The sequence below is a fragment of the Actinoplanes oryzae genome, from assembly GCF_030757795.1.
Lineage (GTDB): Bacteria > Actinomycetota > Actinomycetes > Mycobacteriales > Micromonosporaceae > Actinoplanes.
Map to the genome: position 1 here is coordinate 1 of NZ_JAUQWH010000059.1, position 47,437 is coordinate 47,437.

The 47,437-nt window shown below is 72.5% G+C and carries 38 protein-coding genes and 1 pseudogene; 9 read left to right on the forward strand and 30 right to left on the reverse strand.

Annotated features, from left to right (window positions below; genetic code table 11):
* Positions 1-991 (forward strand): low temperature requirement protein A (locus tag RBH18_RS20235; RefSeq protein WP_306210049.1); only part of this gene is annotated, 991 nt, incomplete at its 5' end.
* 15 nt (positions 992-1,006) lie between these two features.
* Here RBH18_RS20235 and RBH18_RS20240 read toward each other — a convergent pair.
* From RBH18_RS20240 to RBH18_RS20290, 11 genes are all read right to left on the reverse strand, one after another.
* Positions 1,007-1,552: a hypothetical protein gene (locus tag RBH18_RS20240; protein WP_306210051.1), complete on the reverse strand. Its 546-nt coding sequence runs from the start codon at positions 1,550-1,552 to the stop codon at positions 1,007-1,009.
* Positions 1,549-2,655: a hypothetical protein gene (locus RBH18_RS20245; RefSeq protein ID WP_306210053.1), complete on the reverse strand. Its 1,107-nt coding sequence runs from the start codon at positions 2,653-2,655 to the stop codon at positions 1,549-1,551. Before RBH18_RS20245 ends, RBH18_RS20240 begins: the two co-directional genes overlap by 4 nt.
* Positions 2,656-2,666: 11 nt before the next feature.
* Positions 2,667-2,837 (reverse strand): hypothetical protein, encoded by a 171-nt coding sequence (locus RBH18_RS20250; protein WP_306210055.1) that lies wholly within the window; start codon positions 2,835-2,837, stop codon positions 2,667-2,669.
* Positions 2,838-3,050: 213 nt separating this feature from the next.
* Positions 3,051-4,505: a hypothetical protein gene (locus tag RBH18_RS20255; protein WP_306210057.1), complete on the reverse strand. Its 1,455-nt coding sequence runs from the start codon at positions 4,503-4,505 to the stop codon at positions 3,051-3,053.
* A 26-nt stretch (positions 4,506-4,531) separates the two neighbouring features.
* Complete coding sequence (locus tag RBH18_RS20260) at positions 4,532-5,104, reverse strand: hypothetical protein (protein ID WP_306210059.1); 573 nt, start codon at positions 5,102-5,104, stop codon at positions 4,532-4,534.
* A gap of 9 nt (positions 5,105-5,113) precedes the next feature.
* Positions 5,114-6,244, reverse strand: a complete 1,131-nt coding sequence (locus RBH18_RS20265; protein ID WP_306210121.1) for a zinc-dependent alcohol dehydrogenase — start codon at positions 6,242-6,244, stop codon at positions 5,114-5,116.
* Positions 6,245-6,501: 257 nt separating this feature from the next.
* Positions 6,502-6,807 carry a hypothetical protein gene (locus RBH18_RS20270; protein WP_306210061.1) on the reverse strand — a complete coding sequence of 102 codons (306 nt, stop codon included), beginning with the start codon at positions 6,805-6,807 and terminating at the stop codon, positions 6,502-6,504.
* Positions 6,808-6,930: 123 nt separating this feature from the next.
* A complete protein-coding gene (locus tag RBH18_RS20275; RefSeq protein WP_306210062.1) occupies positions 6,931-7,530 on the reverse strand; it encodes a GTP-binding protein in 600 nt (199 codons plus the stop codon).
* Positions 7,514-7,855, reverse strand: a complete 342-nt coding sequence (locus RBH18_RS20280; RefSeq protein ID WP_306210064.1) for a DUF742 domain-containing protein — start codon at positions 7,853-7,855, stop codon at positions 7,514-7,516. Before RBH18_RS20280 ends, RBH18_RS20275 begins: the two co-directional genes overlap by 17 nt.
* Positions 7,852-8,280 carry a roadblock/LC7 domain-containing protein gene (locus RBH18_RS20285; protein WP_306210066.1) on the reverse strand — a complete coding sequence of 143 codons (429 nt, stop codon included), beginning with the start codon at positions 8,278-8,280 and terminating at the stop codon, positions 7,852-7,854. The genes RBH18_RS20280 and RBH18_RS20285 overlap by 4 nt, the downstream gene beginning before the upstream one ends.
* Positions 8,277-10,442 (reverse strand): sensor histidine kinase, encoded by a 2,166-nt coding sequence (locus RBH18_RS20290; RefSeq protein ID WP_306210068.1) that lies wholly within the window; start codon positions 10,440-10,442, stop codon positions 8,277-8,279. Before RBH18_RS20290 ends, RBH18_RS20285 begins: the two co-directional genes overlap by 4 nt.
* Positions 10,443-10,597: 155 nt before the next feature.
* Between RBH18_RS20290 and RBH18_RS20295 the strand changes: the two genes are divergently transcribed.
* The gene (locus RBH18_RS20295) at positions 10,598-11,299 is read left to right on the forward strand and encodes a formate/nitrite transporter family protein (RefSeq protein ID WP_306210070.1); all 702 of its coding nucleotides are present in this window, start codon (positions 10,598-10,600) and stop codon (positions 11,297-11,299) included.
* 150 nt (positions 11,300-11,449) lie between these two features.
* On the opposite strand, the gene RBH18_RS20300 is transcribed toward RBH18_RS20295, so the two are convergent.
* From RBH18_RS20300 to RBH18_RS20325, 6 genes are all read right to left on the reverse strand, one after another.
* Positions 11,450-13,015 (reverse strand): alpha/beta hydrolase, encoded by a 1,566-nt coding sequence (locus tag RBH18_RS20300; protein WP_306210072.1) that lies wholly within the window; start codon positions 13,013-13,015, stop codon positions 11,450-11,452.
* Positions 13,016-13,379: 364 nt separating this feature from the next.
* On the reverse strand, positions 13,380-15,860 hold the full coding sequence (locus tag RBH18_RS20305) for a tetratricopeptide repeat protein (RefSeq protein WP_306210075.1): 2,481 nt from the start codon (positions 15,858-15,860) through the stop codon (positions 13,380-13,382).
* Between the two features lie 119 nt (positions 15,861-15,979).
* Entirely contained in the window at positions 15,980-17,014 is a 1,035-nt protein-coding gene (locus RBH18_RS20310) for a LacI family DNA-binding transcriptional regulator (protein ID WP_306210077.1), read from the reverse strand.
* Positions 17,015-17,043: 29 nt separating this feature from the next.
* Positions 17,044-17,877: a carbohydrate ABC transporter permease gene (locus RBH18_RS20315; protein WP_306210079.1), complete on the reverse strand. Its 834-nt coding sequence runs from the start codon at positions 17,875-17,877 to the stop codon at positions 17,044-17,046.
* Positions 17,874-18,767 (reverse strand): carbohydrate ABC transporter permease, encoded by an 894-nt coding sequence (locus RBH18_RS20320; protein ID WP_306210081.1) that lies wholly within the window; start codon positions 18,765-18,767, stop codon positions 17,874-17,876. Before RBH18_RS20320 ends, RBH18_RS20315 begins: the two co-directional genes overlap by 4 nt.
* A 60-nt stretch (positions 18,768-18,827) precedes the next feature.
* The gene (locus RBH18_RS20325; RefSeq protein WP_306210083.1) at positions 18,828-20,156 is read right to left on the reverse strand and encodes an ABC transporter substrate-binding protein; all 1,329 of its coding nucleotides are present in this window, start codon (positions 20,154-20,156) and stop codon (positions 18,828-18,830) included.
* Positions 20,157-20,284: 128 nt separating this feature from the next.
* On the opposite strand from RBH18_RS20325, the gene RBH18_RS20330 reads away from it, so the two are divergent.
* Entirely contained in the window at positions 20,285-22,105 is a 1,821-nt protein-coding gene (locus RBH18_RS20330) for a glutathione S-transferase family protein (protein ID WP_306210085.1), read from the forward strand.
* A 3-nt stretch (positions 22,106-22,108) separates the two neighbouring features.
* The gene (locus RBH18_RS20335; protein ID WP_306210087.1) at positions 22,109-23,788 is read left to right on the forward strand and encodes an amylo-alpha-1,6-glucosidase; all 1,680 of its coding nucleotides are present in this window, start codon (positions 22,109-22,111) and stop codon (positions 23,786-23,788) included.
* A 133-nt stretch (positions 23,789-23,921) separates the two neighbouring features.
* On the opposite strand, the gene RBH18_RS20340 is transcribed toward RBH18_RS20335, so the two are convergent.
* From RBH18_RS20340 to RBH18_RS20360, 5 genes are all read right to left on the reverse strand, one after another.
* A complete protein-coding gene (locus RBH18_RS20340) occupies positions 23,922-25,529 on the reverse strand; it encodes a beta-N-acetylhexosaminidase (RefSeq protein WP_306210089.1) in 1,608 nt (535 codons plus the stop codon).
* 4 nt (positions 25,530-25,533) lie between these two features.
* Positions 25,534-26,343 (reverse strand): carbohydrate ABC transporter permease, encoded by an 810-nt coding sequence (locus RBH18_RS20345; protein WP_306210090.1) that lies wholly within the window; start codon positions 26,341-26,343, stop codon positions 25,534-25,536.
* On the reverse strand, positions 26,340-27,269 hold the full coding sequence (locus RBH18_RS20350) for a carbohydrate ABC transporter permease (protein WP_306210092.1): 930 nt from the start codon (positions 27,267-27,269) through the stop codon (positions 26,340-26,342). Before RBH18_RS20350 ends, RBH18_RS20345 begins: the two co-directional genes overlap by 4 nt.
* Before the next feature lie 11 nt (positions 27,270-27,280).
* Entirely contained in the window at positions 27,281-28,591 is a 1,311-nt protein-coding gene (locus RBH18_RS20355; protein WP_306210094.1) for an extracellular solute-binding protein, read from the reverse strand.
* A gap of 70 nt (positions 28,592-28,661) precedes the next feature.
* Positions 28,662-29,582 (reverse strand): MurR/RpiR family transcriptional regulator, encoded by a 921-nt coding sequence (locus RBH18_RS20360; protein WP_372338951.1) that lies wholly within the window; start codon positions 29,580-29,582, stop codon positions 28,662-28,664.
* 86 nt (positions 29,583-29,668) lie between these two features.
* Between RBH18_RS20360 and RBH18_RS20365 the strand changes: the two genes are divergently transcribed.
* Positions 29,669-30,562: an N-acetylglucosamine kinase gene (locus RBH18_RS20365; RefSeq protein WP_306210098.1), complete on the forward strand. Its 894-nt coding sequence runs from the start codon at positions 29,669-29,671 to the stop codon at positions 30,560-30,562.
* Here the strand turns inward: RBH18_RS20365 and RBH18_RS20370 are convergent.
* The 5 genes from RBH18_RS20370 to RBH18_RS20390 form a co-directional block, all read right to left on the reverse strand.
* A complete protein-coding gene (locus tag RBH18_RS20370; RefSeq protein WP_306210099.1) occupies positions 30,510-31,337 on the reverse strand; it encodes an alpha/beta fold hydrolase in 828 nt (275 codons plus the stop codon). The two genes, RBH18_RS20365 and RBH18_RS20370, sit on opposite strands and share 53 nt — an antisense overlap.
* 62 nt (positions 31,338-31,399) lie before the next feature.
* Positions 31,400-32,449, reverse strand: coding sequence for a Dyp-type peroxidase (locus RBH18_RS20375; protein WP_306210101.1), 1,050 nt, complete (start codon positions 32,447-32,449; stop codon positions 31,400-31,402).
* Positions 32,446-33,708 carry a S8 family peptidase gene (locus tag RBH18_RS20380; protein ID WP_306210103.1) on the reverse strand — a complete coding sequence of 421 codons (1,263 nt, stop codon included), beginning with the start codon at positions 33,706-33,708 and terminating at the stop codon, positions 32,446-32,448. Before RBH18_RS20380 ends, RBH18_RS20375 begins: the two co-directional genes overlap by 4 nt.
* 25 nt (positions 33,709-33,733) lie before the next feature.
* Positions 33,734-34,297 (reverse strand): suppressor of fused domain protein, encoded by a 564-nt coding sequence (locus RBH18_RS20385; RefSeq protein WP_306210105.1) that lies wholly within the window; start codon positions 34,295-34,297, stop codon positions 33,734-33,736.
* Positions 34,294-41,211 carry an RHS repeat-associated core domain-containing protein gene (locus RBH18_RS20390; RefSeq protein WP_306210107.1) on the reverse strand — a complete coding sequence of 2,306 codons (6,918 nt, stop codon included), beginning with the start codon at positions 41,209-41,211 and terminating at the stop codon, positions 34,294-34,296. Before RBH18_RS20390 ends, RBH18_RS20385 begins: the two co-directional genes overlap by 4 nt.
* Before the next feature lie 224 nt (positions 41,212-41,435).
* Between RBH18_RS20390 and RBH18_RS20395 the strand changes: the two genes are divergently transcribed.
* Positions 41,436-41,729, forward strand: coding sequence for a hypothetical protein (locus tag RBH18_RS20395; RefSeq protein ID WP_306210110.1), 294 nt, complete (start codon positions 41,436-41,438; stop codon positions 41,727-41,729).
* 62 nt (positions 41,730-41,791) lie between these two features.
* Here RBH18_RS20395 and RBH18_RS20400 read toward each other — a convergent pair whose 3' ends face one another.
* From RBH18_RS20400 to RBH18_RS20410, 3 genes are read right to left on the reverse strand one after another with little or no spacing between them, the layout of a single operon-like run.
* A complete protein-coding gene (locus RBH18_RS20400) occupies positions 41,792-43,255 on the reverse strand; it encodes a serine/threonine-protein kinase (protein ID WP_306210112.1) in 1,464 nt (487 codons plus the stop codon).
* Positions 43,252-44,454, reverse strand: a complete 1,203-nt coding sequence (locus RBH18_RS20405) for an MFS transporter (RefSeq protein ID WP_306210113.1) — start codon at positions 44,452-44,454, stop codon at positions 43,252-43,254. The genes RBH18_RS20400 and RBH18_RS20405 overlap by 4 nt, the downstream gene beginning before the upstream one ends.
* A complete protein-coding gene (locus RBH18_RS20410; RefSeq protein WP_306210115.1) occupies positions 44,438-45,058 on the reverse strand; it encodes a CG0192-related protein in 621 nt (206 codons plus the stop codon). Before RBH18_RS20410 ends, RBH18_RS20405 begins: the two co-directional genes overlap by 17 nt.
* A 24-nt stretch (positions 45,059-45,082) precedes the next feature.
* Here RBH18_RS20410 and RBH18_RS20415 point away from each other — a divergent pair, with 24 nt between their 5' ends.
* From RBH18_RS20415 to RBH18_RS20425, 3 genes and pseudogenes are all read left to right on the forward strand, one after another.
* Positions 45,083-46,006 carry an AEC family transporter gene (locus tag RBH18_RS20415; protein WP_306210117.1) on the forward strand — a complete coding sequence of 308 codons (924 nt, stop codon included), beginning with the start codon at positions 45,083-45,085 and terminating at the stop codon, positions 46,004-46,006.
* A gap of 56 nt (positions 46,007-46,062) precedes the next feature.
* Positions 46,063-47,118 (forward strand): ABC transporter substrate-binding protein, encoded by a 1,056-nt coding sequence (locus tag RBH18_RS20420; protein ID WP_306210119.1) that lies wholly within the window; start codon positions 46,063-46,065, stop codon positions 47,116-47,118.
* Positions 47,115-47,437 (forward strand): annotated as a pseudogene (locus RBH18_RS20425) (ABC transporter permease); the annotation flags it as partial. The gene RBH18_RS20420 and the pseudogene RBH18_RS20425, both read left to right, overlap by 4 nt.

Sequence of the window (47,437 nt, forward strand, 5' to 3'; positions counted from 1 at the left end):
GTGGTCCTGGGCGAGCACGACCCTGTACGCCAACCGCTTCGACACCGACGACAGCATCTTCCGCCTGCTCACCCTGGCCGGCATGGCGGGCGTGGTCGCGATGGCCGCCGCCGTGGACCAGGTCGGCAAGGCGGACGAGCACTGGTTCGTCCTGGGGTACGTGACCGTCCGGCTGGCCCTGGTCGCCGGCTACGCCCGGGCGTGGCGGCACGTCGAGCACGCACGGCGCGCCATCGGCCCGTACCTGATCGGTCATGCCGTCAGCGCCGTGGTCTGGCTGATCGCCCTGGCCGTGCCCGCACCCGGCCGCTACTGGCTCTGGGCCGCCGGCATCGCCCTCGACCTGATCGGCCCCGCCGTGACCGCCCGCCTCGAGCACGCCGTCCCGCTGCACATGGACCACCTGCCGGAGCGGTTCGCGCTCTTCATCATCCTGGTCCTCGGCGAATCGGTCGCCGCCGTGGTCACCGGCCTGCACGACGCGGGCTGGGGAGCGCACGTCGTCGGCTCCGCGGCCCTCGCCTTCGTGGTGGCGGTGACCCTGTGGTGGATCTACTTCGACCTGGCCGGGGGCGCGGCCAAGCGCCGGCTGGCCGAGGAGGGCGGCGAGCACACCCGCCAGGGCGTGCACGACTTCTACGTGTACGCCCACCTGCCGATCGCCGTCGCGCTGGCCGCCGCCGCCGTCGGCCTGGAACACGCCGTCCTGCACGGCAGCGACGGCCACCTGAGCCCGGGCACCCGCTGGGTGCTCGCCCTGAGCCTGGCCGGCTACCTGCTCGGCGCCGCCGTCCTCCAGGCGGGCCTGGGCCGCCGGATCCGCGGGGCGTTCGCCTGGCCCGGGGCCGGGGTGCCGCTCGTGCTCCTGATCGTGCTGCTCGACCTCTCCCCCGCCGTGACCCTCGCCCTGCTCGCCGGCGTCCTCGTCGCGGGCGTCGGTGCCGGCTTCGCCCTGCACCGCTCGGGCGAGGTGCGCACCGCCGAGGTGTGACGCCGGCGGGCCGGCTCAGGCGGGCAGTGGCAGCAGCTTGCGGCCCGGGCGGGTGCGGCGCCACGCCACCACCAGGAAGGCGAGCAGGGCAGCGAACGGCAGCCCGGAGATCGCCCAGCTGAGGCCCAGCGGCGGGCCCGGCTGTGCCAGGACGGTGAGCGGTGCCGTCGAGCCCTCACCCGGGCCCTGCGGGCCGTCGATGCGGAAGGCGAACCGATAGGTGCCCGCGTAGTCGAGCGAATGCACGTCGATGCCCCACACGTCGCGCTTGCGCGGGTGCCGGGCGAGCGGCTCGCCCCGGCCCACCGGGCGCGGGCCGGCGCCGATCTCCTCGACCGTGCCGGACTTGCCGGCGATGCCGCCCTCCGGGACGAAGGTGAAGTCCAGCGACTGCATCGCCCGCAGCGGCCACTCCGAGAAGCCGACCGTCACCTGGTACGGGCCGACCTGGGCGAGCTCGGTGTGGACGATCTCGACCGGCTCGTAGGCGGCGGCCGGGCTCGCCCACCCCGCCACCAGGGCGAGGGCGGCGACGACGGCGACGGCAGTGCGGCGGATCATGCGGTGGCTCCCAGCGCGCGGACGGCGGGTTCGCGGGGCACGGTCTCGCCGCGGAGCATGCCGGCGAAGCGGTAGCCGGCGTAGGCGCCGAGCGCGCCGGCCAGCAGCCCGGCGACGGCGTCGGCGACGAGCAGGTCGGCGAAGAACCGGCCGTTGTGGATCAGCGGGCGCTGCAGGTCGAGGGTGAGCGCCAGGACCAGGCCGCCGAGGGCGCCGGCGATCGGCGGGGTCCAGCGGGGCGAGCCGCCGGTGCGGCGGGCGTACCGGAAGACGGCCTCGATGACGAGGGCGACGAGGAGCAGGAACACCGGGCTCAGGGCGGGGAGGGCGGGCGCCCGGTCGGCGAGGTTGTCGCGCAGCGGCAGGCCGGTGGCGGCCGCGTACGTGTGGGAGGCCCACGGCGCGAACCACCAGAAGAACGCCTGCATGGCCCCGAGCACCACGGCGATGACCAGGGTGTAGCCGGGCCGGCCGACGACGGCCAGGCCGAGGACGAGACACAGCACGCCGAACAGCGTGGAGCCGACGGTACCCGCGTCGACCGGGAGCGGCATCGCGTCGAAGGCGTTCGTGGTGAGCGGGCTGAAGGTCATCAGGATGGGCAGGGCGATCGCCAGCCCGGCCCGGCCCCAGCGGCGGTCGGACGCGTAGCCGTAGACGATGACCGCGCCGACCATGGTGACGGTGATCGCGCTGAAGAGGGCGACGTGCGGCGGGGAGCCGAGCACCGCGTCGAAGCCGTACACCGTGTGCCACCACAGGTCCATGAGCCCGTAGAGCAGGAACATCGCGGCGCCCGCCCCGGCGACCAGATAGCCGAGCGGCGCGGTGAACACCCGCAGCACGGTGATCGGGCGGCCGCCCTCGGCCGGGTCGGTCGCGCGGCCGGCGCGGTGGGCGGCGGTGGCGCGCAGGACCATGACGAGGGCGCCGATGCCGGAGACCGCGCTGCCGGCGTAGAGCATGAGGTGGGACAGGGTGAAGAACGTGTCGGGCCCGACGTCCACGTGCCACTGGACGTCCCACATGATGCCCGTGAGCGACAGCGCGGTGCCGAGAAGCACCGTGCCGGCTCCGATCTGCGCTGCTGCGGGTCGCGACATCCTCGATCCCTTCAGGAGGTGACGGTCAGCGGAAGCACGAGCCGGTCGGTGGCGCCCGGCGGGGTCACGAGAATCTGCCAGTGCCCGGCGGCCATCAGGTGCACCGCGGTCACCCGGAACGCGGTGCCGCCGCGCGGGACCGCCGTGTGCACGGGGCTCACATAGCCGGTCGTGGGCAGCACGGCCAGGACCTCGAGGCCGCTCGCCGTGACCGGCCGCCCGTCGCGGGGGGGTGACGGTGAGGTCGAGATCGCGCGCGCCGGTGCGGACCGTGGCGACGCCGAGGACCACGACGTGGGTCGCGCTCGCCGCGGAGGGTCGCGCCGCTTCACCCGTACGGGCGAAAGCCGCGCAAGCGATCGCCGCCAGCGCGACCACCACCGCCGTCACCCACCTCACGCCGCCCTCACCGCCACCGTGACGGGAACCGTGACCACGCGGTAGTCCTTCTCCGCCTGCACCCACAGCCGGTACGTCCCCGGCTGCGGGAAGGCCAGCGTGAAGCCGACGACCGGGCCGTACGCGGCGACGGTCTCGTCCGGCAGCGTCGCGCCCGCCGCCGTGCCCATCGGCACCATCGCGGGCATGTCCGCCATCGTCCCGTCCATCGCCGTCGCGGCATCCATCGCGTGGGCGTGCAGCCACACCGGGGCGTCCCGGGCGGCATCGCCCGGCCCGACCACGACGAGGTGCCCGAGCATCCCGAGCCACGGCTGCAGATCCGCCTCCTCGCCGATGCGGGCGCGCAGGGTGACCGGCCTGCCCGCCACGGGATCCGGCAGGGCCACCTGCACCGGTACGCCGTCGATCGTGGCGCTTCCCCGCGGCGGCACGGCCCTGACCGGCTTCGCCACCCCGCCGGTCACGATGAAACCGGTGCGGAGCAGCTGGACGCCACCGCCACGCCGGGCGACCTCGGCGGCGAGCGCATAGTGGCCGCCCTCCGCCGTCGCCACCGTCACCCGGAAGCGGGCGGGTGCCACGCGTACGGGGTGCAGGTGCTGCAGCGTGCCGCCGGGCGTGACGACCATCAGGTGCATGAGCCCGCCGTCGTGCACGACGAGATCGTCGGCCGGCAGCCCGTTGGCGGCGTCGGTCACGGACAGGTCCACGATGGTGCGTGGCGCGGCGGGCAGCGACGACCGGCCGAGGGCCAGGGTCAGCGGCGGGCGGGAGTGGTCCGTGGTGCGCACCGCTCCGGCGTAGGGATCGCTCGCATTGGCGCCCGTCGGATCGAGGTCGGCGCCGGACTGCGCGGGGGCCGGCTGCGCGGCCGACAGGAGCGCGGCGACGATGGCCACGGCCACCCCGGCGGCGACTCCCGCGCCGGGGATGAGGGCCGCCCAGACCCGCCGGGAGACGACCCCCGTCACCAGCGCCACGGCCAGGCAGACGCCCGCGGCGACGAACCCGCCGTAGACGTAGCGCTCCGGCGGGCTCGGGGTCACGGCGTGGACGACGAACGGGATGCGGGCGGTGTGCGTACCGTCGGCGAGCGAGAGCTCCCACGGCCCGGCCCGGTCGATCGGCAGCGTGACCGCCGCCGGGCCCGGCCGCATGCTCAGGGTGAGTGTCGCCCGGCCGGCCGGCACCCCGGGATCCGGGCCGTCCTGGGGGGCCACGCCGAGCGTCAACTGCCCGGCCGGGCCGCCCGCGTGCGAGACGACGTCGACCTGCAACGGCCCCGGCACGCTGGTCACGCGGCGCAGGACGACGGTCAGCTCCCGGTCGCCGAGACTCTGTGCGACGCTGACGTCGGCGCCGGCCGGGCCGCTGTCGGCCGACGCGGGGCCGGGCAACAGCAGGACGGCAAGCAGAGCCACCACCACGGCCGGCGCCCGTAACCCCATGACGACACGCTAGGGGTCAACGAAGATCAATGTAAGCGGCGCCGCACGATCGACCGGACCAGCACGTACGCGAGACCGCCCGCCAGCACCCACGGCCCGGCGACGATGATCGGGTCGAGGGCCTGGTGGCGTACGTCGACGCGGTTGCCCGTGCGGGAGGCGACCGGGTGCGCCCCGACCTCGCCGAGCACCCCGGTCTCCGCGATCAGGTTGTCCGGCCGGCGGGTGAAGACCGAGCCCAGCGTGCTGCCGGCGGCATCCACCCGGTCCGCGGCGACGAGCAGCAGCCAGTGGGCGGCGCGGCCCTCGCTGTAGCGCTTGTAGGCGAGGCGGCGGATGGCGCCGGACACGCCCCTCGGCGGGGTGGCCGTCCCGAAGACCGGGGTGAGCCGGCCGTGCTCGACCGAGCGCTCCCGCGGGTATTTCTCGGGCTGCTGCTCCGGGATGTCCCACCAGGCGCCGGTGGCGGACGGGTCGAACCGCTCGCGGGGCACCGACGGGCGGTCGGCCGGGTCGAGATCGGCACCCCAGCCGGGGATGCGGGCCCGCAGCTGCTCGCTGGTCTCGGCGATCGTGGGCTTCTCGGGTGTGTAGGGCACGGGATCTCCTCAGGGCACGATCAGGGGCTTGATGCAGCCGTCGAGTTTGGACGAGAAGATGTGGTAGCCCTCGGCGATGTGCTCCAGCGGGATCCGGTGCGTCACGATGTCGCTGGGCTTGAGATAGCCGTTCTTGACGTGCTCGAGGAGCCGGGGCCACTGCCGCTTGACCGGACACTGGTTCATCCGCAGCGTGAGGCCCTTGTTCATGGCGTCGCCGAACTTCACCGCGCTGAAGAGCGGCCCGTAGGCGCCCACCACCGAGATCGTGCCGCCCTTGCGAACGCTGTCGATCGCCCAGTTGAGCGCGACGGGCGAGCCGCCCTGCAGCTTCAGCTTCGCCGACGTGATGTGCTGGGTGGCGTTGCCGTCGGCCTCGGCGCCCACCGCGTCGATCACCACGTCGGCGCCGAGGTGATCGGTGAGCTTCTTCAGGTGCACCACGATGTCGTCGTACTCGCCGAAGTTGTAGGTCTCCGCGTGCGCGAACTCGGCCGCCTTTTGCAGGCGGTTGTCCAGGTGGTCGATGACGATGACGCGGCCGGCGCCCATGAGCCACGCCGACTTGGCCGCGTAGAGCCCGACCGGGCCGGCGCCGAAGACCACCACCACGTCGCCCTCGACGATGTCGCCCAGCTGCGCCCCGAAATATCCGGTGGCGAGCGCGTCGGTGAGCAGCACCGCGTCGTCCTCGTCCAGCCAGTCCGGGATGAGGCTCGGGCCGACGTCGGCCAGGGGCACGCGGACGAACTCCGCCTGTGCGCCGTCATAGCCGCCCGTGGTGTGCGAGTAGCCGTAGATGCCGCCGACCGCCGTGGCGTTGGGGTTGACGTTGTGACAGTTGGAGTAGAGGCCGCGGGCGCAGAAGTAGCACGTACCGCAGAAGATGTTGAACGGCACCATGACCCGGTCGCCGGCCTTGAGGTTGCGCACCGAGGGTCCGACCTCGTCGACGACGCCGACGAACTCGTGCCCGAAGGTCATGCCGACCCGCGTGTCCGGCATGAGGCCGTGATAGAGGTGCAGGTCGGAGCCGCAGATCGCCGCCCGCGTGACCCGCACGATCGCGTCGTTGGGATGCTCGATCCCGGGCCGGTCCTTCTCCTCGGTCCGCACCCGGTAGGGGCCCCGATACACCATCGCTCGCACGTCGCGCCTCCGCATCACCGCTCGCCCGGCCGGTCGCCGGCCGTCCCGGTGGCCGCCTACCCGGCATGGTCGCGGCTAACCTCCCGGTCTTCCCGGGTCCTCCCGGCGGGGACGCGACGGGGACGCGGCGGGGACGCGGCCGGGACGCGGCCGGGACGCGGCGGGGACCCGGGAAGCAGCGTTCCCGGGCCCCGGCGGACACACGCGAGGCCCGGGAAACAGCGTTCCCGGGCCCCGCTCGTGCGCGATCAGCGGGTGCGCGCGTCGTGGTCCGAGCTGCGGCTGCCGGCCTTCGCCAGGCCCCGGCTCACCATGTAGCCGATGGTCAGCAGGGTGATGTACCACCACGCCTTGTCGGCCGCGAAGTAGTCGGCGCCGTTGTTCGCCGCGCCGTCGCCCACCACGTTGGAGGCCACGAGCACACCGATCACGGCGAGCACGTAGACGATCAGCTCGGTGGTCTTCCAGGACGGCTTCGTCTCCTCGCCGTGCGAGCGCCGGACCGACACGTCGGTGCTGCCGGTGTGGGTGGGGGCGTGAGTTGCAGTAGCCATTGTTTTGTTCCCTTCGGGGGCGTTCGTCCGATGCCAGTGATCTACCCGGCCTCCGCGACCGTCACACGTGGACGGTCCCCCGAAAGGGTGGTAACCAGCGGAAATGGCCCCGGCGGGCCGCGCTCAGGTCGCGTACCGCGGCAGCTGCGCCAGGCGGCGGCTCAGCACCCGCTCGGTGAGCGCCACCAGGACCTGCTTGACCGACTCGCGGTGCCGCGCGTCGCACTCGACCAGCGGCAGATCCGCGCCCAGGCCCAGGGCGTCACGGATCTCGGCGTGCTCGAAGCGGCGGGCGCCGTCGAAGGTGTTCACGCCGATGATGAACGGGATGTCGTGCTCCTCGAAGTAGTCCAGGGCCGGGAAGCAGTCCTCGATGCGCCGGGTGTCGACCAGGACGATCGCCCCGAGGGCCCCGTCGACCAGGTCGTCCCAGAGGAAGGCGAACCGGTCCTGCCCCGGCGTGCCGAAGAGATAGAGCAGCAGCGCCTCGTCGAGGGTGATGCGGCCGAAGTCCAGCGCCACCGTGGTGGTGGTCTTGCCGGAGACCGCCGAGGTGTCGTCGACACCGATCGACCGCTCGGTCAGCTCGGCCTCGGTGACCAGCGGTTCGATCTCCGAGACGGCGCCGACGAAGGTGGTCTTGCCGACGCCGAAGCCGCCGCTGACGACGATCTTGACGGCGATCGGCGGCGGCGCGGGCGCCGTGCTAGAGCGCGCGGACACGGTCTCTGATCCTCTCGATCAAGGCGGTGGACATCGGCTCCGCGTCGTCCGCGAGCACGAGTCCCTGGGTGATCAGGTCGGCCACGATGACGCGGACCACGCCCAGCGGCGCCCCGAGCGCCGCCGACAGGTCCGCGACCGACCGGGGCCGCTGGCAGAGCTCGACGATGCGCCGCGACTCGAAGCGCAGCGGCGCCGACAGGGCGGCGGGGGCGGCGCGCAGCTGGGTCTCGATCCGCAGCCCCTCGCGCATCGGCTCGGTGCGGCCGCCGGTGAGCATGAAGGGGCGTACGACGGGCTCCTCGTCCGCGGACCAGGTGCTCATCGCGGCAGATACTGCCGGGACTCGGCGATCAGCGCGGGCGTCAGCAGGGCACCGAAGCGCTCGGCCAGCAGCGAGATCTCGTAGCCGACCAGGCCGACGTCGCACTCGCCGCCGGCCACCACGCCGAGGCAGCTGCCGCCCTCGATCACCGAGATGATGAGGAAGCCGCGGCGCATCTCGATCATGACCAGCTTGAGGCCCTCGAAGTCGTAGCGGCGCGACGCGCTGCGCGCCAGCCCGGCCATGCTCGACACGATCGCGGCCAGCTGGTCGGCGTCCGCCCGGCCCAGGCCGTCCGAGCCGGCGATGAGCAGGCCGTCCGACGAGACCGCCACGGCGTCGCGTACCCCGTCGGTCTGGTGGACGAAGTTGCCCAGCAGCCAGTTGAACTGGTGCCGGTCGGCGGGCGGCGCGTCAGCGGTCATCGGGTCTCCTCCTGGATGGTGCGGTGGCTGCCCCGCTGGATGCCGTCGCGCAGGGCGGTCAGGCGGGCCCCGACGGCGTCCGGCGAACCGGCGACGGCCACCGACGGCTGCGGGGCGGCGGCGGGCGCCGGCGGGCGGGCACGGTGCTTGCGCGGGGTGCGTTTGCGCAGGCCATTGGGCGTACGGGCGGCGTCGTCGAGCTCCAGGAACAGGGTCGCGGTGTCCTCGAGGACCACGTAGTCCACCTCGTCGACCTTGGGACGCACACGCTCCTCCTCCCGCGGCTGCGGTTCTTCGGTCAGCAGGGCGGCGGGGATGCTGATCCGCGCCGTCAGCCCGGTGACGGCCGACGGGGTGAGCTGCACGTCGACGCCCAGCTCCCGGGCCAGCCGGCCCACCACGTGATGGCCCAGGAACCGGGCCGGGGCGACCACGAACTCGCCCTCGCCCTCGCCGCGCAGCCGCCGGTTGGCCCGGTCGATCTCCTCGGCGGTCATGCCGACGCCCTGGTCGCAGACGGCGACCAGGTAGCCGTCGCCGATCCGCCGCCCGTGGACCTCGACCTCCAGGTCCGGCGGCGAGAAGGAGAGGCCGTTCTCCACCAGCTCGGCGAGCATGTGCGCCAGGCTGCCGGCCATCGAGCCCTGCACGAGGGCGTCGTCCATCTTGCGCAGCGTCACCCGCCGGTACTCCTCCACCTCGGACACCGCGGCGCGCACCACGTCGGTCAGCGGCACCGGGCCGGCCCACTGCCGGGGGCTGGCGGCGCCGACCAGCACCAGCAGGCTCTCGGCGTTGCGGCGCATGCGGGTGGCCAGGTGGTCGAGCTCGAACAGGTTCGCCAGGCCGGCCGGGCTGGCCTCCTCCTGCTCCAGCCGGGTGATGAAGCCCAGCTGGCGGCGCAGCAGGTTCTGGTTGCGCCGGCCGAGGTTGGCCAGCGACTCGGCGCTGGTGCGCCGCAGCTGCGCCTGCTCGGTGGCGAGCGTGTACGCCGTCTGCTGCACCCGGCCGAACGCCTCCGCCACCTGCCCGATCTCGCGGGTCGCACCGGGCGCCACCGGCACCGGCTCGGGCGGTCCCGCGCGTTCCCCGGCCGCCGCCCGCCGGACGGCCTCGGGCAGGCGCTGCCCGGCCAGCCTGTTCGCCTCGTCGGCCAGCGCGGCCAGCGGCCCGGCCAGCGACCGGGTGCCGGAGGTGGCCAGGTAGACCGATCCGGCCAGGCAGGCCAGGACGATCGCGGCCAGCACCGAGATGCGTACGGCCGCCTGCTCGCGCAGCTCCCCCGCCCGGTCCCGCACCGCGGCCCCGATCTGCTCCCCCAGCCCCGCCAGGTCCCCGAGCAGCGTGGCGGTCGACGACGACCAGGCCCCGGCGTCCAGCCGCAGGGTCCGGCCGTCGCCGGAGTCCAGCACCGTCGCCTCGAGGGACCGGACCCGGGTCGCGGCCGCGCTGCCCAGCACGGCCGTCTTCGCCGCCGCCGCCTCGGGGCTCGCGAACTCGTCGAACTCCCCCAGCGCCAGGTCGCGCCGCGCGACGATCCCGGCGAACTGCGAGTACTCGCCCGCCCGGAACCCGCCCGCCGACAGCACCCCGGTCACGAAGGCCCGCTCCTGGGCGCTCGCCTCCTTGACGAAGTTGAGCTGCTCCAGCGACTCCGCGCCGCGCCGCAGCCGGTCGTCGGCCACGGTCTCCAGGTCGAGGAAGATCTCGCCGAGCTCGCCGATCGTCTCGGTGTAGGACTCGAAGACCTCCGCCCGCCCCGCGTCGCCGGAGTCCGCCCCGCCGCGCAGCTCGGCCAGCCCGTCCAGCTGCCCCAGCGCCTCCTCGGCCTGCTCCTCCAGCTCGTCGCCGCCGGCCAGCAGGTCGCGCACCTGCGCGTGGCGGGCGTCGACCTGCTGGCGTACGGCGGAGAGCCGGCCGCGCAGCGTCTCGTCCCCGGCGAGCAGGCCGGTCGTCACGCCCCGCTCGTCCTGCAGCTGCTGCACGAGGCTCTGCAGGCTCAGGACGACGCTGACCCGCTCGTCGGTCGTGGCCGCCGCCCGGTAGCCGGAGATTTCCCCGGCCGAGATGACGCTGAGAAGCACAAGCATGGCCGCCAGCGGTGGGGCCACCATGCGCGTGATCCGGCCGCGGATGGTGTGGGCGGTCGCGCTCCGGCTCATCGGCCCTCCTTTTGAGATCCGGCACAGAATTGACGTCCGCCTACTTCTGGTCAACCACCCGGTCGGGGGACGTCCCCCGGTCGGGGGACGGCCACGGTCCACGATGTGCACAACGCCGGCGGCATGGGCCACGCGTCACCGGGTAGGCGGATGCGATGGCACGCAAACCGCCGGAGATCGCCCGCGCCGCCGTCGGCAGCGGCGCCGAGAAGGCCGCCCTGCGCTGGGACAAGACGCTGGTGGGATCGTTCCTCGCCGGGGCGTACATCGCCTTCGGCGGGCTGGTCGCGATCACCGTCTCCGCCGGGCTCGACCCGGAGATCTGGGGCAGCCTGCCGACCCTGTTCACCGGGGCCGCGTTCACTCTCGGGCTGGTGCTCGTGCTGATCGCGGGCTCGCACCTGCTCACCGGCAACATGCTGCTGGTGCCGATCAGCGCCATGCACGGCCGGCTGTCCTGGGGCGACGTGCTGCGCAACTTCTCGCTGGTGCTGATCGGCAACCTGGCCGGCGCGGTCTTCGTCGCCTACTTCCTCGCCGTGCAGACCGGCGTCATCGGCGGCCTGGGCAGCGAGGCGGGCACCCCGGGCGCGCTGGCCTACGAGCGGCTGGCCGTGATCGCCGAGGCCAAGGGCCTGCACGAGACCGACTGGCAGATCTTCCTGCGCGCGGTCGGCTGCAACTGGCTGGTGTGCCTCGCCGTGTGGATCTCGCTGGCCGCCGACGCGGTCTCCGGCAAGATCCTGGGCATCTTCTTCCCGATCATGGCCTTCGTCGCCATGGGCTTCGACCACCTCATCGCGAACATGTTCTTCCTGCCGGCCGCCATCTTCGCCGGGGTGCCCGGCCTGGGCTAGGACGACACCCTGCGCAACTGGGCCCTCGCCTTCGCCGGCAACCTGGTCGGCGCGGTGGTCTTCGTCGCCACGTCCTACTGGTACCTGTACCTGCGCGACGAGCCGGACAGCCCGGTCCGGGAAGAACCGGGCTGACCAGGTCGCCGTCAGTCAGCCGGACGTGACGTCATCGCAGGTCACGTCGCCGGTCGGGAGTGTGCCTCCGGCGAGGAAGGCGACGGTGGCCCGGTCCGCGCACGCCGAGCCGGCGTGGTAGACGTAGTGGCCGCCGTTGTCCACACCGACCAGCACGGCACGCCCGCCCAGCTCGGTGCGCAGGCCCACGCCCGAGTCCCACGGGGTGGCGTTGTCGCGGCGGTTCTGCAGGACCATGACGTTGCGGGCGCCCTGGTCGGTGACTTCAATGGGGGCGTCCAGCGGCTTGCCCGGCCAGAAGGCGCAGGTCCACGCGTTCACCGGCATGCCCGCGGTCAGGGGCCACCGGGCCCGGTCCGCCTCGACCGCCTCCCGCACGCCGTCCACCCCGGCCGGCCAGGCGACGTCCCCGCACATCAGGGCCAGGAACATCGTGGCCGCGTTGTCCGCCGGCACCCCGGGCGTGGGCGCCGTCCCCGGAAACACCTCCTTGATCACGGCGGTGTCCGCGTCGGTCAGCTTGCCGTCGGCCAGGTGCGCGGCCGCCTGCCACACCTTCGGCAGGACCGGCAGGGTCTCGTTGTGCAGGAGCATCGCGTACGTGAGGTTGCGCAGCAGAGCGCCGTCGAGGCTCATCGGCGTACCGGGAATGGTGGCGGGTTTGGCGTCCAGCCGGGCCGCGAGGGCCAGATAGTCCTTGGTCACCTGCGCGGGGGTCCTGCCGGTCTGCTTCGCGGCGACGGCGGCGGCGTCGGGGAAGCGCTCGGACATGCCCTTGCCCCAGCCGGCCACCTCGCCGGCCCACGCCTTGGCCGGATCGACGTTGCCCTCGAGAACCATCTTGTCGGTGCGCTGCGGGAAGAGCATGTCGTACGCCGCGCCGAGATAGGTCCCGTACGACTGGCCCCAGTAGGCGATCCTGTCCGCGCCCAGCGCCTCCCGGATCCGGTCCATGTCCCGGGCGGTGTTGGCGGTCGTGAAGAACTTGAGGTTCGCGTTGGACGCGCACTTCTGGGCGGTTGTCCTGGCAAACTCGACATTCTTGGCGATCGAACCGTCCGCCGCCGGATAGGGGAACAGCGCGACGTTCGGCACGTCGCCCAGGCCGCAGGTCTGCGGGGTGCTGCGCTCCACGCCGCGGGGGTCGAAGCCGATCAGGTCGTACTTGGCCAGCACCTCGGGAGGGAGCGTGGGGGCGAGGGCGCTCGGGGTGTCGAGTCCCGGCAGCGCGGGGCCGCCGGGATTGACGAGCAGAGGCTCCCGCGTCCCGCCCTCCGCGCCTGCCTCGCCGGTCGACAGCCGCGAGACCGCGATGTCGATCGCCGGGCCGTCCGGGTGCTTGTAGTCGAGCGGCACCCGCAGCACCCCGCACTTCTGTCGCGGGTCCCGCGCGGGTGCACCCTGCGCCAATTCCGGGCAGGCACCCCACGCGATGGTCGCGGCCGCCGGGGCTTGCGGCGCCGCAGCCGTACGGTCGACCGCCGGCGTGTCCTCGTCATCGGCCGCCTCGCACGCCGTCAGCCCGAGCACCGTGACAACGACGGCGGCCGCCATCGTCGTGATCTTCTTCGTCTGTCTCACGCCGGACAACGCTGGACGGGCTCTTCCCCCTTGTCCGGCACTCCACACGAATCCACAGCCCCTTGCCCCATCGGCCCACCCCGCGCCGCCCGAAAGCGCGAACCCCGTACGGATTCGTACGGACCTGTGGACCGCCCGCCACCCTGCAATCGATCATCATCTCGCCGCAGGCGCCGGGCCTCCTCCCGCCGCCGCCGGGCCCGTTCCGGGGCCGGGCCTTCGCCCCCGTGAGGCCCGGCCCCCAGGCGCTCGAACCCGCACCCGCCTCGCCCGAGCCGCCTTCCCCGGCCCGGTGACCGCCCGGCTCCCGCCCTCCCCCGGCCGGCTCCGCGCCGCACCTGCCCGGTGCCGGCGACGCGGCTGGTCAGACGGCGGCGAGGACGGCGGTGACGCGGGCAGCCTCCTGCGGGTTGAGGTCGCGCCAGATCTGTTCGGCCCGGCCGAAATGGTGGCGCGCCTCGGGCAGGTTGCCCAGCCGCCGGTGTGCCTCGCCGAGGCCGGTCTGGGCCAGCGCCTGCTGCTCGGCGTCCCGCACGTCCGGGGCGGCCGCCCCCGCGTAGGCCTCCGTGTAGTGGGCGATGGCCGCCCGGTCGTCCCCGGCGGCCAGGAACGCGTGACCGAGTCCGTTCGTCGAGCAGATGACCCCGTAGCGGGAACCGGCCCGGTCGCTGAGGCGCAGCGAGCGCCGGTAGTGGTCGCGGGCCGCCCGGTGGTCGCCGCGCGCGAGGTGCAGGCTGCCGAGCGCGTCCAGGATGCTCGCCTCGATGACCGGGTTGCCCAGCTCCCACGAGAGGCGCAGCGCCCGGACGAGATGCTCCCCGGCCGCGTCGAGCCGGCCCGCCCGCACCTCGGCCTCGCCCAGGTTGGTCAGCAGCGCCGTTTCCTCCCAGCGGTCGCCGTCGTCCCGGGCCAGCGCCGCGCCCTCCGTGTAGTGCTCGACGGCCCGGCCGTAGCGGCCGCGAAGGTATTCCGCGGTGCCCAGCCCGAGCAGCGCGTGCACCAGCTCGGCCCGTGCCCCTGCGCGCCGCCCCGCCTCCACGGCCCGCGCCAGGTCGCGACGAGCATCACCCACCCGTCCGAGGTGCACCGACGCGATGGCGCGGTAGGTGAGCACCCCGAGCCGGATCTCCGCGTCGCCGGCGAGAAGTTCACCCCCTGCCCGCGCGGACGGGCCGTAGCCACCGGCCGCGAGCCTGTCGAGGTGTTCCAGGGCGGCCCGATGGCGGGAGTGCGCGAGCTCGGTCGTGGCGATCCGCAACACCGCGCGGGCGTGCTGGGACCGGTCGCCCCGGTCCAGCGCTTCCTGCGCGGCGCGGCCGTGCACGGCGAGGGCATCCTGGTGGCGTCCGCGAATGATCAGCCGCTTGTGCAGGGCGGCGCTCAGCGCGGCCCCATAGCCGGGCCGGTCGTGGGCGGTGACGGGGATCCGCACCGAGGCGACGAGAGTGTCGAGCCCGGCGTCCTCGCTCCGGCCGGCCACGGCGAGGAAGTGGTCGAGCAGCCGGCTCAACGCGGCCCGCCGGTCCGCCCGCCGGTCCTCCTCGAGCCCCCGCACGGCGGCGAAGGCGCGGACCAGATCGTGCAGGACGTGGCGGCCGTCGCCGAGCGCCGTCACCACGTGCTGCCGGGCGAACTCGGCGAGCATCCCGGCCGCCGTCTCCGGGCTCGTGGCGGCGAGCGCCGCGGCGGCCGGGGCATCGAAGCTGCCCGGATGCAGGGCCAGCATGCGCAGGAGCCGCCGGCCGTCGGTGGACAGCGCGCGATAGGAGAGGTCGAGCGCCAGCTCCACCCCGAACTCCAGCCGGCCGCCGGCATGCCGGTCGTCGAGCCGGTCCGCGTGGTCGGTCACCGTCCAGCCCGGGCGGGAGCGCATCTGGCCCGCCGCCAGCGCCAGGGCGAGCGGCAACCGGCCGCAGCGCTCGGCGATCCGGCCACCCGCCCGCGGGTCCTCCCCCTCCGGAAGGCCGGCGAGCGCCCCGGCAAGGAAGCCCTCGGCCTCCTCGGCGGTGAACGGCTCGACGGGCACCTCGGCCGCCGAGGGCACCGCCAGCGCGCGCCGGCTGGTGACGAACACGACCGGCTCGCCCGCCGGGCCGGCACGCCGCGCGGCGGACCCGGCCGGGGCGCCGGGCAGCAACGGCGCCACCTGCTCCTCGTCGGCGGCGTTGTCGAGCACCACGAGCACCGGGCGCCCGGCGAGCCGCTGCCGATAGAGGGCGACCCGCTCGGCCAGGGCCAGCGGCACCAGCTGCCCGGGCACGCCCAGCGACCGCAAGAGGCCGTCGAGCACCGCCGCCGGGTCGGCCGGCGGCTGCGTCCGGTCGGGATGGAACCCTCGCAAGTCGACGAAGAGCACCTGGTCGACCAGGCGATCGCGGATCAGCTGATGTCCCGCGCGCACGGCCAGCTGGGTCTTGCCGGCGCCGGCCATCCCCCGCAGCACCGTGACGCCGCCCGGCTCGCGGCACAACCGCTCGATCAGCTCGGCCCGGCCGGTGAACCCGGCGAGCTCCGGCGGCAGCTCGCCGATCACCCGCACCTGCCCGGGCGCCCGGGCCATCCCGGTGATGACCCGCAGCACCTGACGCCACTGGTTCACATAGCCGGGCTCCGGGTGCAGGGCGGCGACGACCGCCACGACGAGCTCCTGGTCCAGCCGCTTGCGCCCGGACCGGAAGCAGTCCACCACCGTCGACCGGCCGACCCGCTCCGCGTCCGCCCGGCCCTGATTGACCTGGCCGGTGATCGCCTCGTAGGACGGGTCGCCCGCCCACACCTTGAGGGCCCGCAGCAAGCCGGCGACCTCGTCGAGGGTCACCGCCCGACCGGGATCCGGCAACGTCATCCTCGGCTCCCTTCACGAACGGCCGCATCACGAACGACCGCAACGTTAGAGCCCGCAGATCCGCCCTGACACCCTCTCCAGTGGGCATTCCGCGGTAGCTCTTGCGAGGGACCGCGGCCTCACTCCGGGGGACGCGCCGTCGACCCGCGCAGGTGGATCTCCGGCTCGATGAGGATCTCGTCGGTGCTCACCGGCCGGTTGCCGATCAGCGCCGTGACGAGCCGGCCCACGTTCTCCGCGATGCGCTCGGTCGGCTGCCGCACCGTGGTCAGCGGCGGGTTGGTGTAGTCGAGCAGCGGCGAGTCGTCGTACCCGATGATCGAGACGTCGGCGGGCACCCGCAGGCCGGCCCGCTCGACGGCGCGGAACGCCCCGAGCGCCATCTCGTCGCTGGAGGCCACGATGCCGGTGACACCCTGCCCGAGCAGGGTCGTCGCCGCCTGCTGACCGCCCTCGAAGTTGAAGTGGTGCCGGACGACGAAGTCCTCGAGGCCACGGCGCTCCATGGCCCGCACGTAGCCCTCGACGCGCCGGTCGGCCGGGATGTTGCCGACCGGCCCCGCGAGCAGCCCGATGCGCCGGTGCCCGAAGGCGTGCAGGTGCTCGACGGCGATCTCGGCGGCCCGCCAGTCGTCGGTGGAGACGATCGGCGACACGGTGTCGGGGAAACCGCCGTTGATGCACACGTACGGGATCCCGCGGTTGTTGATCAGGTGGATGACCTGGTGATCCGCGTTACGCAGGGTGTTGCTCGACGACAGGAAGACGATGGCCGCGACGCCGGAGTCGATCAGGGCCTCGACGTAGTCACGCTCGTGCGGGGTGCCCGGGTAGACCGGGCAGATGATCGTCTTGAGGCCGTGCGGGCTGAGCTCGTTCTCGATCCGCTCGGCCTGCTGGGCGAAGATCGGGTTCCGCAGGCTCGGGGTGAGCACGAGGACCAGCTCGCGGTCCAGCGGGCGCTCGTAGCCGACCTTGCGCAGCGCCTCCTCGACCGCTTGCCGGGTGGCGGCCGACACCCCGTACTTCCGGTTGAGCACCCGGCTGACCGTGGCCTCGCTCACGGCGGCCAGCTCGGCGACCGCGGCCAGGTTGGTCTTGCCCGCCGAGGGCCGGCGCTTCCTGGTCTGGCCCTCGTCACCGGCCGCCGCCATGGCACTCCTCCGCGATCCGTCGTCGGACTTCATTGTTTCACCGACCCGGCGAGCAGCCCCGCGACGAACTGGCGCTGCAGGAACAGGAAGAGGGCGAGCACCGGGACGACCGACAGGAACGTGCCGGTGAGCAACTGACCGTAGTCGGTCGAGCTGATGCCCTGCAACGAGGCGAGCGCCACCGGGATCGTGTACGCATCCTTGGTGCGCAGCACGGTCAGCGGATAGACGAAGTCGTTCCACTGGCCGAGGAACAGGAAGATGGCCAGGGCCGAGAGAGCGGGCTTCATCACCGGCAGCACGATCCGGAAGAAGACCCGCAGCTCGCCGGCGCCGTCGATGCGGGCGGCCTGGATCAGCTCGTCGGGCACGGAGAGCATCGACTGGCGCATCAGGAAGATGCCGAAGGGTACCGCGAGGTTGGGCAGGATCAGCGCCGGATAGGTGTTGAGCCAGCCGAGCGTGACCATGGTCTGGAAGAGCGGCACGAGGGTGACCTGCGACGGCAGCGTCATCGAGGCGAGGATCGCCCCGAAGATGACGGTGCGGCCGCGGAAGCTGAACTTCGCGAAGGCGTAGCCGGCCATGCTGCAGATCAGCACGCCGAGCACCGTCGAGGTGGTGGACACCACGACCGAGTTGCGGATCGCCGCGCCGAAGCCCTGCTCGACGAAGAGCCCGCGCAGGTTGTCCCAGAACGCCGATCCGGGCAGCAGGTTCGGCGGGGTGGCGAAGATGTCGGCCGTGGTGTGCGTGGTGGCGATGACCAGCCACACGAAGGGCGCCACCATCACCACCGCGCCGAGGGCGATGCCGACGGTCAGGACGGCACCGGAGCCGGCCGGTTTCCTGACGGTGCTCACTGCGACCGCCTCCTTGTGACGAGCAGCTGGCCCAGGGTCAGCACGACGACGATCGCGGTCAGCACGTAGCCGATGGCCGAGGCGTAGCCGAAGTCGAAGTACTGGAAGGCGTTCTGGTAGAGGTACATGCCGATGGTCAGGGTCGCGTTGTCCGGGCCGCCGTTGGTCAGCACGTAGGGCTCCTCGAAGAGCTGCAGCGTGCCGATGGTGGACAGCGCGACGGTGAGCACGATCGCCGGCCGCAGCCCGGGCAGGGTGACGTGGCGGAACTGCTGCCGCCGCGAGGCGCCGTCGACGGCGGCCGCCTCGTAGAGCTCCTGGGAGATCGACTGGAGCTGGGCGAGGTAGATGACCGCGTTGTAACCGAGGTAGTGCCAGGTCAGTGACAGCACGATCGACATGCGGGCCCAGAACGGGTCGCCCAGCCACGAGATGCGGGGCAGCCCCACCGAGGTGAGCAGGAAGTTGAGGATCCCGTTGTCCCGGTTGAGCAGGGCGGAGAAGAGGATCCCGTACGCGATCAGCCCCATCACGATCGGCACGAAGTAGGCGACCCGGAACATCGACCGGCCGCGCAGCATTTTCGAGTTGAACGCGACCGCGAGCAGGATCGCCAGTCCCAGCATGACGGGGACCTGGACGACGAGGATGACCGCGGTGTTGCGGAAGGCTGTCCAGAACAGCGGGTCGGTGAACACCCGCTGGAAGTTGCGCAGCCCGACGAAGACCTCGTCGCCGTGCTCGCGGGTGGTGAGGCTCAGGTAGAGGGCGTAGCCGACGGGATAGGCCTTGAACGCGAGGAACAGGACGATCACCGGCGACAGAAAGAGCAGCGGCGTGGCGCGGTTGCGCAGCCGGCGCCGGGGCGCCGGGTGGGTGGTGGAGGTCATCGACACTCGTCTCGGAGAGTGCGGGCGCCGGGGTCCCGGCGCCCGCATCGGCACGAACTGCTACGCGACCTTGCGCCCGGTCTGCTGGGCGAGCAGGTCGGCGGCGCCGTCGAGCGCCTGCTTCGGGTCGGCGCCCTTGAGCAGCACCTGGCTCTGGGCGTCGGTGAAGGCCTTGAGCGCCCGGGCATAGTCCTTCGTGTAGTAGCTGGGCGACGTCTCCTTCTTCAGCTCGTCGACGAAGAACTGGTTCACGTTGAGCCCGTCGAAGTAGTCACTGGGCGCCTGGAACTCGGGGGCCTCCCACATCGGCATGTAGCCGGGGAACAGCCCGGAGCCCTGGTAGACCAGTTTCTGCCCGTCGAGGTCGGCGAGGGCGAACTTCACGAATTCCCACGCGGCCTTCTTGTGCTCGCTGGCGCCGGTGACCGACAGGTAGGTGGCCCCGCTCAGCGCCGAGGTCAGGCCGCCGGGCTTCATGGCGAACGGCGCCCGCATGCCCCACTTGCCCTTGAGGTCCGGCGCGTCGGTCGGGAAGACGCCGGCCACCCAGGAGGCGCCGGGGATGACGCCGACCTTGGTGTCGCCCTTGACCTGGGCGATGAAGTTGTCCCAGCCGCCCGGGACGTCGGCGACGACCCCGGCGTCGTTGGCCTTCTTGAGGAAGGTGAGCGCGCTGACGCTGCCGGGGTCGTTGAGCGTGATGGCGCCGTCCTTGTCGAAGAAGAAGGTGCCCTCCAGGCGGGCGAGCGTCTGCCAGAGGTTCGCGGCGTCGGCCTCGGCGGCGGCCTTGTCCAGCCCGAACAGGAACGCACCGGTCCTCTGCTTGAGCGTGACGCCGGCGGCCAGCAGGTCGTCCCAGGTGGCGAGCTTGGTGACGTCGATGCCGGCCTGCTGGAACAGGTCCTTGCGGTAGTAGACCGCGGCGGTGTTGACCTCGTACGGGATGCCGTAGACGCCGTCGCCGGAGGAGCCGCTCGCCCAGATCCCGGGTGGGAAGTCCTTGGCCACGTCGCCGGCGCCCAGCTCGGTCAGGTCGGCGAGGCCGTCCGGGAAGGTCTCGGTGTAGTTGCCGACGTAGTCGATGCCGAGGTTGACCACGTCCGCCAGGCCCGAGCCGCCGGCCGCGAGGCCGGTCGTGACCTTGTCGTAGATCGCCGGGTTGCCCACGTTCTCGATCGTGACGTCGATGTTCGGGAACTTCTGACGGAAGGCGGGCACGGCTGCCTCGAGGCCCTTGCCGGGCTGGTCCCAGGTCCAGACGGTGATCGTCTGCGCCTCGGTGAGATCGCCGTCGTCACCACCGCCGGCGCCACCGCACGCGGTGAGCGCGCTCAGGCCGAGGACGACTCCCAGGGCCGCAGCCCCGGCGCGGGCAAGCCTAGACGTCATAGCTCCGGTTCCTCTCGCATGGTGTTACCTTCGCCTTGTAAGAATTCATTGCAAGATTGCGTTGCTGTGTTGCAAGTTACAAGGCGGTTACACGGACCGCAAGCCCACCACCAGCAAGGAAGTCGCCGATGGTTGACACGCAGCTCCCCTCGACAGCGGGCACCCTCACCCGGATCGACGACCGGAACTGGACAGTCGACGGGGCGGCGCCCCTCGAGCTCCACCTCCCCGCCGGCCCGGTCTTCGTATTGGACAAGGGCGTGAACGGCCGCTATGTGCTGCCGAGCGACGCGACCAGCCGGCCGCTGACCGGGCGCGGCCGGTGCTGGGTGCTGCCGGAGTCTCCGTCCGCCACGGAACCGGCCTGGGCGATCACCGCCGACGCCGACCTGTCGGTGCGCTTCGGCGACGACGGCTGTCACGTGACCGTGCGGGCCGGGAGGGCGACGCTGACCAGCCACCGGGCGCGCCCGCACGCCGACGTGGACGGCGCCGGGTTCACCCTGGGCTTCCCCGGCGGGCCCGAGCTGGCCGACGCGCTCGCCGGCTTCTACTGGGGCACGATCCTGCCGAGCGTGATCGAGCGGACGGCCGCGGCGGACTACCCCGACCCCGACGGGTACGTGATCAGCACGCTCGCCGACAAGTACGTGGGCACCTATCCCGACGTCGACCACGAGTTCCAGATCAAGGGGCGGCTCGCCTGGGGCAGCGCGACCGACCTCGACGTGGTCCGCCGAATGATCGAGCTGCAGCTGCGACTCATGCGCGAGGACCCGCAACAACTCTGGCGCGATCCGTGCGCGGTCCAGCCCGACGGCGAGCGCGAGTACCACGTGCGTCGCAGCAGTCAGGACGGGACGCAGAACGCCGTGATGTTCCTGGTCACCGGCAACGTCGAGGTGATCGAGTCGGTCTGGCTCTACCTGGCCCGCACGCGTGACCTCGGCTGGCTGCGTGAGCACATCGCCGACCTCGAGGGCGCTGCGTCGTGCGTCGAGGCCTGCATGGATCCGCTCGGCCGGCTCTGGTCCGACGTGTACTACGAGGATCAGGTCATCAAGGACGGCCGCGAGACCCTCGCCGCGGCCCTGGCCCTGCGCTCCTTCGAGCTCCTCGCCGAGTTGGAGAAGCTCCTGGACCGCCCCGGGCGCGCCGCGCACTACACCTCCCGCGCCACCGCCCTCGCCGGGGCGCTCGCCCAGCCACTGCCCACCGGCTACTGGGATCCCGGCAACAATCGCTTCGTCGACTGGGTGGACCGCTCCGGCGTCGTCCACGACCACATCCACCTGCTGGCCAACGTGCTGCCGGTGATGTTCGGGGCGGCCGGCGCCGAGCAGGCCCGCCACGCCGTCGCCCTGGTCGACCGCGAGCTCGACGAGTTCCAGCGCTTCCCCACGTTCCTCGCCGCCCGCATCGCCGACTACACCCCCGCCGAGATCGGCGACGGCGGCCCGTACGACCTCTGCGCCGCCGGCCGCTACTGGTGCTGGGACGCCGCCTTCTGGTCCTGGCGCGGCAACGGCGCGATGCTGCTCGACCAGCTGCACAAGGTGGCCCGGCAGGGGGCCGCCGACGACTGGGTCATGGGCGAGCGCTACGACATGAGCCACGTCTACTACACCGACGGCAGCAACTGGCACGGCGCCGCCCACTACTACGAATACCCGAACGTCTTCGCCTGGGTGCTGATCCACGAGTACCTGGGCGTACGCCCCTCGCTGACGGCCGACCTGCGCATCGCCCCGAGGCTCACCGGCCCCGGCTCGGTCACCCTGGCCCAGGAGGCCTACCAGCTCTCGTACGAACTCGGCCCGGACGGCTTCACGCTGCACAACCTGGCCCCCGTGGCGCGCACCTTCGAGCTCGCCCTCGCCGCCGCCGAGCGGACCGTCGAACTTGCCCCGGGCGCGAGCGTCACCGTCCGTCCCACCGACGAGAGCTGAGCCATGACCCCCCTCACGATCGACCTCGCCGGCACCCCCTTCTCCCGGCGCGGCTCCTACTTCGCCGTGTCCCAGCTGACCGGTCCGGATCATCCGGGCGTGCACCTGCGCACGGTCCGGGGCGGTGCCCGCAACCGCGAAATCGTGCGTTTCGACCTCGGCGGGACGCCCGTGGTCTCCGTACACCCGGGTCTGCTCGCCGTCTCGCACGGTGACCGCCGCACGGAGGTCGCACTGACCGGCAGCGGGCGCGCCCTGCTGCGCGTCACCGGCGCGCTGGCCCTCGACTTCCAGGTCCGCGACCAGTACGACGTGGTCGTCGAGGAGAGCCCGGCCGCCTGGCGCTTCGTGGACGCCGGCGCCAACCGCAACTACCGGATCAGCCTCGCGCGCGGCGCGGCCCGGCTCGAGTCGGCGTGGGACGGGGTCCGCAACGTCAGCGCCCGCCTCGTGGTGACCGGCCCGGCCCTGCTGGTCGTCGACGAGTACGGCAGCGCGGCTCCGGCCGGTCCCGCACCCGCCTTCGACGAGGTGGTCGCCGCGGCCGAGGCGGACTTCGACGCGTGGCTCCGGCGGCACGCCCCCGCGCCGGCGAGCCGGGTCGCCGCGTACGTCACGTGGTCGGCGCTGGTGCCGGCGGGCGGGGCCCTGCGCCGCGAGTCGATGCTCATGTCGAAGAACCGGATGACCCACATCTGGAGCTGGGACCACTGCTTCAACGCGATGGCGCTCTGGCGGGACCCGGAGGCCGCCGCCGGCCAGCTGCTCACCCTCTTCGACCACCAGGACGAGTACGGCTGCCTGCCCGACTACGTCGACGACGCCGGCGTGGAGCGCAACTTCGTCAAGCCGCCCGTGCACGGCTGGACCGTCGACTGGCTGATGAGCCGGGACGGCCTGCCGGACGACACGCTCGCGGCGCTCTACGAGCCGCTGTGCCGGTGGACGGCCTGGTGGTTCGAGCACCGCGTTTACGGCGGCGACGGCATCCCGTCGTACAACCACGGCAACGACTCCGGGTGGGACAACGCGACGATCTTCCGGACGGGCGTCCCGGTCCAGAGCCCCGATCTGCTCGCCTTCCTGGCCCTGCAACTGCTGGCCCAGGCCCGGATCGCCGACCGCCTCGGCCGCCCCGGTGACGCCGGGCGCTGGCGGGTGCGCGCCGAGGCGGCCGTACGCACGATGTCGGACCACTTCTGGCGCGACGGCCGCTTCGTCGCCCGGCACACCGTCTCGCAGCGCCCGATCGACAGCGACAGCCTCATCACCCTGATGCCGCTCGTCCTCGGCGACCGGCTCCCCCGGCACCAGTTCGACGCCACGGTGGAGCGCCTGGTCGGCGGCGGCTACCTGACCGCGCACGGCCCGGCGACCGAGCCGCCGCAGAGCCCCGCCTACGTCGCCGACGGCTACTGGCGCGGACCGATCTGGGCGCCGACCACGATGCTGCTCGTCGACGGCATGCAGCGCGGCGGCCGCGGTGACCTCGCGGCCGACATCGCCCGCCGATTCGTGGCCACCTGCGAAGCGTCCGGCATGGCGGAGAACTTCGACGCCACCACGGGCGCCGGCCTCCGCGACCCCAGCATGACCTGGACCGCCTCGGTCTGCCTCGTCCTGGCCGGCGCGGAGCCGGACGCCGCGCACGGCGCCGAGCTGTCGGTCGGCGGCACGCGCTGATCCGGCTCGGTGCTCCGCTCCCGCACCATCGCGGCGAGCGCCCCGCTCGCGGTGACGTCCGGTGCGGCCGGTTTCCGCTGCAGCGGCGCGCCGGAGGGAGACGGCCCGGCCGGTGGGCACGGCGGGCAGCTCGCTAGCGCTGGATGTTCGCCACCAGGCCGGCGATGTGGGCGGCGCGCTGGTCGCGGGTGCCGGGGCGGCCCGGGACGCCGGGGCGGCGCTGCCACGGCCGGGGGCCGTCGTCGCGGCGGTACTCGACGCCGAGCGCGTCGAGGCGGGCGAGGTGGGTTTCCAACCGGCTCCGGAAGTCGTCGAAGTCGCGGTCGGCGGTGCTCCACAACGCTTCCGCGACCGCGCACAGGCGGGGGAAGACGAGATAGTCGATCGTGCGCGGGGAGTCGGCGTGCTCGGTCCAGACGTTGGCCTGGCCGCCGAGGATGTGGCGGGACTCATCGGCGGTCAGCCCCGGCGGGACGGGGTCGAAGGCGTACACGTCGCGCACGGTCAGCGGGATCGCGACGGGGATCGGTTCCTCGGGCGACTCCGACTGGCGGTAGTCGAGGTAGACGAGGTCGTCCGGGCACGCCACCACGTCGTAGCCGCGGCGGGCGGCGGCGACGGCCCCGGCCATGCCGCGCCAGGAGGCGACCGTGGTGCCCGGGGCCAGGTCGCCCTCGAGGATCTCGTCCCAGCCGAAGGCGCGGCGGCCGGCGGCGGTCAGGTGGTCGTCGAGGCGCCGGAGGAACCAGGGTGCCAGGTCGTCCACCGTGGAGAGTCCGAGCCCGGCCAGGCGGTCGGCCAGGAGCGGGTCGGCACGCCACTGGTCCCGGGGGCATTCGTCGCCGCCGACGCCGATCCAGCGCGACGGGAACAGTTCCAGCACCTCGTCGAACACGTTCCCGAAGAAGTCCACCGTGGACTGCGAGATGTCCAAAACGTTGTCGCAGATGCCCCAGCGGGTCCACACCTCCAGCGGCTGCCGGGTCACCCCGAGCTCCGGGTACGCCGCCAGGGCCGCCTGCACGTGTCCCGGCGACTCGATCTCCGGCACCACGGTGATGAACCGCTCGGCGGCGTACGCCACGATCTCCCGTACGTCGTCCTGGGTGTAGAAGCCCCCGTGCGGCCGCCCGTCCCCCGGCGCGTCGCGGGCCGCCCCGACCTGGCTCTCCCGCCGCCACGCGCCCACCTCGGTGAGCCGCGGGTAGCGCTTGATCTCGAGCCGCCAGCCCTGGTCGTCGGTCAGGTGCCAGTGCAGGGTGTTGAGCCGGTGCGCCGCCATGAGGTCGAGGAAGCGCAGCACGTCGTGCTTGGGCAGGAAGTGCCGGGCCACGTCGAGCATCGCGCCACGCCACGGAAATCGGGGCGCGTCGCGCACCTGGACGCACGGCACGCTCCACGCGACGCCGGCCACCCGGGCCCGCCGGTGGATCGCGGGCGGCAGCAACTGCACCAGCGCCTGACAGCCGTAGAAGACCCCGGCCGCGTCCCCGCCGGCGATCGTGACCCCGGCCGGGGTCACGTCGAGCTGGAACGCCTCGGAACCGATTCCAGCGTCTGTTCCCAGAGCGATCGAGCCGTGCCCGGCCACGGGGAGGGTAAGCCCGGTGGCGGGCCGCAGGGCCTGCTGCAGCCACGCCAGCACACCGCCGAGCGACGCGGGAGCCGACACGGTGGTGCCGGCCGTCAGCGCGAAGGAACCGGTTCCGGCAACGAACGAGAGGGGGCGGGGAATCAGCAAGACGTCAGCCCTTCACGGCCCCGGCGGACATGCCGGAGACCAGATTGCGCTGGATGATCAGGAAGAACACGACGACCGGCAGCGAGAAGAGGACGGACGCCGCCATCTGACCGCCGAAATCGGTTCCCGTGTACGGGTTGGTGAACGAAGCGAGCCACACCGGCAAGGTGTAGCGGCTCTGGTCCTGCATGAACGTGTAGGCGAACAGGTAGTCGTTCCACGCCGCGATGAAGGCGAAGATGCTCGTGGCGACGATGCCGGGCGCCACGAGCGGGAAGAGGACGCTGACCAGCGTGCGCCACGTGCTCGCCCCGTCGAGCTGCGCCGCCTCCTCGATCTCGGCGGGGATGGTGACGAAGAAGCCGCGCATCACCCAGATCGAGAAGGGCAGGACGGTGGCCACGTACGCGAGGATCAGGGCCGCGTAGGTGCCCAGCAGGTCGAGCTTGTTGAACATGACGAACATCGGGACCAGCAGCGCCGTCGCCGGCAGCATCTGCACGGCGAGGATAACGACCATGATCGCGCGGCGGCCGGGGAAGCGGAACCGGGACAGCGCGGCGGCGGCGAAGATGCCGAGCACGATCGACGCCACGACGGTCGCGGCGACCACGATGACGCTGTTCACCAGGTTGGTGAGGAACTGCTCCTGCGTGACGGCCTTGACGAAGTTGCCGAGCGTCGGCGCCTGCGGCCAGAAGTGCGGCGTCGGCGTCATCACCTCCGGCCGCGGCTTGAAGGCGGTGTTGACCATCCAGTAGACCGGGAAGATCCACACCAGGCAGAAGACGGCGGCGAGCGCACGGGCCCTCACAGGTCCTCCCCCGATCGGAGCAGGTTGCGGATGTAGACGGCGGTCAGCGCGAGCAGCAGCAGCGTCGTCACGACCGAGATCGCCGCGCCCTGCCCGATCCGGAAGCCGACGAAGGCGGTCTTGTAGGTGAAGACGCCCAGCGTGCTGGTGGCGTCGCCGGGCCCGCCGCGGGAGACCAGCCAGATCTGGTTGAACACGTTGTAGTCCCAGATGATCGACAGGATCGTCACGAGCAGCAGCGTCGGCCGCAGGTGCCGCAGCGTGATCCGGCGGTAGATGGTCAGCTCCGGGGCACCGTCCAACCGCGCCGCCTCGAGGTACTCGTGCGGCACCTGCGCCTCCGCGGCGTTGAGGGTCAGGGCGATGAACGGCACGGCCTGCCACACGATCAGCAGCCAGATGACGACGTACGCCCGGGTGGGGTCCTGGGTCCAGTCGAGGCTGGTCGTGTCGCCGAAGATCCGCAGCCGGTCGAGCCCCCAGTTGACGACGCCGTAGCCGGGCTGGAAGAGCCAGTTCCACACCAGCGACGACGCCACGTTCGGCATGGCCCACGCCACGATGAGCACCACGGTGACCGTGTGCCGCCACGCGCGGCCCAGCCGGGTGAGCAGATGCGAGACGCCCATGCCGAGGACGACGCTGCCGGCCACCATCGCCGCGGTGAACAGCACCGTGCGGACCAGGGAGCCCCAGAAGGCACTGCTCGAGAGCAGCTGGCTGTACTGCGCGACGCCGACACTGGAGTAGGCGCCGGTGAACAGGCTCCGCTGGTTGTAGTCCGTGAAGGACGTGAGGACCAGAAAGCCGATCGGGGCCAGCGTGACGACGGCGAGCACGACACCCGCGGGGCCGAGCAGCCAGAGCGGGGCCAGGTTCCGCCGCCGGCGCTCCGGAGCCACCGGCGGCGCCTCCGACAAGGTCAACGTGGCCACGATCAGCCGGCGAGGGTCGTGTCGAGGTGCGCATCGAACTCCGCGGCGGCCCCGGACGGCGACTTGGCGCCGGAGGCGACGGACGAGAACAGCTGGTTGACGCTCTTGTCGCCCTCCACGGTCGGCCACTGCGCGGCGGCCGGGGTCGCCTTCGAGGTCAGCGCGGCGGTGAAGAAGCCCTTCTGCTGCTCGGACAGGCCGGGCTGCGCCGCCTGGATGCCCTCGGTGCTGTTCGGGATCCAGCCGTCGGTGCCGAAGACGTACTGGTCCTGCACGGCGGGGCTCGCGGCGATCTTCGTCCACTGCAGGGCGAGGTCGTGGGCGTCGCTCTTGGTGGCGATGCCCCAGTCGGAGCCGCCGAGCATCACGGGCTGGTTCTTGCCGGAGAGGCCGGGCAGGGGGAACGTACCGATGTCCTCGGTCCTGATCCGGGGGTTGGCCTTCTGGATCAGGCCGATCGAGCCGGCCGTGGCCAGGATCGCGGAGGTCTTGCCGTCGGCGAACAGCTGCGTCTGGTCGGGCGACAGCGTGTCCAGGGTCCGCGAGGCCGCGGTGGAGTACGCGTTCTGGAACGTCTTGAAGTCAGCCAGGCCTTTCTGCGCCTCGGGACTCGAGAAGCCGCCCTTCCACGAGGCGCCGTCCTTGCCGGCGATGTCCCCGCCGGCGTCCCAGACGAACTGCAGTCCGGCGTACCAGTACTGGCCCGGCAGATAGAACGGCGCGAAGTCGGCGGCCGGGTTGGCGCCCTTCACCTTGTCCAGGGCGGCGGTCAGCTCCGCGTACGTGCCGGGGGCCCGGGTGACACCGGCGGCCGCCCACGTCTTCTTGTTGTAGATGACCGCCCGGGCGCCCGCGAAGCCCGGCACCGCGTAGAGCGCACCGTCCACGGTCGCCGGCTCGGCCAGCCCCGCCAGCCAGGTGCGGCCCTGGCGGAGATCCGCCTGGTAGGCGGTCAGGTCGAGGAGCCCGCCGTTGGCCGCGTACCCGGGCACCTGGGTGTTGCCGAGGTCGAGCACGTCCGGCGTCCCGCTGGTCGACAGCGCCGTACTGATCTTGGTGGTGATGCCCTCCCACTGCTGGATCTGCAGGTCGACCCGGGCGCCGGTCGCCTGGGTGAACCTGTCGTTGATCGCCTTGAGGGTCGGCTCGGTGTAGTCGCCGTCCATGACCCAGACGGTCAGGGTCTTGCCCTCCCCGCGGGTCGCCGGGACGGTGGCGGGCGCGCCGCTGCCGGTGGCATCGGTGCCACCACTGCTGCAGGCGGTCAGGGTCAGTAGGGCGGCGGCGGTCAGGACAACGGCGGCACGGCGCATGGGGACTCCTGGAAATGGGCAGGGTGGTGCGCCCGGGGACTCGGCGAGCCCACGGTCCACAGGGGAGGATCTAGGTCTTGCTCCGGCCCCGGTTGCGGGTCGGGTTCTTCTCGGGGAGCCGGTGGGCGTCGACCGCGCGGACCGTGAGTTCCAGGGCCTCGGCCGTACGCTCGTAGGTGCGCTGGGCCACGGCGACATAGATCATGTCGAGGACCAGCAGCTGGGAGTGGAGGGCGGAGAGGGCGGCCAGCCGGAAGGTGGTCTCCTGCACCGCGGTCGTGAAGACGACGTCGGCGATCTCGGCCAGCGGCGAGCGGCTGTAACTGGTGACGGCCACGGTGAGCGCCCCGTGATCGGCCGCCTCGGCGAGGGTCTCGATCACCTCCCGCGTACGCCCGGAGTGCGACAGCCCGATCGCCACGTCGCCGGGCAGCAGCAGGGCCGCGTTGGTGAGCGCGGTGTGGCTGTCGGTCCGGTGCCAGACGGGCACCCGGATGCGCTCGAGCCGGAAGGCCATCTCGCGCGCCGAGGTGCCGCTGCTGCCCAGGCCGAAGAGCTCGACCCGCTTCGCCCCGGCGATCGCGGCGGCGACCCGGTCCACGGCGGCCACGTCGAGCGCGGCGGCGGTGTCGTGGATCGCGCGCGTGTCGGCGTTGGTGACCACGCCCAGCACCTCGGTCAGCGGGTCGCCCGGGGCGATGTCGCCGCTGATGTCGGTCTCCCAGCGCGCCTGCACGGCCCGGCCGGTCTCGGTGGCCACGGCGACGCGCAGGTTGGCGTAGCCGCGGAAGCCGAGCGTGCGGCTGAACCGGGTCACGGTCGCCGTCGACGTCCCGGAGCGCTCGGCGAGGTCGACGATGCTGGCGTTGGCGGCCGCCTCCGGATCGGCGAGAATCGTCTCGGCGATCCGGGCCAGGGCCTCGGCCATGCCCGGCCCCTCGATGCGCAGCCGCCCGAGCAGCCCGCCGCTCTCACCCGTCACGTCGGTCATCCTTTTCATCAATGTCCGTTGCCGATGAAAATTACGACCAACGCGTGAACTAGTCAACAACAACTTTCTATGCTTCGATCGGCCGCATGGCCTTGGTGGTGGGAGTCGACGCCGGTGGCACCGCGTCCCGGGCCGTGCTCGCCACCACCGGCGGGGCGATCGTCGGCCGTGGACACGCCGGCCCCGGCAACCCGCTCACGGCCGGGCCCGGGCCCGCCGCCGCAGCGGTCGCGGCGGCCGTGCGCGCCGCCCTGCGAGGCCACGACCCCGCAGCGGTATGCGCGGCGACGCTCGGCATCGCCGGCCCTGAGGCCCCCTTCGCGCCGGCCCTGGCCGCCCTCGGCATCACCGCCCCGGTCACGGTCGTCGGCGACGTGGTTACCGCCTTCGCCGCGGGCAGCTCCGCAGCGTCGGGGACAGTGCTGATCGCGGGTACGGGCGCCATCGCCGCCGCCATCCGCGACCACACCGTGGTGCGGACGTCCGACGGGCTGGGCTGGCTCCTCGGCGACGAGGGCTCCGGCCGCTGGCTCGGCCTGCAGGCGGTCCGCACCGCCGTCCGCGCCTGGGACACGCCCTTCGCCGCGCAGGTGGCCACGCACGCGGGCGTGGCGACCGCCGACGCCATGGTCTACTGGGCGCAGGCCCTGCCCTGGGAGAGGATCGGCGCCCTCGCTCCCCTGGTCTGCGCCGCCGCCCGCGCCGGCGACCCGCACGCCACGTCCCTCGTCGTCAGGGCGAGCGCGCATCTGCTCGCCACTCTCGACGACGCGCACGCCAGTGGCCCGGTCGTGCTGGGCGGCGGCCTCCTCACCGGCGACACCCCGGTGCGCGACGGCGTGGTCCGGGCCCTGCACGGGCGCGGCTGCCATCCCCGCACCGCCCGCGACCCCGCCGCCGGTGCCGCCTGGCTGGCCGCGCGCCCGCTCAGCGACCGGTCACCGAGGGCCCTGCACGACGCCCTTTCAGGTACGTCCTGATCGCCGCGACGGTCTCCTCGGGCGCGCTGAGGTTCGGGCAGTGCCCGGTCGCGTTCATGATGACCAGCGTGCTCTCCGCCAGCTGCTCGTGCACGTAGCGCCCGACCGCCACCGGCGCGATCACGTCGTCGGTGCACTGCAGGACCAGCGCCGGGGTGCGCACCTTGGGCAGGTCGGCCCGGTTGTCGGACAGGAACGTCACGTGCGCGAACCTCTTGGCGATCTCCGGGTCGGTGGCGCAGAAGCTGTTGACCAGCTCCAGGGCCAGCTCGGGATGCTGCGGGTTGGCCATGATGATCGGGGCGATGACGCTCGACCAGCCCAGATAGTTGCTGTCCAGCGACACCATCATTTCGTCGATGTCAAGCCGGCTGAACCCGCCGATGTAGTCACCGTCGTCGATGTAGGACGGCGAGGGGCCGACCAGGATCAGGTCGGCGAAGCGCTCGGGCTCGCGGATGGCGGCGAGGATGCCGATCATCGCGCTGACCGAGTGGCCGACGAACACGACGTCGTTCAGGTCGAGCTCGTGGATGATCTCGAGCACGTCGGAGGCGTACCCGTCGAGTTGCGCGTAGCGCACGCTGTCGTAGGCGCTCAGGTCCGAGCGGCCCACCCCGACATGGTCGAAGAGCACGAGCCGGTGCGTGTCCGCGAAGGCGGGCGCCACGAACCGCCACATGTGCTGATCGCACCCGTAGCCGTGGGCGAACATCATCGGCTGCCCCTCCGGCAGACCACTGACCTGCAACGCGTGCCGCTCGGCGATCGACATGAGACGGACCCTAGGCCCGCCGGCCCCGCGGCATCGCACACCCTGTCCGGGGCGAGCGGGCCTCAAGCCCGGGTGACGAGGGTCCGGCCGCGGAAGTCGGACGGGTCGCCGGAGGGATCGGGCAGGGTGAAGTAGTACCCGCCGCCGAAGGTCAGCGTGTAACGCTCCAGCGCCTCGCCGGCCAACCGCCGCTGCACCGTCACGAAGCCCTTCTCGAGGTCGCGCTGGAAGCAGGTGAAGATCTGGCCCTCGCCCGCGTCCGGATGCCGGTAGGACCAGCTGCGGCGCAGGATGCGATGGGCCTCGCTCTCCCGGGTGTGCGGGTTGGCTCGGCGGATGTGCGCGTCGAGGGCGGTCAGGCGCCCCTCCGGGTCGGTGGCGTAGCCCGCGTCCGGCGCACCGAGCGGCGCGTCCGTCTCCTTGCGGCGTCCGAAGACCCGTTCCTGCTCGGCGACCGTCTCGCCGTCCCAGATCGCCGTTGCCAGCTGGATCAGCCGCACCACCTGGTAGCTGCCACCGACGCACCAAGCGGGCTCGTCGTCGCCGCGGCGGACCGGCAGCAGCGAGTCGATGAGAGGCGCGTCGGTCACGTCGGGATTGCCGGTGCCCTCGCGGAAGCCGAAGAGATTGCGCACCGAGCCGTCCGGCGCGGGCGGGTGGAAGCCGGGCATCCGCCAGCGCTCGCGCAGGCCGGTCGATACCACCGGGCCGGGGCCGGAGGTCTGGACGAGCACGTCGCCGTGACACCACCGCTCGTCGAGGACGTCGGCGGGGAAGGCCGGCATGGCGGTGAGCAGCCGGGGCCGGGCCAGCCCGGGATGCCGGTCGAAGAGCGACGCGCCGACGGACACGATCGCCGGGGCATCATCGAGCCGCTCGTGCACGTCCCGCAGCACCACCGCCGGGTCGGCGTCCGCGTCGAGGTCGTAGGCCACCAGAAGCGTGGTCGCCCGCGCGGCTGCGGTGACCGCGCGCACCTTGGCGACAGGCGGCCCGGCGCCCGGGGCGACCGGCGACGGAGCGCTGTCCGGGCGAGCCGGGGTGCAGGCAACGGCGCCGGCGACCCCGGCCGCGCCGAGCCCGGCGAGCAGCGCCCGCCGCCGGACCGTCATCGCCGCTGGGCTCCTTCGACCGGCGCCTCCATCGTGGGCGAGACGTAGAGCAGCTTGTTCGGCGACCGGTTCAGGTTGTCGGCCCGCAGGAGCCCGGTCGTGGCGATGCCGGTGAGCGTCGCCGCGACCTGTGCCGGGGTGGCCTGCGGTTGCAGGGCGAGCAGCAGCGCGGCGGCCCCGGCCACGTGTGGTGCGGCCATGGAGGTTCCGGTCATCAGCTTGGTGGCCCGGTCGGTCTTGTTGTTCGCCGACAGGATGTTCTGCCCGGGAGCGAACAGGTCGAGGCAGGTGCCGTAGTTGGAGCCGTAGATCGCGCTCCCCCAGTTGGTGCCGCGCTCGTAGACGGAGTTGCTGGCGCCGACCGTGATGGCCGCGGGCACGTCCGCCGGGCTGTAGTTGCAGGCGTCCGAGTTGTCGTTGCCCGCCGAGATCGTGTAGGTGACGCCGGACGCGATCGATGCCGACACCGCCGCGTCCAGGGTCGCCGACTTCCCGCCGCCCAGGCTCATGTTGGCGACCGCCGGCTTCACCGCGTTCTGCGTCACCCAGTCGACGCCGGCGATGATCTGGCTGGTCACCCCGACCGCCGAGCAGTCGAAGACGCGGACCGCCACCAGGGTCGCCCGGCTCGCCAGGCCCGTCGTGGCGCCACCGATGGTCCCGGCCACGTGGGTGCCGTGCCCGTCGGCGTCGCAGTCCTGGCCGTTCCAGCCGTCGCCGATCGCGTCGAAGCCCACCGAGGCCCGGCCGCCGAACTCCACGTGGCTGGTGCGGATGCCCGTGTCCAGGACGTACGCGTGCACGCCCGTCCCGGCCGAGTCGGGGAAGCTGTAGATGTCGTCCAGCACGGTGGAGCGTTGGTCCACCATGTCGAGGTTCCACAACGGGTAGTAGCGCGCGTCGTCGAGACGCATCACGGTGTCCGCCTCGACCCGGGCTACGCGGGGATCCGCGGCCAGCCGGGCAGCCTCGTCGGCGCTACCGGAGAGCACGAAGCCCCGCAGCGCGGAGCCGCGGTAGGTGTACGTGACCCGTCCGCCGTACCGGTCGGTGAGGGCATCGGCGCTCGGCGGCGCCGTCAGCCCCGCGACCGGCGTCAGGGTGACGATGTAGCGCCCGGGCACGACGGTGGCCCCGGCCGGCACGGTGACCGGCCCCCGAGCGGGCGCCGCGTGTGCCGTCCCGGCCCCGGCGACCAGCGTCGCCGCGGTGGCCAGGACGGCCGCGGCGACCCGCCCGTACGTCCTGTTCTCTCGCATGGATCCTCCCCCGTGAGGCCGGCGCTCAGCCGGCGTCGTGGAACGTGGAGACGCGACGCGGATCCCACATGGGCACGTCCTTCTCCTCCATCCGGTCCCACAGCGCATCGGTGCCGTGGGCGCGGAAGTAGTCGAGTTCGTCGGTGAACAGCGGCACCGCCGTCAGCACCCGCACGTGCAGACCGTCGACCTCGATCTGCGGCACGATCGGGTCACCGCTCAGCAGCACGAAGAAGCCGGTGAAGTCGTAACCGGGGATCACCGGCTCGCCGTAGCGCCACGTGTTGCCGTGCACCAGAGGCACGCCGGTGAACTGGGGCATCAGCCCCAGCCACGCCAGGGACTGCGCGACCTCGTCGACCTCGGGCAGCAGGCCTAGGTAGAACTCCAGCCGGTATTCGTCCTTGTAGTCCGGTTGCAGCAGATCGCTGATGCCGGCGGTCAAGTAGAGCGTTACCTCACCGGTGGCCGGCGAAGGCGCGTACTTGAGCACCGAGACCGGCAGGCCGTTCTGCTCGAAGCGCATCTCGGCTTCCGGCTCACCCAGGAGATCGGCGTACGCCGCCCGCACGCGCTGTGATGTCGTCATTGTTTCGGTGCTCCTCCGAACGGCCACGGTTTCCCGGCCGGCCACGCCGGCGGCCAGTATTCTCCCGGACCGGTACCGATCGGCCGATCCTGCTTGGCCGAGTTGCACGGCCCGCAGGCGCCGGTGGTGTTCGTCGGATCGTTGACCCGCCCGGAGCGGGTGTCCCGGGTGTTCACGTGACCGCCCCGCGCCCAGTCGTACTTCTGCGGGTTGTTGACGTGCTCGTAGTCGGTCGATTTGCTCGCACCGCAGTACGGGCACATGGGCGACCGCTTGAGCGCGTCATCACGCACGCTCCTCGTGGGCCGCTTGTAATGCCTGCGCGCGTACGGCGGGGTGAGGCTGATCGGCTTGGTGCCCATCGGGTCGATCAGGGCGGTCGGCCGGTTGGCCGCGTACTCGTGCAGGTTGACCCCGCCGTCCGGGCCGAGCGGGTCCTCGCTCGCGAAGCGTTGCAGAGCCGGGCTGTAGTAGCGCTGCCGGTAGAAGTACAGCCCGGTGGCGTCGTCCTCGCGCCCGGTGAACCGGAGGGCGTTGCCCCCGTCGTCCCCGGTGACCGTCGTGGTCCCGAACGGCTGGTACGCGTAGGACGCCCCGGCCCCGGCGGCGTCCACCAGGCCGATCACGCTGCCGATCGCGTCGGTCTGATAGCGCTTCACGGTGCCGTTGACGTCCCGGGTCAGGTAGCCGTCGAGGCCCGCGCTGAGCGTCGTGGCGGTCACCGTGCCGTTCACCATCTCCTGCACGGGGTTCTGACCGTCGTACAGGAAGGTGGTGGTCTTGCCGTTGACCGTGCGGGTCAGGCGCCGGCCGTCGGTCGCGTAGCCGAAGGTGGCGGTCAGGCCGTCGCGCGAGAGCCCGGACAGCTGGTCCCGGTCGTTCCATGTGTACGTCGTCGTGCCGTCCGACTCGAGGTTGCCGTTCTTGTCATAGCTGACGTCGGCGGCGCCGAGCGTGTCGAGCCGGTTCGCGGCGTCGTACGTCGCGGGTCCGAACGCGTCCGGCAGCTGCTGCCGCGAGTACGTACCGGTGGTCAGGACCGGCAGGCCCGAGCCGTCGTACTGGTAACCGAGGTCGCCGAGCGTGGTGGTGTTCACCTTGTACGTGATCGACTTGACCTCGCCGGCGTCGGTCCACCCGTACGTCTGGCTGACCCCGGTAGTGGCCGGGGTGCCGACCCGTTCCGGGCGGCCCACCACGTCCCGGCTGACCGTCGTGACCGCTGTGCCGCCCTGCTGTACCTCCTGCAGGTCGCCGTTCGCGTCGTACACGTGCCGGATCGCGGGCTTCCCCGGAAGCGTCATCGTGCGGTCGCGGACCGTGGGACTGTACGCGTACGACACCGTGCCGCCGGCGGTCGTCTCCTTGGTGACCCGGTTGAGACCGTCGTAGTCGACGCTGCTCGGGCCGGCCACCGGGTCGGCGACCGAGCGCAGCCGATCGCCGAGGTCGTAGGTGAAGGCGATGGTGGCGGACCCGGTCGTGCTCGTGACGGTGCGGTCGAGCTCGTCGTACGTCTCCGTGGTGGTGACGCCGGTACGGGTGGTCCGCGTACGCGGGTTGCCGTTCTCGTCGTAGGCGAACGTCTCCTTCTCGCCCAGGGCGTCCTGCTCCCACTCGACGCGGTCCATGGTGTCGTAGCTGGTGATCGTCCGGCCGCCGCGCGGGTCCTCGACCGACTTCCGGTTGCCGTTCTCGTCGTACGCGATCCGGGTGGTCAGGCCGAGCGGGTCGGTGGTCGTGAGGACCTGGCCCGCCGCGTCGTACGTCGTATCGGTGCGCGCACCCCGCGCGTCGGTCTCGGTCACCGGACGGCCGATCGCGTCGAACCCGGTCGTCGTCACCCGGCCGGTCTCGTCGGTGGTCCGCACCGGGTCGGCGCCCTGGTAGTCGGTGCGGAAGACCTTGTTCGCCGGGTCGGTCATCGTCGTGATCAGACCGCTGCCGTCCACGCCGACCAGCGTCTTGCGCTTCATGGCGTCGGTGACCGACTTGAGCGCCCCGCGCGTGTCCGGCTCGTAGATCGTCTCCTTGCCGTACGAGTCGGTGAACTTGGTCAGCTCGGAGTGCGGCCCGGCGAAGTCGAACTTCTCGGTCCGCGCGTCGGCCGTCCCGGCGAGCACGGTGGTCTGGGTGACCTGTCCCTTGGCGTTGTAGATCCACGTCGTCCTGCGGCCCAGGGCATCCGTCGTCGCGGCCTTGCGTACCCCGGACGCGTCGTAGTCGTAGTGGAACGTCTGCGCCTTGTCCGTCCCGTACGCCTTGGTGTCGTCCACCATGAAACCGTTGGCGTTGAAGGTGATGCGGCGCACGTGGCCGCGCGGATCGGTCACCCGGGTCTCGGTCACCGCGGTCCCGGACAACGTGTAGTCGAACGCCGTGACGGTGTCGTCGGCTGCCTTCTGCGTCTTGACCCGGCCGGCCGCGTCGTACTCCATGCGCAGGTAGGTGATGCGGCGCGGGTCGGTGATCGTGGCCATCCGGCCCTGGGCGTCGTACGTGTAGGTGGTGATCCCGCCCCTGGCGTCCTTGACCTCGACCAGGTGCCCGGTGGCGTCGTACTTGTAGGCGACCTTGCGGCCGATGTTGTCCTCGACGGCGCTCACCCGGGGCGGGTTCGTGGAGCTGTAGGTCAGCTTGATCCACCGGCCGTTCGGCGAGGTGATCTGGGTGACCGGGCCGTTCGGCCGCAGGATGCCGTCGGTGCCGGGCGGCGCGGTGGCCCGGCTGATCGTCGTGATGTTGCCGTACTTGTCCCGGATCGACTGCAGCGGCGCCTCGTTGCCGAGCACCAGGACCGTGCCGTCGACCAGGGAGACGTCCCAGCCGTCCCCGTTCCACTTGACGGTCGCGCCGTCGTAGATCGTCGGCGTCGGGTCGGCGAGGTACTCCGCCCCGACGAAGTCCGTGCCCGGCGACGTGCGGTGGAAGTGCACCTTGGCGCCGTCCGGCTGGACCAGGTCGAACTGCTGGAAGTCGAAGCTGCCGATGACGCCCGGCGTCCACGGGAACAGCCCGTAGTTGAAGTTGGTGCCCACACCGAACGGCCGCATGTCGGTGTCGCCCTGCTGATAGGTGCGGCTGATGCTGATCGGCATGACGTCGTCCACGACCAGATCCGTGGTGGTGTCCACGAAGAGGCCGGTGGCCGGGTCGACCGGGTCGTTGATGTGCGTGCCCGGCTTGGGGGCCCACAGCGCCGGGTTGAGCCCGGGCACCGCGGTCATCGCACCGGTCAGCCGGTAGAACCGGACGCCGGGGTCGGGCACGATCTGCTTGCCGTCCTTCGACACCCGGCCGAGCCCGTAGATGTGCCAGCCCTTGCCGTCCGGGTCGTAGTTCCAGAACTGGGTCCGGGTGCCGGGCGGCTCGTGCGTGTAGTTCGGGTAGACGATCGTCGCGCCCTGCGGGAACAGCACCCCGCCGCCGGGCTGGACGGTGAAGTAGACCGGCACCTTCGTGGGCGGCAGCGGGAACGGCGGCCGGTCGATCGGGATGGCGGTCAGGCTCAGCTCGGTGGCGACCTTGCCGTCGGCGTCGCGGATCGTGGTGCCGGCCGGGATGCGCACCTCGAGGCCCGGGATTGCCCTGGTGGTCAGGACCGTCTCCCGCACGGTCGGACTGGGCACCGTCACGGTGTTCGCCTTGTCCAGCTCGGGCAGGAAGACGGTGTAGGGCAGGATCAGCATCGCGTCGCGGGTGATGTCCACGCCGATGTCGAACACGCCGTACTCGTGGCCGCCGTGCGCGGCGGACCGGCCGTCGACCCGCAGCGAGACGTGCCCGGCGGGCAGCCCGGTCAGCGCGAAGCGGCCCTGCGCATCGGTGGTGGCCTTGCGCCCCGCCGCCGTCACGCTCACGTGGGCCAGCGGCTTGTCGGCGGTGTCCAGCACCTTGCCGACCACGCCCGTGACACCGACCGGGAACTGCAGCGCCCGCTCGCGTACGGGCACCGGCTGACCGTGGGTCGTCCAGTCCTGGCCGTCCAGGTTCTTGGCGTCGGGTTTCCACCCGGAGTCCGCGCAGCCGGCGGGACGCTGCGGCGCGGCCGGGGCCACCCGCTCCCCGGGCGCCCGCTCTCCGGCGCCGAACGACACAGTCCCGGCCGGGCCGATTCGCACCTCGGCCGGTGTCGCGCACGCCGGCGGCTCCGCGGTGCGCGGGGCAGCGAGCTTGCGCTGCGCCTTGTCCGCGGCGAGCGGCGTACTGTGCCGCTTGATCTGCGCGGTGATGGTGCCGGTGGAGCCGAGGCTGGGGTCGAAGACCATGGTGTACGCGCCGGCGGCCAGCGAGGGCAGCTGTGTGCGCACGTAATACAGCCAGGAGTGCCGCAGCACGACCGTGCCGGCGGAGTTGTAGATGGTGATGTAGGCGCCGAGCTCCGCCGAGCCGAGCTGCACGTCCAGCACGTCGCCGGCGACCGCGGTGAACGAAATTTTCCCGTTCTGCCCGGGCCGGGTGAACGTCATCGGCAGCGCGGCCCCGTCGGTCACCGCGGTGCCGCCGTCGACCTCGTTGGACAGGAAGAGCTGCAGGTCGCCGTACAGCTCGGGCTGCGAGGCGTTGGTCAGCTCGAACCGGTAGGTGCCGGCCACCGGCAACGGCGGCAGATCCTGGCCGACCGGCATGTGCACGACGCCGAAGAAGTCGAGCTGCGTGTTGTCCGGCTTGTAGACCTTGAGGTTCCACCAGAGCAGCTTCTCGCTGAGCCCGGCGAGCGTCAGCCGCTGCCCCGCCGTGCCGGTGAAGGTGCCGACGATGCGACGGCCGGGCAGCGTCACGGACACCGCGGTGGCCGGCGCGTTCGGGGTGAGCGCTCCGGTGTCGATCGGCTCGACCGCCGCCACGGACAGGGTGCCGGTGCCGGCCGTCTCCGGGTCGACCTTGATCCGGTACTTGCCGGTGGACGGCAGGGCGGCGTAGTCGATCGTGCGGCCGCTGCTGATGCGGATGCCGTCGGGCCGGTAGAGCTGCAGGTTCACCTCGCCCATCAGCCTGCGGTCCAGCGTGCTGAGATACAGGGGCTTGCCGGCGGTGCCGTTGTAGTCCAGCCAGATGTCGCGCCCCGGCCGGTCGACGGTGAGTGCCTTCTTGGTGTTGACCGGGATGGCACCGGCCTCCGTGGGCGTGGAGAGCCAGACCTTCAGGCTGCCGACCGCCTGCCAGCCGGTGATGAAGAGGTTGTGGGTGCCGGCCTTGCGGACGGCGGGCATGTCCCGCGTCTCCGCCCAGCCGGTGTCCAGCAGCACCTGGACGTCGTCCGGCTCCCCGATGATGCCCGAGGGGTACGCGGGCCGGTCGCTGACGGCCAGCGTGTTGTCGGTGTAGCCGAGCTGCAGCGTCTGGCCGACCGTGCCGGCGTAGGGCAACCGGACCGACTGGCCCGGGCGCTGGATGGTGACCGGCACGGCGGCGCCGTTCGCCGTCATCGTCGCGCCGGTGATGACCGAGGACAACCAGATCCGGCCGAAACCCAGCTCGGTCGCGCCGAAGCCGACGTTCACCTTGAAGGTGCCGGTCTGCTTGGCGTGGTAGACCATGGTCGGCGTGTACTGGCTGAGGCGCGCCTGCCAGGTGAAGACCGAGTTGTCGGGGGCGGTCAGCTTGACCACGTAGGTGTTGCCGGGCTGGTCGATGTCGGTGAGACCGAAGCTGATCCAGTCGCCCGTGGTCGCCGTGAACGAGTACTGCTTGGTCTGCCCGGCGGCGGTGATCTGGAACGGGACGCCGGAGCCGTCCTTGGTGAGCGTGCCGCCGGAGAGGGTGCTGGTCGCGGTCACCTTGACGGCACCGGCCGCGTCGTCGTTCGGGTCGATGACGATGGCGTAGGTGCCGGTGGTGACGAACGGGGGCAGGTCCTGCACCAGCGTGCCACCCGCGAAGACGTTGAGCGGGTCGCCGTTGTTCTTGGCGAAGTCGCCGCCGTACGGGGTGTAGAGCCGCAGCGCCGAGCGGACCGGGATGGTGTTGCCCTCGAACCTCAGGCTCGCCTGTTCCCCGCTGACCCCGTCGATGAGCAGCAGCGCCGACTTGCCCGCGGCGATCGTCGCCGTCACCGTCGGCTTGCCCACGCCCACCCGGCCGGCGTAGGCCAGGTTGCCGATCGCATAGCCCGGCGGCGCGACCAGGAAGTCGCCGGCGCTGGTCGCCGTGCCCGCCGGGGTGCGCACCGAGACCTTGCCGGAGCCCGCGGTGACCGGCACCCGGACGACCAAGCTGGTCGGCGTGGCGGACTGCACCTGCGCGACGGTCCGCTGGAAGGTCACCACGTTGCGGGCCGGGTCGGTGTCGAAGCCGGTGCCGGTGATGGTGACGAGGTCGTTGCGGTTGCCCCGGTCCGCCGACAGCGCGGTGACGGTGGGCGGCGGGGCCGCCGCCTCGATCCGGAAGTTGCGGGGGCTGCGCGCACTCTTGGCACCGACGGTCACCTGCACCGCACCGTCACTGACCCCGGCCGGCACGGTGACGGTCAGCCGGGTCGCGGTCGCCGCGGTGACAGTGGCGGCGATGCCGTCGACGGTCACGGTATTGCCGGCCGGCGTCGTCGCGAAGCCGGTGCCGCTGATCTCGACCTTGGTGCCGGCCGGCCCGCGCGCCGGGACGACAGCGAAGACGCCGACGTCACCGGTGGCGATCCGGTCGACGGACAGCACGTTGCCCGCGTCGTCGTAGCGGTAGGTCGCCGCACCGGTCGCCTTGTCCACCACACCGGCGAGCTGGCCGCTCGCGTCGTAGAAGTTCTCCCGCGGGCCGGCGGGCGCGGGAGCGGCGGCCCGCGCCGGCAGCTCCGCCGGGGGCACGGTCCCGGCGGCGGGTGCCGCGGCGGCCGGGCCGGTGAGCAGCGTGGCCAGCACGACCGGAACGGTCGGTGCGACCAGGGAAAAGCGCATGCGGATGCGCCACGACACAGCCATTGGGTCCCCCGTGAACCAAGCGACGGCGATCGACAGTCCCCGATGGATGGACGACCCCCGAGGACGAGCGGGACGACCGTAACCGCTGGACAGCGGAGCGCGATACCCCGACATACCGGCCATATCACCACGATGGCCGAATGAGCTGCGGAAACTGTCCAGAAACTTCAAGACAGTGACCTTCGTCGACGTGTGCTATCGATGATCTGCTATATGCTGCCGCCGTGTCCGCACTCACCCGACCTCTGGCCGGCCTCACGCTCGCCGCCCTGACGGCATTCGCCCTGACCGCCTGCTCGGAGGAAGGTCCCACCCGCGAGGCCGTCGCCGGCAAGATCCGCACCGACCCCCGGATGGCGGACACCCCCGCCGTGGTCGTCGACTGCCTCACCGACTGGTACATGGACTCGGCCACCCCGGACCAGCGGCGCGCCTTCGTCGCCAACGAGCCCGGCGACCCCGTGGCGGCCACCCCGCCGGACGACACCATGCTGGCCTGTCTCAAGCTCGCCGGCTGACCGCGCGGCCGGCGCCCGGCGCGTCCCGCCGGGCCTCAGGGCCCGGCGCGTCCCGCCGGGCCTCAGCTGCTGGTGGCCGCGGGGACGCCGGCGGTGCAGGTGACGGTCATGGTGAGGCGGGTGTTGCCGTGCTTGAAGGACACCTCCGGCGCCGGGCCTGCCGCCTTGTCGCCCTCGACCACCTTGTACGGCTTGGCGGCCGTCCACGACAGGATCTGCGCCGTCTCGCCGGACGGGCAGGTGGCCCGCACCGAGCCGGCCTCCGACGACAAGGTCCGCGGCGCCGGCGGTGCCTCGGGAGCCGTCGTCGGCGGCGCCTCGGGAACGGTGGCCCGCGGCGCCTGCGAAACGGTGCTCGGCGGCGCCTGCGGAACGGTGGTCGCCGGCTTGCGCGTGGTGGTGTGTGCCGGGGCAGGCTCGCGCCGGCCGGACGGCGGCTGCGACGCACGGGCCGGCGAGGGCACCGCGAGGGACGGCGGCACGACGATCGATCCGGGTGATGTGGCCGCCGCAGGCCCCTCGTCCGGGCGCAGGAACCACGTCGTCGCCGCGGCGACCCCGGCGAGAGCGAGGGCGGCGGCGACGGAGACCGCTACGCGCCCGCGCCGCGAGGCGGCACGCGCAGGCGCCGGCGGCGCGAAGACGGCGGCGGGCACGGGGGCGGGCGGCTCGTCGGTCGCCACCTGCAGGCCGGCGCCGTGGGCGAGCAGCGCCGCGGCCTCCCGGGCGCTCGGGCGGTCCGCCGGGTCCTTGGCCAGGCACCGGTTGCACAGGTCCGTCACGAGCTGCGGCACCTGGTAGATCGGCAGCAGCGGCGCCGGCTCCAGGTAGACGTGCGCGGTGAGCATCTGCGTCGTCGTCTCGGTGGTCCACGGCGAGTGGCCGGCGAGGAGGCGGTAGAGCAGGACGCCCAGCGCGTACACGTCGGAGGCCGGCTCGACCGCGTCGTGCAGCAGCCGCTCGGGCGCCAGGTACGCGGGCGTGCCGAGCACCTCGAAGTCCACGGCTCCGGGCCCCGGCGGGCGGACCGCGGCGGCGATGCCGAAGTCGACCACCTTGGCGCCGGTCCCGGCGAGCATCACGTTGGCCGGCTTGATGTCACGGTGCGCCAGGCCCTCGGCGTGCGCGGCGGCGAGGGCGGCCGCCACCTCCGCGCAGACCTGCATGGCGAAGCGGGGCAGCACCGGGCCCTCGGTCAGCCGCTGGTGCAGGGTCCGGCCCCGGATCAGCTCCATGACGACGAAGGGCACGGTCAGACCGTCGATGACCGTCTCGCCGTAGTCGTACACCTGGGCGATGTGGGGGTGGGAGAGCGCCGCCGCGGTGCGGGCCTCCTGGCGCACGCGCAGCCGCGACTCCGGGTCGCCGGCGTAGTGACCGGCCAGGATCTTCACGGCGACGGACCGGCCGAGCACGTCGTCGCGGGCCTCCCAGACGACGGCCATGCCTCCGGCGCCCACCTGCGAGACGAGCCGGTAGCGGCCGCCGAGCAGGGTGCCCGGCCCCAGGATTCCATCGCCGTTCATCGTTGGGAGTCTGCCAGAAGTGGCCTCCTGGGCACGTAGCGGTAGAGGACCGCGGCCGCCAGCACGCCGACCAGGCCGGAGACCACGATGCCGCCGGCGAGGCCCGCGAGCCCGGTCACCGCGGACAGGATCACCGGGCCGAGCGAGGCGCCCCCGTCGGACAGCTCGCGCCAGACGCCGAGGAAGGTGGGCCGGCCGATCAGGGGCGCACTGTCCGCGCCCAGGGTGTTGTTGATGCCCGAGCCGAACCCGTTGCCCACACCGATCACCACGGCGACCACCCCGAGGGTCACCGCCGAGTGGGTCAGGGGCAGGACCAGGAAGCCCAGACCCATGACCAGCGTGCACGGGACCGCGATAGCCCGCCGGCCCCAGCGGTCCATCACCAGCCCGGAGGGATAGAAGACCAGCGCCTCGACGACCCCGGAGACGCCGAAGAGCAGCGACGCCGTGCCGGGATCGAGGTGCAGGTGCTCGGCCCAGAGCGGCACCACCACCTGCCGGGTCTGCCGGATCGCGGAGAGCAGCGCCACCCCGGCCCCCAGCGTGGCCAGCGTGCGCCAATGGTCGCGGACGATCGCCACGGTCGAGACCGGGCTCGGGGCGGCGTCGCCCGCGGCGAGGTCGGGCAGGGCGTACACGATGGCGCCGGAGCCGACGATGGCGGCCAGGGCCAGCACGTACGCACCGGGCAGGCCACCGAGCGCGATCGCGCCCGCCCCGGCGAACGCGCCCGCGAAGGCACCGATCCGCACCACGCCGCCGAGCGTGGACATCGCCCGCGCCCGCCTGCCGAACGGCACGATCTCGGTCAGGTACGACTGGCGGGCCAGCTGGAAGACCGCGCCGGACATGCCCAGCACCAGCACCCCCGCGGCGAAGGGCCACAGCCCCGCGTCGAGCAGGCACAGCCCGAGCCCGGCGACGGTGAGCCCGGTGGCGCCGACCATCACCCGGCGCTCGCCGAAGCGGGACGTGAGCACGCCCGCCGGGATGTTCGCCACGATCGAGCCGATGCCCATGAGCGCCACGACCAGCCCGGCGACGGCGACGGAGGCCCCGCGCTGCACGGCGCTGAGCGCGACCACCGGCGCGACGGCGCCCGAGGAGATCCCGTAGAGCAGGGAGGGTCCGTACGCCGGGACCGCGACGTCGCGAAGCCGGAAGCCGGTGCTGTCGGTCTTATCGGAGGCGGGCAAGGACGACCGGCACCTCCTGCCCGGACCAGCAGGCGGTGAGCACCCCGGCGTCGGCCGGGTCGACGGCCGTCGTGGGCACCCGGTTGACACTGATCGTCACCGTGTCGGTGGTGATGACGGTCGGCTCGCCGGCCCGGACCCCGGTCACCGTGGTCGGGGCGGCCACGTCCGCGCCGCTGCCGGTCAGTTTCGTGTCGCCCTCCCGGGGCACCCGCTTGCCGTCGATCTCGAACTCCTCGGCGGCCTCGTGCCCCGCCTCGCGGATGACCGCAGCGAGCTGGGCGACATAGACCGGGTCGCCGGTGGCGTCGTAGACCCACCGCGTGCCCAGCACCGAGTGCTCGGTGGTGCCGACCAGCCACGCGCCGGCGCCTTCGAGCGGCGCGCCCCGGTAGGTGAGTGGGATATGCCACACCAGCCCGTCGCCGGCGCCGACGAGCATGATCTCGATGCCGACCTCGCCGGCCGGGTCGTCGAGGCGGGCCGCCGCGACCCGCTCGGGCGCCGGGGTCGCGGGGCCGTCGTACCAGGGCTGGGCCGGCAACCAGGCGGCCAGCAGCTCGAGCTTCGTGGGAGTGATCTGAGCCTTGTGCAGGAGGGCCATGCCCGGAAGATTAGTGTGCTGGAGATGATCTCGGCGTTCTCCGGCTTCGCGCTCATCGGCGGGATCGTGCTCGTCGGGTGGATGCTGCGCCGCTGGGGGCGGCTGCCCGAGCACGCCGAGGCGGTGCTGGGCCGGGTCAGCTATCTCGCCCTCGCGCCGTGCCTGCTCTTCCAGGGCGTGGCGGCGGCCGACCTCGGGCTGCTCTTCAGCGAGCCGCTGCTGGTGTCGACCGCGGCGGCCCTGCTCTGCTTCGCGATCTTCGCCGTGGCGTTCCGGCGGCTGGAGCGGCCGGCGCGGGTGCTGGGCGCGATGGCGGGCGGCTACACCAACGCGGGCAACATCGGCATCCCGGTGGCCACCTATGTCCTCGGCGACGCCACGCTCGTCGTGCCCATCATCGTGCTGCAGACGCTGTTCCTCATGCCGCTGGCGATCATCCTGCTGGAGATCGGGCTCACCGGCCGGGCCGAGTGGCGGGCGGTGCTCACGGCGCCGTTGCGCAACCCGATGACCATCGGGGTGCTGCTGGGGCTGGTGGCCAATCTCACGGGGACGGGGCTGCCGGGCGTACTCGGCGACCTGGTCTCCACCATCGGCGCCGCCGCCGTGCCCGTGGTGCTGATCGCCTTCGGCATGTCGCTGTCCGGGGGCCGGGTGCTCGGCGCCGGCCCGGACCGCCGCCCGGCCCTCGCCTCGGTCATCCTGAAGGTCGCCGCCATGCCGGCCCTGGCCTTCCTGCTCGGCACCGCGCTGGGCCTGACCCACGACCAGGTCTACGCCGTGACGGTGCTCGCCGCCCTCCCGGCGGCCCAGAACGTCTTCCTCCTCGCCCAGCGCTCGGGCGCCGCCCTGATCCTGGTCCGCGACGCCGTCTTCGCCTCGACGGTCGCCTGCGTCCCGGTCCTGCTGCTGATCTCCGCGCTCTTCACGAGTGTGTCGAGCCCTTAAACTATAGTTGACCTATAGGAGATGGGGGTTGAGTCTGTCAGCACGGAGGTATTGACGTGACTCTCTTCCTGGACCGCAGAGCATTCCTGTCCGCCACGGCCGGCGCGGTCGCGCTGGGCCTCGCCGGGTGCGGCGACGACGGGCCCGCCACCACCCTCGCCGCGACCGCGGCCCTGCCCGAGCGGGTGCCCGGCGGCACCAAGCTGGTCGTCGGCGACAAGGAGCACCAGAAGGCGCTCGAGTTCTCCGGCGAGGCGGACAAGTTCGGCTTCGAGGTGGAGTGGGCCAACATCAGCGGCGGCCCGCAGACCCTCGAGGCCTTCCGGGCCAAGGCCGTGGACCTCGGGTCCGTCGCCGACATCCCGCCCATCCACTCGCACTGGACCGGCATCCCCACGAAGATCGTGGCGGCCAAGTTCCGCAAGGACCCGCTCAACCACGCCATCTACCGGTTCGGCATCGCCCCCGGCGTGGCCGTGCGGGAGCTCCGCGACTTCCGCGGCAAGAAGATCGCCTACAGCCCCGGCCAGGCGCAGGGGGCGCTGGTCCTGCGCGCGCTGCACAAGGCCGGGCTCACCAAGCAGGACGTGCAGCTCGTCGAGCTGTCCAGCACCAACGACGTCTACGTCACCGCGCTGGCGAGCAGGCAGGTCGAGGTGGCGCCCATCGGCGGGGTGCAGATCAAACGCTACGAGACCAAGTACGCCCGGGACGGCGCCACCACGATCGCGCACGGCCTGCGCGACGACCCCGGCCACCTGTACGCCCCGGAGACCGTGCTGCTGGACGCGGGCAAGGCCGCGGCGATCCGGCAGTACGTGCAGGCGTGGGCCCGGGCCTGGCGCTGGCGCGAGGCGAACCCGGACGAGTGGATCGAGCGCTACTACGTCAAGGACCAGGGCCTGACCGCCGGCGACGGCCGGTGGATCGTGGACAACGCCGGGGTCGCGGACATCCCGGCCGACTGGACCGAGGCGATCGGCCGCCACCAGGAGACCATCGACCTGCTCGCCCGGGAGACCGGCAACAAGCCCCTCACGGCAGGGGACCTGTACGACCGCCGCTACGAGCGCATCGCCGCCGACGCCCTCGCCGCGGCGGGTGTGTCGTGAGCGTCCTGACGCCGCCCCGGCGCAGCCTGGGCCCGGGCCGCCCGATCCCGCTGGGCGCCGCCCTGGGCCCGCTGCTGCTGCTCGCGATCTGGGCCGTGGCCTCGGCACTGGGCTGGCTCGACCCGCGCACCCTGTCCGCGCCGTGGACCGTGGTCACCACCACGGGCGAGCTGATCGCGGACGGCCGGCTGCAGGACAACCTGGCCATCTCGGCGCAGCGCGCCGGCCTCGGGCTGCTCGCCGGCGTCGCCATCGGCACGGCCCTCGCGCTGATCTCGGGGCTGAGCCGCTGGGGCGAGGCGATCCTCGACGGCCCGAT

What these genes read in the sequence shown, in the direction of transcription:
- RBH18_RS20355 (WP_306210094.1), bottom strand. Translation starts at nt 28,591, where the DNA reads ATGCGCCGTGCCGCCGTTGTCCTGACCGCCGCCGCCCTACTGACCCTG.
- RBH18_RS20330 (WP_306210085.1), top strand. Translation starts at nt 20,285, where the DNA reads ATGGTTGACACGCAGCTCCCCTCGACAGCGGGCACCCTCACCCGGATC.
- RBH18_RS20245 (WP_306210053.1), bottom strand. Translation starts at nt 2,655, where the DNA reads ATGTCGCGACCCGCAGCAGCGCAGATCGGAGCCGGCACGGTGCTTCTC.
- RBH18_RS20380 (WP_306210103.1), bottom strand. Translation starts at nt 33,708, where the DNA reads ATGCGAGAGAACAGGACGTACGGGCGGGTCGCCGCGGCCGTCCTGGCC.
- RBH18_RS20400 (WP_306210112.1), bottom strand. Translation starts at nt 43,255, where the DNA reads ATGAACGGCGATGGAATCCTGGGGCCGGGCACCCTGCTCGGCGGCCGC.
- RBH18_RS20415 (WP_306210117.1), top strand. Translation starts at nt 45,083, where the DNA reads ATGATCTCGGCGTTCTCCGGCTTCGCGCTCATCGGCGGGATCGTGCTC.
- RBH18_RS20255 (WP_306210057.1), bottom strand. Translation starts at nt 4,505, where the DNA reads ATGGGGTTACGGGCGCCGGCCGTGGTGGTGGCTCTGCTTGCCGTCCTG.
- RBH18_RS20285 (WP_306210066.1), bottom strand. Translation starts at nt 8,280, where the DNA reads ATGACCGCTGACGCGCCGCCCGCCGACCGGCACCAGTTCAACTGGCTG.
- RBH18_RS20265 (WP_306210121.1), bottom strand. Translation starts at nt 6,244, where the DNA reads ATGGTGTATCGGGGCCCCTACCGGGTGCGGACCGAGGAGAAGGACCGG.
- RBH18_RS20280 (WP_306210064.1), bottom strand. Translation starts at nt 7,855, where the DNA reads ATGAGCACCTGGTCCGCGGACGAGGAGCCCGTCGTACGCCCCTTCATG.
- RBH18_RS20410 (WP_306210115.1), bottom strand. Translation starts at nt 45,058, where the DNA reads ATGGCCCTCCTGCACAAGGCTCAGATCACTCCCACGAAGCTCGAGCTG.
- RBH18_RS20290 (WP_306210068.1), bottom strand. Translation starts at nt 10,442, where the DNA reads ATGAGCCGGAGCGCGACCGCCCACACCATCCGCGGCCGGATCACGCGC.
- RBH18_RS20335 (WP_306210087.1), top strand. Translation starts at nt 22,109, where the DNA reads ATGACCCCCCTCACGATCGACCTCGCCGGCACCCCCTTCTCCCGGCGC.
- RBH18_RS20305 (WP_306210075.1), bottom strand. Translation starts at nt 15,860, where the DNA reads ATGACGTTGCCGGATCCCGGTCGGGCGGTGACCCTCGACGAGGTCGCC.
- RBH18_RS20310 (WP_306210077.1), bottom strand. Translation starts at nt 17,014, where the DNA reads ATGGCGGCGGCCGGTGACGAGGGCCAGACCAGGAAGCGCCGGCCCTCG.
- RBH18_RS20365 (WP_306210098.1), top strand. Translation starts at nt 29,669, where the DNA reads ATGGCCTTGGTGGTGGGAGTCGACGCCGGTGGCACCGCGTCCCGGGCC.
- RBH18_RS20390 (WP_306210107.1), bottom strand. Translation starts at nt 41,211, where the DNA reads ATGGCTGTGTCGTGGCGCATCCGCATGCGCTTTTCCCTGGTCGCACCG.
- RBH18_RS20270 (WP_306210061.1), bottom strand. Translation starts at nt 6,807, where the DNA reads ATGGCTACTGCAACTCACGCCCCCACCCACACCGGCAGCACCGACGTG.
- RBH18_RS20325 (WP_306210083.1), bottom strand. Translation starts at nt 20,156, where the DNA reads ATGACGTCTAGGCTTGCCCGCGCCGGGGCTGCGGCCCTGGGAGTCGTC.
- RBH18_RS20240 (WP_306210051.1), bottom strand. Translation starts at nt 1,552, where the DNA reads ATGATCCGCCGCACTGCCGTCGCCGTCGTCGCCGCCCTCGCCCTGGTG.
- RBH18_RS20360 (WP_372338951.1), bottom strand. Translation starts at nt 29,582, where the DNA reads ATGACCGACGTGACGGGTGAGAGCGGCGGGCTGCTCGGGCGGCTGCGC.
- RBH18_RS20370 (WP_306210099.1), bottom strand. Translation starts at nt 31,337, where the DNA reads ATGTCGATCGCCGAGCGGCACGCGTTGCAGGTCAGTGGTCTGCCGGAG.
- RBH18_RS20320 (WP_306210081.1), bottom strand. Translation starts at nt 18,767, where the DNA reads ATGACCTCCACCACCCACCCGGCGCCCCGGCGCCGGCTGCGCAACCGC.
- RBH18_RS20295 (WP_306210070.1), top strand. Translation starts at nt 10,598, where the DNA reads ATGGCACGCAAACCGCCGGAGATCGCCCGCGCCGCCGTCGGCAGCGGC.
- RBH18_RS20385 (WP_306210105.1), bottom strand. Translation starts at nt 34,297, where the DNA reads ATGACGACATCACAGCGCGTGCGGGCGGCGTACGCCGATCTCCTGGGT.
- RBH18_RS20375 (WP_306210101.1), bottom strand. Translation starts at nt 32,449, where the DNA reads ATGACGGTCCGGCGGCGGGCGCTGCTCGCCGGGCTCGGCGCGGCCGGG.